Below are 54,801 nucleotides of genomic sequence, written 5' to 3'. Positions count from 1 at the left end.
TGTTTGTCTGTCTCCACCGAACTCAGGGGGCATCATGGCGCTGGACGATATCAAATCCCGCATCGCGGCAGCGGTCGAGAAAGCCGGGCGCGCGCCGGACAGCGTGACACTAATCGCTGTCTCCAAAGTGCAGCCCGACGCCCGCGTGCGCACGGTGCTGGAGCAGGGCCACCGCAGTTTTGGCGAAAACAAGGTGCAGGAAGCCGCCGGAAAGTGGCCCGCCTTCCGCGAGGAATTCGATGGAATCGACCTGCACCTGATCGGGCCTTTGCAAACCAACAAGGCGCGGCAGGCAATGGAGCTTGCGCAGGCGATCCACTCGCTTGACCGGCCCAAGCTGGCCAACACGCTGGCGCGGCTGGCACAGGACACCGGCGCCTGTCCCGATCTGTTCATTCAGGTCAATACCGGGGAAGAACAGCAGAAGGCCGGGATTCTGCCCGCCGATGCCGATGCCTTCGTGGCCGAGTGTCGTGGGCTGGATCTGCCGGTTCGCGGTCTGATGTGCATCCCGCCCGTGGATGAGGAACCATCGCTGCATTTCGCGCTGCTGGCGAAGATCGCGGCCCGCAACGGCCTGTCGGGCCTGTCGATGGGGATGAGCGGCGACTTCGAATCGGCCATCGCACTTGGTGCCACTCATGTGCGCGTCGGCTCAGCCATCTTTGGCGAGCGTGTCCCGGGCTAAACGCGTCCGATCAGGGCCTCTGGCACGGTGATTTCGGCGCCCGGGGGAAGGGCGCGCGCCACGCGCAACAGATCGGCGCGGGCAAAGGCGATGCAGCCCTCGGTCGGATAACCGGGGCGGCGCCACTGGTGCAGGAAGATCGCCGAACCCCGCCCCGGCACCGCATGCGGCCAGTTCCAATCGGTCAGCAACACAAGATCATACATTGGGTCACCCCGGCGCAGCCGTTCGTGGCTGAACCCGTGCGGCGCGCGGACAAGGTGATTATAGTCCGGGTCTGCGCCCCCGTCAGACCACAGATCGCGCGGCCCGATGGCGCGCGCCCAGGGCAGGGGGCGCGCCATCCGGTCGGGCCGGTACAGCGCGCCCACCACCGTCAGCACCCCGGCCGGGGTCGCCCCATCGCCTTCTCGTTTGTCGCCGCGCACGCCGCCTTTGCCGATGGTGCAGGGAATCAGCCGCCGCCCCAGCCGCAGCCCGCCCGGCGTCAGCACCGCGCGCGGTACACTCACAACAAATGCCCCGATTTCGCGGCCTTCGTGGCCAGGTAGGCGCGGTTGTGTGCACCTTCGCCCACCTTCAGCGGCACCCGCTCGGCCACGTGGATACCGTTCTTTTCCATCATCGCAATCTTGGCCGGGTTGTTCGTCAGCAATCGGACCGAGGAAAACCCAAGCTCCGACAGGATCGACGCGCCAATGCGGAAATCACGCTCGTCATCCTCGAACCCCAGTCTGTGGTTCGCTTCGACCGTGTCAAACCCCTGATCCTGCAGGGAATAGGCGCGCATCTTGTTGGCCAGCCCGATGCCGCGCCCTTCCTGATTGAGGTACAGCAGAACGCCCGCACCTTCTTCGCCCATCCGGGCCAGCGCAGCGCGCAGCTGCGGGCCGCAATCGCATTTCAGGCTGCCCATCAGGTCTCCGGTGAAGCAGGCCGAATGCAGCCGCGCCAGCACGGGTTTCGCGCGATCCGGTCGCCCGATTTCAATGGCGTAATGTTCTTCTCCACCGTCATCCGGGCGGAAAATGCGCAGCCGGCCTGCTTCGGACACTTCCATCGGCAGCCGCGCGCTCACCACCTCGGCCAGGGGGGCGGCACTCTCAAGCAACGGTGCGGCCTGATCCAGCCGGATCAGAGTAAGCCCATGTTCGGCGGCAAAGCCGGGGCCGTCGACAGGCAGAACCAGCGCCGCAGGGAGAAGCCTCGCCGATTTCGCCAGTCGGATGGCCAGGCCATGCAATTCCGCTCCGCCGTCGCGTTGGGTTTGCAACGGCCCTTTCATGGGGGATGACAGATCGTCAGCCGGATCTGCGACGGAAACGATCCAGCTCAAGTCTGCGCTGGCCGGAACAACCACGCGGGCCAGATCGCCGTCATAGGCGCGTGCCTTCAACGTTTCTGCGCGCCGTGCCGTGATCGCCAGCACCATCTGACCGCCCAGCGCGCGGACATCCGCCAAACGCCCGGTCGCCAGGGTTTCCGCCGCGCAGGCCAGAACGCACTGCCCGTTCCCGGCCAGCACCACAGGCACACCCATGCGCAGGTCGGCCCGCGCCCGCGCCAGCCGTTCGACAATGTCAGGAGACAGGCTCATTACATCTACCCGGAAAAGCAACGCGCCCTTCCTACGGTGAAAGTGTCGCAATGTGAAACATTTACCGCCGCTCAGACACGAGCGCGTGAGGGGCTTGCAGCATTTGTTGTCGGAACCAAACAGTCGCTACATCTCTTACTCAAAACAGGAGGTGGCATCGCATGCAACTCAAGAAGCTATTACTGGTCGACGACGACGAAGACCTGCGCGAAGCGCTGAGTGAACAGTTGGTCATGACCGAAGATTTCGATGTGTTCGAAGCCTCGGATGGCGCGTCGGCGATGGAGCGGGTCAAAGACAGCCTGTTCGACCTCGTGATCCTCGACGTTGGCCTTCCCGATACCGACGGGCGCGAATTGTGCCGCCTGATGCGCAAGCAGGGCGTCAAGTCACCGATCCTGATGCTGACGGGTCACGACAGCGATGCCGACACCATCCTCGGTCTGGATGCGGGCGCCAACGATTACATCACCAAGCCTTTCAAATTCCCGGTGCTTCTTGCGCGCATCCGTGCCCAATTGCGCCAGCACGAACAATCCGAGGATGCTGTGTTCCAGCTGGGGCCCTACACGTTCAAACCGGCCATGAAGCTGCTGGTGACCGAGGATGATCGCAAGATCCGCCTGACGGAAAAGGAAACCAACATCCTGAAATTCCTGTACCGCAGCAGCGAAGGCGTCGTCGCCCGCGATGTGCTGCTGCACGAGGTTTGGGGATATAATGCTGGCGTCACGACGCACACGCTGGAAACCCACATCTATCGGTTGCGCCAGAAAATCGAACCCGACCCGTCGAATGCCCGCCTTCTTGTCACGGAAAGCGGTGGCTACCGGCTGGTCGCATAAATGCCATTCTTTGTGATCAACATTACAGTAACGAATCGCTGTTATGCATCACAGTGAACCTATCCCGCGCATGTCCGGGTCATGACATGCATCCTCCCTGTTGGACTGGCCGGGCCACGCGCCCGGCCTTTTTTCATTTGTAACGCCTGGACCGACCCGCTCCAAAATCCCGCTTCGCGGGATGCCTCCGGCGGGGATATTTTGCCCCCAAAGAAGCAGAGGGCCATTTTGGCTTCACCATTCCCGAAATACTCCGGGGGAGTCCCGCAGGGACGGGGGCAGCGCCCCCTCATTCCTATCGCCGCCTTCCAGTGCCGGTTCAAATCGCTTGCCTTCCGGGTTTCGCCTGTTGCGACCTTCCGATAGGGTCACGCGACATCCCAAAGGAGTCGCCGATGCCCTTCACGCTTGCCACCTGGAACATCAACTCGGTCCGCCTGCGCGAGCCCATCGTGCTGAAGTTGCTGGCCGAAGAGGCGCCCGATGTCCTGTGCCTGCAAGAGTGCAAATCCCCGATCGACAAGATCCCGCTGCAGGGCTTTCACGCGTTGGGCTACACCCACATGATCGGGCGCGGGCAGAAGGGCTATAACGGGGTCGCCATTCTGTCGCGTCTGCCGATCGAAGAGGTGGGCGCCGCCGATTATGCCGCGCTGGGCCACGCGCGCCACATCGCTGGGCGGCTGGAAAACGGCGTGACCATCCACAACTTCTATGTTCCTGCTGGCGGCGACGTGCCCGACCGCGAGGTGAACGAGAAATTTGGCCAGAAGCTCGATTACCTGACCGAGATGCGTGATGCCTTTCACGCGGACGCACCGGAAAAATCCATTCTTGTCGGCGACCTGAACATCGCCCCGCGCGAAGATGATGTCTGGGATCACAAGAAGCTGCTGAAAATCGTCAGCCATACACCCATCGAGGTCGAGCATCTGGCGCAGGCGCAGGATGCGGGCAAATGGGTCGATGTGACCCGCGCCGACATTCCCGATGGGTTGCTCTATTCCTGGTGGTCCTACCGCGCGCGCGACTGGGACGCGGCCGACAAGGGGCGGCGGCTGGATCATGTCTGGGCCACGCCTGACATTTCCGGCGCTGCGCATTCCAGCCGCGTGTTGCGCGATGCCCGTGGGTGGGACAAGCCCAGCGATCATGCGCCGGTCTTTGCCACCTTCGATCTTTGATGCTTCGGCCCCAAGGTCTTTGACATCGGGGCCACGCGGGCACATATGGTTGCCCAGATGCACACAGGACACGGAATGCCGCGATGGAACTGAATCTTGGGGCCGCCCCCGCCGACGATCTGATCAAGGACACCACCGAAGCAACGTTCATGGCCGACGTGGTTCAGGCTAGCCAGGATGTGCCGGTTATCGTGGATTTCTGGGCGCCCTGGTGTGGCCCCTGCAAGACGCTTGGCCCGATGCTGGAAGACGCGGTGCGCGCCGTGCGCGGCGCGGTCAAGATGGTCAAGGTCAACGTGGACGAGGCGCAAAACATCGCGGGGCAGCTGCAAATCCAGTCGATCCCGACCGTCTATGCCTTCTACAAGGGCCAGCCGGTTGACGGGTTTCAGGGCGCGCTGCCCGGGTCCGAGGTGAAGGCTTTCGTGGATCGCGTGGTCAAGCAGGGCGGGGGCGAGGCGCCGGGCGATCAGCTGGCCGAGGCGGTCGAAGCCGCCGAGCAGATGCTGGAAGAAGGCGCCGCGGTGGATGCCGCCCAGACATTTGCCGCCATCCTGGGCGAAGATCCGGCCCATGCCGGGGCCTATGGTGGCCTTGTGCGCGCGCATATCGCGATGGGCGAAATCGACAAGGCCGAGGCGATCCTGAACGGCGCGCCCGCTGAGATCTCGAAAACCGCCGAGCTGGAAGCCGCGCACGCCCAGATCGAACTGGCGCGGCAGGCGGCCGATGCGGGCCCCGTGGCCGAGCTTGAGGCCGCGGTGGAGGCCGATCCGGCGAACCTTCAGGCCCGGTTCGATCTGGCGCAGGCGCTTTATGCCGGGGGCCGGGTGCAAGAGGCGGTAGATCACCTGCTGGACCTGTTCCGGCGTGACCGCGAATGGAACGATGGCGCAGCCAAGGCGCAGCTGTTCACGATCTTCGAGGCGCTGAAACCGAACGATCCGGTTGTTCTGAACGGGCGCCGCAAACTGTCGTCGATGATATTTGCCTGAGGCCGTCTGGGGGCTAGATTGAACCTTATGATCCAGCCCGCCGATCTGCCTGACACGATCCCTGTGTTCCCGCTGCCCGGGGCGCTTTTGCTGCCCCGGTCGCGTTTGCCGCTGCACATCTTTGAGCCGCGCTACCTGCAGATGTTTGAAGACGTGCTGAAGACCCGTGACCGGCTGATCGGCATGATCCAGCCCGCGCCGCGCCCCGGACATGACGACGCGCTGCACAGCATCGGCTGCGCCGGGCGCGTCACCCAGTTTTCCGAAACCGAAGACGGGCGCTATATGATTACGCTGGCCGGGGTCTCGCGCTTTCGGGTTCAGTCGGAGGTTGACGGGTTCACGCCCTACCGCCGCTGCGATGTGGCCTGGGGCGGGTTCGAACGTGACCTGGGCAAGGTCGAGCACGACAAGGGGTTCGACCGCACGGTATTCTTTGCCAAGCTGCGCCGGCTCTTCGAACAGCGCCAGATGGCGACGGACTGGGATACGCTGGACGAGGCAGAGGACGAATTGTTGATCAATTCGCTGTCGATGCTGCTGGATTTCCCGCCCGAGGACAAACAGGCCCTGCTCGAGGCGCCCTCGCTGACCACGCGGCGCGAAACGCTTGTGACCCTTATCGAATTTGCCCTGCGGGGCGCCAATGATGGAGATATCTGGCAATGACCGAGCCGGATGCAAGTTTCGACCGCCGCATGCTCGAGGCGCTGATCTGCCCGCAGACTCATGCCACGCTGGAATATGACGCCGCCGCGCAGGAACTGATTTCCAAGCCCGCCGGACTGGCCTTTCCCATCCGCAACGGGATTCCGGTGCTGCTGATCGACGAGGCGCGCGAGCTGGACTAGGCCGGTTGGCCCTGCATCAGGCGCGGTAGATCTCCGGTCAGGCCGGCGGCCTCGCGGATGAACCCGCGCCGCAGGCCCGGGGCTGCGCCGACAAGGCCCATTCCAATGTCACGCCCGAGCCGCAGCAGCGGGTTGTCGTTTGAAAACAGCCGGTTGAACGTGTCCGTCGCCATCGCCAGCGCGGCGGTGTCGAACCGGCGCCATTGTGCGTAGCGGTCCAGCACCGGCGCGGTGCCAATGTCTTCGCCCCGGCGTTTTGCCTCGGCAAGCACCTCGGCGAGCGCGGCAATATCGCGGAACCCTGCGTTCAGCCCTTGGCCCGCGATCGGGTGCAACCCATGCGCCGCGTCGCCCACCAGCGCCACGCGGTTCGCCACCAGCCGCTGCGCAAGGCTCAGCCCCAGCGGATAGGAAAACCGCTGCCCGTCCAGAGAAATCTCGCCAAGGAAATCGCCGAACCGGGGGCGCAGCGCCGCAAGGAACGCGTTGTCGTCCGCCTGCATCAATGCCTTGGCGCGGGGTGTCTCCTCGCTCCAGACGATCGAACTGACATTGCCGGGCAGCGGCAAGATTGCCAGCGGCCCCGAGGGCATGAAAAACTGATGTGCAACACCTTCGTGAGGACGCTCGTGCGCCACGGCGCAGACCAGCGCGGTTTGCCCATAGCCCCAGGCTGTGCGCCGAATCCCGGCGCGGGTGGCGGTGCCGCTGCTGCGCCCGTCCGCGCCAACCAGTACACGGCCTGACAGCTGGCGCCCGTCGGCCAGGGCCGCCGTCACGCCGCCGGGCGTCGTCTCTTGCGCCACGACCTGCGCGCCGTTGATCTGCGTCACGCCAGGCGCATCGTCCAGAGCCTGCATCAGTGCGCGGCGCAGGAACCTGTCTTCGATGACATGGCCCATCGGGCCTTCTTCGATCTCGGCATGGTCGAACTGCATCGCGAAGGGTGACGGCCCGGCGCCCGCGTGCCCGTCGCTGACCGCGATCTTCAGCATTGGTTCGGCATGGGCGCGCAAATCAGACCACAGCCCAATGGCGCCCAGCATCCGGCAAGAGGTCAGCGCCAGCGCATAGGCGCGCCCGTCAAACCCGGGATCGTCGCGCGTGTCGCGCACCATCGCGTCGATTACGGTCACTGAAAACCCGGCCTGCGCCAGCGCAAGGGCCAGCGCGGGGCCATTCAGCCCGCCGCCCACGATCAGGATATCGCTATGATCTGCCATGCGCGCAATATGGCGCTGCAATCGGGATTGTCCATGCGCATTGCGGTCGCTACCGTCCGCGACAACGGGAATGAAGGAGTGAACGCGATGCAGGACTGGCAGAAGATGACGGCGGCAGAGCTGGGACGCGGAATCGAGGCAGGCCGGATCGACCCGGTCGAGCTGACCGATCACTTCTTGTCTGCCATCGACGCTCACGAATTTTCCCCTCGCATTTATGCCCGCCTGACGCCTGAACGCGCCCGCGCCGAGGCGCTGGCCGCCCGCGAACGTGCCGTCATCGGGTTGCGCCGGTCGCCCTTGGACGGCGTGCCGATATCGTGGAAAGACCTGTTCGATACAGCCGGAGTCGTGACCGAGGCAGGGACCAACCTGTTGAAAAGGCGCACGCCCGACCGTGATGCCGTGGTGCTGCGCAATGCCACGATGGCGGGCACCGTCTGCCTTGGCAAAACCCACCTGAGCGAGCTGGCGTTTTCCGGCCTTGGCTTGAACCCCAGCACCGCCTCACCGCCCTGTGTGAACAACCACGACGCGGTGGCAGGCGGGTCGTCTTCCGGTGCGGCAACCTCGGTCGCCTTCGGGCTGGCCCCGGCGGCGATCGGGTCCGACACCGGCGGATCGGTCCGGCTGCCTGCGGCGTGGAACGACCTTGTCGGGCTGAAAACCACCTCGGGCCTGTTGTCGCTGGACGGGGCGGTGCCGCTGATCAACGAATTCGACACCGTTGGCCCGCTGACCCGCAGCGTGGAAGACGCCGCGTTGCTGACGGCAATCATGGGCAACCGTGCCGCACCCGACCTATGCGGCGCGTCGTTGAAGGGGCGGCGCTTTGCAGTGTTGACCACCATCGCAATGGACGATCTGGCCCCAGAACCGGCCGCCGCTTTTGCCAGCGCATTGGATCGGCTGCGCGACGCGGGTGCCGAGATTTCCGAAATCGACCATCCGGCGGTGTCGGACAGCATGGCGCAAAGCCTCGTGCTCTACAGTGGCACCGCCTATGGGATCTGGCGCGACGCGATCAAGGCCAACCCCGATGCCATGTTCCACCAGATCCGCACCCGGTTTCAGAAGGGGGCGGATTTCACCGCCGACGATCTGTCGGCCGCCTGGCAGGTTGTGTATCGCGCCCGCGCGTCGTGGGCGCAGGCCGTGGCCGGGGTGGACGCGGTGCTGCTGCCCGCCTCTCCGATCCTGCCGCCCGATCACGACAGGCTGCTGAGCGATCACGCCTATTATGAACAGGCGAACCTGATGGCCTTGCGCAACACGCGGATCGGGAACCTTCTGGGGGGCTGTTCCCTGACACTGCCCACGGGCACGCCCAGCTGCGGGCTGATGATGATGGCCCCACCGCTGGCCGAATCCGCTTTGCTGCGCCTTGGGGCCGCCGCCGAACGCGCCTTGGCCTAAAAACCACAAACCGGCCCTTGTGGTGCCAAGCTGTCTGGACGGGGCGTTGCGCGGCGGCTAACTTGCCACGCAAACGGGGCGCAACGACCCCGATCCGAGGCAGTTTTGATGAAGTTTCCCGAGCGGTTTTCGAACCTACCGGCCTATGCGTTTCCGCGCCTGCGGTCGCTGTTGGACGCCCACGCGCCCGGCGGCGATGTCGTGCACATGACGATCGGAGAGCCGAAACACCAGTTTCCCCAGTGGGTTGGCCAGATCATCGCCGACAATGTCGCAGGCTTTAACAGCTATCCGGCGAACGATGGCACGGACGAATTGCGAGGTGCTATCACCGATTGGATCGCGCGCCGCTATGGCGTGACGCTGGACCCGGCGCAGAACGTGATGGCGCTGAACGGCACGCGCGAGGGGCTGTATAACGCCGCCATGGCGCTGTGCCCGGAAACCAAGAATGGCGCGCAGCCGGTCGTGCTGTCGCCGAACCCGTTCTACCAGGTCTACATGATCGGCGCGATTTCGGTCGGCGCGCAGCCAGTCTTCGTGTCCGCCACGGCCGCAACCGGGCATCTTCCCGATTACACCGGCCTGTCGCCCGAAGTGCTGAACCGCACTGCCGTGGCCTATATCTGTTCGCCCGCGAACCCGCAGGGGGCCGTTGCCTCGCGCCAGTATTGGACCGATCTGCTGGCATTGGCCGAGCAATACGATTTCCGAATCTTCGCCGATGAATGTTACTGCGAAATCTACCGCGACACGCCGCCCATCGGCGCGCTGCAAGTCGCGCAGGAACTGGGCGCCGACCCTGAGCGTGTTCTGTCGTTCCATTCGCTGTCAAAGCGGTCGAACCTGCCGGGGCTGCGGTCGGGGTTCGTGGCCGGTGGCCCGAAATCCATCGCCGCGATGAAACAGTTGCGCGCCTATTCCGGTGCACCGCTGCCGGGACCCTTGCAGGCCGCCGCCGCCGCCGTCTGGGCGGACGAAGATCACGTGCGCGAGAACCGCGCGCTCTATCAGGAAAAATATCGCGTGGCCGATGCGGTCATGGCAGGCGTTCCGGGCTATACTGGCCCCGAGGCCGGATTCTTCCTGTGGCTGCCGGTGGCAAACGGCGAACAGGCGGCGCTGAAGCTGTGGCAGGAGACCGGGGTAAGGGTTCTGCCGGGGGCCTATCTGGCCCAGGGCGCACCGGGGCAAAACCCCGGCGAAGGATTTATCAGGGTCGCCATGGTGGCCCCAAAGGACGACATGGAGCGCGCGCTGATCACGCTGCGCGAGTGTCTTTATAATCAGGTAGACCGAGGGTAGGCATGGCATATCATTCACGCAGCCGCGATCCGCTGTTCGACAGCAACATGCAGGAAGCGATTGAAAAGCGCGGCAAGGAGTTGTTCGGCATCGCGCTGATCTGCCTTGGTCTGGCGGCGGCTGCGATGATTGGGTCCTACACGCCCGACGATCCCAACTGGATGGTCTCGACCGATGCGCCGGTGCAGAACTGGCTGGGCCGGTTCGGGGCCTCGCTTGCCGCGCCGCTGTTCATGATCGTGGGTTGGGGCAGCTGGGGCATCGCGCTTGTTCTGGGTGTCTGGGGCCTGCGCTTTGCCTTCCACAATGGAGAAGACCGCGCGATGGGGCGGGTGATCTTTGCCCCGATCGCCATCGCGCTGGCCTCGATCTATGCCGCGACGCTGGTTCCGGGTGAACCCTGGCGCGCCACGCACAGCTTTGGCCTGGGTGGCATGTTCGGCGATACGGTGATGGGCGCGCTGCTCACGCTACTGCCGGTCGGCTCGCACCTGATGGTCAAACTCACCTCGCTGGTGATGGCCGTGGCGATGCTGGCGATGGGCGCCTATGTGCTGGGCTTCGAGCGTCGCGACATGGCGCGCGGTGGGCGGTTTGCACTGATCGGGCTGATCCTTGGCTACAGCGGCCTGCGCACGCTGCTGGGCCGGGGCGCATCTGGCTCGATCTCGGCGCTGGGCACGCAATACGCCCGTGCTGCCGAACGCCGGGCGCAACGCCGCGCCGACAAGGCTGAGGCACTGGCCGCCCGTGCCGAATATGAAGACGATGTGATTTACGACGACGAAGACGACGACGACGGCTACGAACCGATCCGCATTGTGTCGCACCAGACGGCAGAGCCGCGCGGAGGCCTGCTATCCCGCGTGCCCGGGCTGATCCGCCGCGCCGATCCGGTGCCGGAACTGGTTGAACCGGAACCCGTCGAGGGCGATTTCGATGAGATGCCTGGCGATGACCGCATCAGCGCCAAGATCGCCAATATCGTGAAATCGCGTCGCCCGGCCGAGCCGCCTGCGCCCGATCCGGACCGCCCGCTGACCAAAGGCCGTGGCCGTGGGCCTGAACCACTGTTGCTGAACCGTGGCGGCAGCCAGGGCCGGGTCGAACCGCCGCTGACCGCTGCCCACGCCGCGCCGCGCGCGTCCGATCCGGCGGTGGCCGCGCCCGCCCTTGCACCTGTCGTCGAGCGCGCCACCCCCCGTGTCGAGGCACCAATGGCGGAAATCGAACCTGATCCGCTTCCGCTGGCCGAACCCGTTGCGCCGCCGATGGCCGCGATCCCCGTGGCCGAACCGCGCAAGGTGGTGCAGAACCCGGCCCGCAAGGCGCCGCAACCCTCGCGCCGCGCCCAGGCCGAGGCGCAGCCCGCGTTGGCCTTTGACGAATCTGCAACGGAATTCGACCTGCCTCCGCTTGGCCTGCTGTCTGACCCCAAGGCGATCCAGCGCCACCACCTCAGCGACGAGGCGCTGGAAGAGAACGCGCGGATGCTGGAAAACGTCTTGGACGATTACGGCGTGAAGGGCGAAATCGTCAGCGTTCGCCCCGGCCCCGTTGTCACCATGTACGAGTTGGAGCCGGCGCCGGGCCTCAAGGCCAGCCGCGTGATCGGCCTTGCCGACGATATCGCCCGCTCGATGATGGCGCTGTCGGCGCGTGTGTCTACCGTTCCGGGCCGCTCGGTCATCGGGATCGAATTGCCGAACGACAACCGCGAAAAGGTGGTGCTGCGCGAAATCCTGGCCGCCCGCGATTTCGGCGATAGCAACCAAAGCCTGCCGCTGGCGCTGGGCAAGGACATCGGCGGTGACCCGATTGTTGCCAACCTTGCCAAGATGCCCCACCTGCTGATTGCGGGCACGACCGGCTCGGGCAAATCGGTGGCGATCAACACGATGATCCTGTCGCTGCTGTACAAGCTGACCCCGGATGAATGCCGCCTGATCATGATCGACCCCAAGATGCTGGAACTGTCGGTCTACGACGGCATCCCGCACCTGCTGTCGCCCGTTGTGACCGACCCGAAGAAGGCCGTTGTCGCGCTGAAGTGGCTGGTCGGCGAAATGGAAGACCGCTATCGCAAGATGTCGAAGATGGGTGTGCGCAACATCGAAGGCTACAACGGCCGCGTGCGCGACGCGCTGGCCAAGGGCGAGATGTTCAGCCGCACGGTCCAGACCGGATTCGACGACGATACCGGCGAACCCGTCTTCGAGACCGAGGAATTCGCCCCCGAGGCCATGCCTTTCATCGTCGTCATCGTCGACGAGATGGCCGACCTGATGATGGTCGCGGGCAAGGAAATCGAGGCCTGCATCCAGCGCCTTGCGCAAATGGCCCGGGCCTCCGGCATCCACCTCATCATGGCAACTCAGCGCCCCTCGGTCGACGTGATTACGGGTACGATCAAGGCGAACTTCCCCACCCGGATCTCCTTCCAGGTGACATCAAAAATCGACAGCCGCACCATCCTGGGCGAAATGGGCGCCGAACAGCTCCTGGGCATGGGCGATATGCTTTATATGGCCGGTGGCGCCAAGATCACCCGCTGCCATGGGCCCTTCGTGTCGGATGAAGAGGTTGAAGAGGTCGTGAACCACCTCAAGGCCTACGGCCCGCCGTCCTACGTGAATACTGTGCTGGAAGGTCCCGATGACGACAGCGCCAGCGACATCGACGCGGTCCTTGGCCTTGGCGGCAACACCGACGGCGAAGATGCGCTCTACGATACCGCGGTGCAGATCGTGATCAAGGACCGAAAATGCTCGACGTCCTACATCCAGCGCAAACTGGCGATCGGCTATAACAAGGCCGCACGTCTGGTGGAACAGATGGAAGATCAGGGCGTGGTCAGCCCGGCCAACCACGTCGGAAAACGCGAAATTCTGGTGCCCGAACAGCACTAGGGAACCCGGGCAAAAGAACAGACGTTGGGTGCCGCACGGCCACGTGTTCGTGCGGCATCTTTCATCTTTGCGCGACAAGGCCTATGTCACCAACATGAAACGCATCCTTACCGCCCTCGTTCTGGCCCTCGCGCCCCTGTCCGCCACTCTGGCCCACGCGCAAGAGGCGATCCCGCTGGCCCGGATTTCGGACTATCTGAACGGGCTGACCACGGCGCAAAGCACCTTCACGCAGTACAACGAAGACGGCTCGCGCTCGACCGGCACACTCTACGTGAAGCGACCTGGCCGGATGCGGTTCGAATACGACGCGCCCAACAGCGGCATCGTCATCGCGGGCGGCAGTACTGTCATCATCCACGACAAGAAATCGAACCAGCCACCGGAAACCTATCCGCTGAAACGCACACCCCTGTCGATCATCCTCGCGCGCCGGGTGGATCTGGGGCGGGCCAACATGGTGGTCGGGCACAGCAGCGAAGGCGCGCTGACAGTTGTGCGTGCGCAGGATCCGGAAAACCCCGAGTACGGCCATATCGACCTCAAGTTTTCCGATAACCCGGTCCGGCTCGTGCAATGGATTGTCACCAACGAACACGGCAGCCGAACCGCTGTGGCATTGGATGGGCTGAAAACCGGCATGTCACTGTCGGACAATATGTTTAACACGCAAACCCCGCGCGGCGGCGCGAACCGCTAGCGCGCAGCTCCTCCTCTTTCATTATTCCAAAAATACTCCGGGGGAGTCCCGCCGGGACGGGGGCAGCGCCCCCTCCCCGCCTTTGCGTCACATGAAACGTGAAAGAATCGCGCTGTCGCGCGATGCCTCCGGCGGGGATATTTGGAGCCCAAAGAAGAGGACGTTGCGCTAGAGCCTCCGGCAGGCCCGCAACTGGGTTTCGTAAAGGACGGCGCGCGCCTGAAGGTCTCCGGCGGTGCGCAGCAGCCAGGCTTTGCCATTGTGACTGCCTCGGGCATAGCCGGTATGGCCTTCGTGATAAGCAAGATACTGATTGCGCGCGTCGCTGAGATCGATGCCGTTCTTCTCGCGGGTCTTGTTCATGTACCAGCCCATGAAATCGGTCGCATCGCGGATCTTGTCACGCTTCGCCGAACGGCGGCCGGTTTCACGGCGGTATTCGTCCCATGTCCCGTCCAGCGCCTGGCTGTAGCCGTAGGCGCTGCTTTGGCGGCCCATCGGGATGATCCCCAGCGCATAGCGGTAGGGCGTGCGGGCGTCGCCCCGGAACCGGCTTTCGTGATAGATCGTCGCCATCTGCACCGCGACCGGAACACCCCAGCGCCGCTCGGTCGCGCGGAATGCCTTGACGTATTGGGGCCGCTCGGTTGCGATGCTGCACGCATCGTCCAGATTGCGCGGCGGGGTGGAGTAGCCGCCACCACATGACGCCACGCTCAGCGCCAGTATCATGACGCATAGAATTCTGCTCATCTGCCTCTCGCCTTTTTTCTGCAATTCTACAGCAACGGACGGATCAGGCAAAATGGAAACTTTGTGTAGTCGGCCTGTGCGGGGGCCGTGTTCACCGGATTTTAACTGGCTTTGACCAACCATTAACTGTAACAGGCGCGTTCACACACTGTTTCTGGTGGAATCGGCCCTAAGGTTGGACTTTTCCACAGGAAAACGGCAATATGTCTGGGTTAGGGGCTAGGAAGATCATGTTGACGAAGCGTGCCAAGTATAACCTGGGCCAGGTGGTCCGTCACAAGAAGCACCCGTTTCGTGGTGTTGTGTTTGACGTGGATCCGGAGTTTTCGAACACCGAGGAATGGTATCAGGCGATTCCCGAGGACAGCCGTCCGACCAAGGCCCAACCGTTCTATCACCTGCTCGCAGAAAACGAGCAGAGCTATTACGTGGCCTATGTGTCCGAGCAGAACCTGGTTGCCGATTACTCGGGCGAACCGGTGGACCACCCTGACATTCCCGACATGTTCGGGCCGTTTCAGGATGGCTCCTACCCGCTGCACTTCCATCTGAATTAAGGGGTTGCGCCGGGGTCAGTACCCCAGCGCGCAGCCGTCCTTGCGCGGGTCACTCGCGCCTTCCAGAATACCGTCGTCGCGCAGGGCAATGCTCTGGGCCCCGCCGATCGGGGTGTCGGGTATGACCACATCGTGGCCAAGATCGCGCAAGTCCTGACGCACCGTGTCACTATAGCCGCGTTCCATCTTCAACACGCCATCGACCGCAAAGCAGCGCGGCGCGTCGTTGGCCGATTGTGGATCAAGCCCGAAATCCAGAACATTGCTGGCAAAGCGCGCGTGGCCGGTGGGTTGATAGGCGCCGCCCATCACCCCGAAAGGCATCAGCGCAGTATCGGTTTTCAGCATTGCAGGAATGATCGTGTGCATCGGGCGTTTGTTGCCCGCCAGCGTGTTGGGGTGGTTCGGGGCCAACGTGAACCCGGCGCCGCGGTTCTGGAACAGGATTCCGAATTTATCCGAGGCGATGCCCGACCCAAAGCCATGAAAAATCGAGTAAATCAGCGAAACGGCCATGCGGTCGCGGTCGACCACGGTGATATAGACGGTATCCTTGTGGATCGCTTCCGTCAGCGGCGCGGCGGCGGGCATGACGCGTTTCGGGTCGATCAGGGCAGCCAGCTGCGCTGCGGTTTCGGGCGCCAGCATAGGGGCCAACCGGGTGGTGTGATCCGGGTCGGCCAGGAACCGGTCGCGCGCGTCATAGGCCAGTTTGGTCGCCTCTGCCTCGATGTGGGCACGGGCAGCGCCCCACGGGTCCATCGCGGCCAGGTCGAAATGCGACAGGATGTTCAGAAGCAGGCAGGCCGTCGCGCCCTGACCGTTGGGCGCATGTTCGTACAGCGTTGCACCCTTGTAGGACGAGTTGACGGGCGTGGTTTCGGTGCAGCGCGTGTTGGCGAAATCGTCCAGCGTATGCACACCTCCGGCGGCGTTGAGTGTTGCCACCATATCTTCGGCGATTTCGCCGGCGTAGAAGGCATCGCGCCCGTCACGCGCCACGCGGCGCAGCACTTCGGCCTGTTGAGGCGCGGCAAACATCTGGCCCTGAGTCGGGGCGACCCCGTTCAAAAGGAACAGATCGCGGGCGCGTCCCTGCAGGCAACTGCTATCACCCGCCCAGTCCAGCGCGACCCGCGCCGCAACGGGAACACCGCTCTCGGCGTAGTGGATCGCAGGGGCCAGAACCGAGTCGAGCCCCAGCTTGCCAACCGTTTCCGAGAGGTGGCAGAAAGCATCCATCGCGCCCGGCACCGTCACCGCGTGGGCGCTGTGCAGCGGCACAACGTCATGGCCCGCGTCGCGCAGGGCGGCGGCGCTGGCGGCGGCCGGGGCACGGCCCGATCCATTCAGAGCATGGATCGTGTCGGACCCGGCAGGCTTGTACAGCACAAAACAGTCACCGCCGATTCCGGTCATCTGCGGCTCGCATATTCCCAGCAGGACGGCCCCGGCGATGGCGGCATCCATCGCATTGCCGCCGCGCTTGAGGATATCCAGCGCGGCCTGCGCGGCCAGCGGGTGCGATGTGGCACACATGCCTTCGGTTGCAAGCACCGGGGATCGCCCGGGCAGGTGAAAATCGCGCATGGTTCATATCCTCCGACGTTTCGGTATCCCTAGCCGGTCGGGCGGACATTGCCAATCTTGCTGATAATTTGGGGAAAGTCCTCGGCGCCGCGCACTGGGTGGGGGCTATTAGACGCGGCGCCGAGGGAAGCCATATGCAGCTACACGATCCTTTTCCACATTCTTTCCGGCAACAGTTGGGAAGGAATCAGGCATTGTTGAGACAGGGTTAATTTAATTAAAATTCAGTGTGTTAGATGTGGCTTTCCGAAGTTCGGCACACGGCAGTCGCCTGTTATCAGTTGGGGCGATCGCGCAACGAAAACTGCATATCCAGCCGGTTTTGATCGCCTTCCCGGCTGTAGGACAAGCTGTTTGCCAAGGTTCGGATCAGCATCCAGCCAAACCCGCCTTCGGGTAGGTCCTTCACGGGAACCTCTACATCAGGGGGGCAGCCCGTCGGCAGCCCGCCGGGGATGCATCGGCCCTGGTCGCGGACCGACACAAGCAAATAATCCCCATGAGGTTCGCAGGTGATTCGGATCGCGCCGCTAGGCCGACCGGCATAGCCATGCTCGACAATGTTATTGACCACTTCAGCCAAGGCGAGTTCGACATCGCCCAGTTGGCTTGGTGCCATTTCGGTATCGGCGAGCGATGCGACGACATGCATCACGGCACGGCGCGCCTGATCGGGTGTCGCCAGAAAGCTGATGTCGGGCGCGCCGCCTGTGGCAGGTTTGGCGCAAGGGGTCATCGGGTCAACCCGCCTGCGCGGCAACGGCATCTTCCAGCGAGGGGAACAGATGGAACACCGTATCCATGCGGGTCAGGCGAAACACCTTTTCCACCATCGGCGACAGGTTGGCCAAATCCATCCGACGGCCGGGTTCAAGCTGCTTCATGGCAGCAACAATGGCACCCAGCCCGCTGGAATCAATGAAATCCACCTTTGCGAGGTCAAGAATCACGCGGGGCGGCCCGCCTTCGGTTTCGGCGCGCATCTGTTCCTTGAACTGGATCGCGATTGCCGCATCGATCCTGTCGCATGTCACGGTCACGATCTGAACGTCGCCCTGTAGAGTGCTGGAGATGGCCATATCGTGCCCCTTGCATCTGGTATCCCAGCACACGTTAGGTCGCAAACCTTACCATTCGGTGATTGCGCAAAGGCCATCAGGAAAATTCACGACCGGTAGGGGAAGGGATCGTCTTGGATTGGCCTGCATTATTCATCGTATTGGATATGTCTGGCAGGCCAATTCGACCCTAGCGTTCGGCCAACTCTCTCGACCGCTTTGTGAAAGGACGCCGCATGCAAGTGATCGACCGCGTTGAATTGTATTGGGTGAAAACACCTTTGCCGGCGCCACACGCGCCCTCGTGGATTCCGGGCACGATCCGGACCCAGGTCGCCATGTGCATTGTCCGTTTCATCACCGATGACGGCGTTGAAGGCTGGAGCGGCTTTCCCGCCGCAGGCCGCGAAAGGGCCGGCTTGGGTGATCTGCTGGCGGGCTTGTTTCTGGGGCAGGATGCCAGCGATATCACCGCCTTGTCCGAGCGGATCCAGATCATGGCCGCGGGCGGGAATTTCAACTGGTGGATCGAACCCGCCTTCTGGGACATCAAGGCGAAAACGGCGGGAGTGCCAGTTTACAAGTTGCTGGGCGGCACGGATGACCGCATCCGCCTCTATGCCTCTGCCGGAGAGTTGAAAGACCCGGGCGCCCGCCGCGAAGAAGCCGAGGCCCGGCTGTCCGAGGGCTTTGACACCCTGAAAATCCGCGTGCACGATTTCGACGAGGCGGTGGATATCAACCACATCAGCGATGCCGCGACCCATATGCAGGGCCGCATGAAAATCTCGGTCGATTGCAATCAGGCCTTCCGGCTGACCCAGAATGGCGATGCGCCGCTGTGGTCGCTTGACCGGGCCAAACGGTTTGTCGATGCCGCCGCCGATGTCGGACTGGCCTGGGTTGAAGAACCGCTGTTTGGCGAATGGCATGAAGAAATCGCGCAGCTGACCACCTATTCCCGCGTTCCCGTCGCCGGAGGAGAGCTGCACGTGATGGGATTCCGCGAACTCGCGCGGATGGCGAAGATGGGCTGCTACAACTATTATCAGCCCGATGCGATGTGGGCCGGTGGGATCGGTCAGTGTCTGCAGATGGCGCAGCTGTGCCGCGAACTTGGGTTGAAATTCACGCCACATTGCTGGTCGAACGGGTTCGGCTTCATCGTGAATGCCCATGTGTTCGCGGCCAGCGGTTTTGCGGGCGAGGCGCTGTTCGAATATCCCATCGCTCCACCGGGATGGACACCCGAAGCCCGCGACCAGATTTTCCAGCAGCCGTTCATCCACGACAAAGGCTGGTTCAACATGCCACAAGCGCCGGGGCTTGGGTTCGAGATCGACCATGACGTGCTGGCGCGCCATGGGCGATGCTTCTTCAAGGCAAGCCGCCGCGACACACATTGGATGCCCGAGGCACTGGTGGATTTCTGACGCTTTCCGGCTGCAAGATAGGCTCATAGCTGCTATGGCGCGGAAAAGCAGATGCGGAGACCAGAATGACCCGTGTGAATTACGCCGACTTGCGCCAGACCGTCGCGGCCTTGACCGAAGGGGAAGACGATTCAGTTGCGCTGATGGCCACTGTCGCTTGCGAGGTGCACCACAGCGACGACCGCTTTGACTGGACGGGATTCTACAGGGTGACCGATCCCGAGGAGCTCCGGATCGGGCCGTACCAAGGCGGCCACGGCTGCCTGCGCATTCCCTTTTCGCGCGGTGTCTGCGGCGCGGCGGCCCGCACAGGGCAGGTGCAACTGGTGCCCGATGTCGATGCCTTTCCGGGCCACATCGCCTGTGCCTCGTCCACGCGGTCAGAGCTTGTTCTGCCGGTCTTCAACGCTCGGCAAGAGGTGATCGGGGTTTTCGATATCGACAGCAACACGCCGGACGCCTTCACACAGGAAGATGCCGAGGCCCTTGCTGACATCCTGCAGGCCACCTTTGCGCGCTAGCGTCCGGACCCTGGCGCATCGGTACACCACTGCGTGCCTTGCCGGGTCCAGATCACATCGCCCTCGGTCGCGTGAACGGTGATCTGACCCGACTCGGTGCTGACCCGAGTCGGGTCCAGCAGGTTCAGGAACAGGGCCAGCATTTCGGCAGTCAGGCACATAGGGGTCATCCGTATTGTCTCGCCTGCGCGTATACTACCCCGCCAGCCTTGATGGTTCAGCCCCAGCCCCGGGCGATGGTAAAATTTTTGATAAAAATTTTGTCGGTTCGGAGAACCGGGAAATTATTTGAAATAATTTCTTGCCCCCTTGCCTCTGTCCCGTGACCCAAGTGGTGGCGCGCCCTTGCTGCCTGGGTCTGGATCGGTGAAAACAGGGTCGGAGTGCAAAAGGGGATTGCGGGTGAGTTTTCAGGCATGGACCGTCTTCACACTGTTTTGGGTGGTTTTCGTTACAACTCCGGGGCCGAACGCGGTGAATTGCATCACCAACGGCATGACCCTTGGTATGCGACGCGCCATGATCGGGGTGCTTGCCATTCTGACCCAGGCAACGGCATTCCTGATCTTTTCGGCTTTGGGGGTCACTGCACTGATCGCCCATTCGCCGACCGCTTTCCGAATCGCGCAACTGGTTGGCGCGGCGTTTCTTGTGTGGATGGGCGTGCGCACCTGGATCAATGCAACCCGGCCTCCAAAGACGTCAGACCGTCCAGCGCGCCACGTGTATCTGCACGCTCTGGCTGTGGCGACGATCAACCCCAAAAGCGTGGCGGGCTATCTGGCCGCCTTTTCACAATTCGTGCAGCCCGACGTTCCGATCGCTGATCAGATGCTGGTAATCGTGCCGACTGCCCTGACGCTGACGGCGCTGTCTTACACCACATTCACGGCGCTTGGCGCCGGGTTGGGCCGGGCTGCGCTGGGCGCCGTGTTCAACACGTGGTTCCGGCGCTGCCTTGGTATCTGTTTCGTCATCTACGGCGTGCTGCTGGGCGTCAGTACCGCACCGTCACAAGGGAGTTGAGCGTATGATTTCGGGAACCTGCAATTGCGGCGGCGTAGCCTTCACCGTCGAAGGCCCGCTGCCGCCGGCCTCGGCCTGCCACTGCGGACAGTGCCGCAAGCAATCTGGCCATGTCTGGGCGTCGGCGCCTGTGGCCGAAACTGCGCTTGCCTTCACCAAGGATGCGACGCTGACCTGGTACGACAGTTCAGACATTGCGAAACGCGGGTTCTGCAACCGATGTGGCGCGTTCCTATTCTGGAAACACCGGGACGAGGCGCAGATTTCGGTCGCCATGGGCGCGCTGGAGGCTCCCACGGGAACGCAGCTGGGGCGGCATATTTTTGTTGCGGACAAGGGCGACTATTACGACATCGCCGACGATCTGCCGCAACGCGCGCAGTAGGGGGCCGCGCTGGGCAGCCCCCACGGGCGCATCAGCGGATGCGCATACCGTTGGCCAGAACTTCGCCGTTCGGCGTGATTTCCAGCGTGGATTGCAGCGCATCGTCGCCCGCTTCGGGGTCGGGCTTGGCGAACATGCCGATCATCATGCGCGCGCTCATCGCCTGCTGCTCGGGCAGCAGTCCCATCTCGACCAGCTTGTCCATCAGCGCGTTGCCGCCCTGCAAAGCCAGATCGACGGTGCCAGAGGGAGCAGGGAAGCCGCCAAAGGTTTCCATATCGGAGTTATCGAACGCCATCTGGCCTTCCCCCGTCAGCGTCGCGCCAACCATATCAATCTTCAGCCCGTTCAGTGTCAGCCCGTGCAACTCGGCCGGCGGGGTATCAGCCTCGTCCAGCTTGGCCACTTCGGTGAAGTTGAACCAGTCGATCAGGTTGCGCACCTTGGCATCCAAATCCAGCGAGATAGTCATCGGATCGCGCGGCAGTGCCTGGTTCGGATCCACCATCGACCAAAGGGTTTCCGCCAGCGTCACGCCAGTCAGGTTCATCACGACCGAAGCATCCTGAATCGCCTCGCCCGCGCTGACCGGAGCGGACAATTCGCCGCCCGCCGATTCCGCGGCGTAGGTGATCGGCAGCGGGAAGACCTGCGGGATCGTCACGGTGCCGTCGATGCCCGTTGCGTCGCCCACCATCTTGATCCCGTCGCGACCCAGACCGACCTGAATATCGTAGGTGTCGCTTCTCTGATCCTGCTGCGACACGACCTGCCCATTGGCCTGCATCGTCTGGTTGTTGAAATAGCCCGTCAGGGTGGCCTTGATATCCAGCGTCATGCCCTGTTCCAGCGAAGCGGCCAGATTGGTGAACGCCATGCCGCCCTTGGGCAGAACCATCGTCATTTCCGTGCGCGAGCTTTCGTGGCCCGAGCTCTGCTCCATGCTGCCGGGAGTCTCTCCACCCGTATTGTTCATGGTGAATTTCACGTCCTGCGGCCCGGTTTCGCCCCAAACCGAGGTGTGCACCTGGCTGCCGATTTCAACGCGCATCTGGCCCTTGTAGGCATCGAGCGTGCCGGTCATGTCGATTTCGGCATCTTCCTTGTCTTCGAAATCGATCTGCGTCAACGCCATGGTCATGCGGTCCATGGCGAAATCGAAGGTCACGTCCTGCGGCGTGCCGCTTGCTGACATGGCACTGTTTTCAAAAGCGATGTCCATGGTTGCGGAAAAGGGTTCCTCGTCCGTGGGGCTCACGCGAACCGCATAGGTCGCAGGGTTTGGATAGCTCAGCGTCACCGTCCCATCGCCATTTTCGGTGAAGGTGGTGTCGGCCATGTCGATCTCGATCCGGCCGCCGTCAAACGGCAGATCAAAAGCCCAGGTGGTATCGGTGATCGTCAGCGAGTCGCCGTTCTGCGCCTTTGTCACGTTCAGCTCGCCGCCGATCGCATCCATATTGGCGCGCAGCGCCATCCAGGCGTCATCGGCGGTGATATCGGCATAGGCGGGCGATGCCAGCGCCAGCACCAGGGCGGTCGAGCTGAAATATCGGGTTGAAACGCGCATAAAGGCAAACCTTCTGGTTGGGTACAGTGTCGTCATACCCGATAATATGGTGCATTTATGACGAATTCGAGGGGTTCTACCCCGCGCCGCGCAGCAATTCGCCCAGCCGCGCGATGCCTGTATCTATTGTGGCATCATCGGCCAGCGAGAAACTCAGCCTCAGATGATTGCGCCCGCTGCCATCGGCATAGAAGGCCCCGCCGGGCACAAAGGCCACGCGATAATCACGCACCGCGCGCGCCAGCAAATCGGCCCCGTCCATATGCTCGGGCAGGGTCAACCAGATGAACATGCCGCCATCAGGCCGGGTCCAGCTGACGCCTTCGGGCATGTGATGCTCCAGCGCGGCCAGCATCCGGTCACGCCGGGCGGAGTAGGTGGCGCGCAGCTTGGCGACATGGTCATCGAAGATGTCGCGCGCCACGCGGTCGATCACGATCTGGTTCAGGGTCGAGGAATGCAGATCGGCGGCCTGTTTCATCAGCACCAGCTGGGAAATCACCGGCTTGGCCGCACAGACCCAGCCGACGCGCAGCCCCGGCGCCAGCGTCTTGGAAAACGACCCGCAATAGATGGTGCGCGCTGCGTCGATGCTGCCCTTGCGCGCGATCTCCAGCGCAAGGATCGGCGGGATCGGCTCGCCGTCATAGCGCAGCGACTGATAGGCGGCATCCTCGATCAGCGCCATGTCCAACTCGTCCGCCATGTCGATCATCCGCTCGCGCGCGGCGCGATCCATCGTGCGGCCCGTGGGGTTGGCGAAATCCACCGACATATAGGCAAATTTTACCCGCCCGCCGGCCTCTTGCGCGGCCGTGGCATAGTCGTTGAAATCGCGGTTGGTGTCCGGGTCCAGCTTGTCATAGCGCGGTTCATAGGCGTTAAACGCCCCCAGCGCGCCCAGGTAGGTGGGCCAGCCCACCAGCGCCGTATCACCCGGCGACAACAGCAACTTGCCCAGGTAATCCAGCGCCTGCTGCGACCCCGAGGTGATGATGATATTCTCGATCCCGCAGGGCACGCCCAGTTCCGCCATCTGCCCGGCGATCCACGCGCGCAGGCGCGCGTCGCCTTCGCTGACCGAATATTGCAGCGCGGTGGTGCCGCGTTCGGCAAAGGCCGTCGCGGTCGCCTCGGCCACGGCCTGTGCGGGAAACAGCGCCGGGTCGGGGATGCCCCCGGCGAAAGAGATGATATCGGGCTGATCCAGCAGCTTCAGCAGCTCGCGAATCTCGGATGCCTTCATCCGGCTGGCCCGTTTTGCGAATATCTGGTCCCACTGCATGGCTGTCCTCCGCGAATCCCGCTCCCCAGTCGGGCCAGATTGGCGGTTTGAACGATTATGTCAATGGTGCTGACATAACCTTACCCAAAACGAAAGTTTGGGCGGCCAAACCATGCCGAATCTTACCCATGGGTTAGGTCAGCGCCTTGCGGAACTCAAGAAACCGGGCATCGGTCTGGACGCGGGCGTTCATCGCCTCGCGCAGGGCGGCGACGGATTTCAGCGGGCGCATGGCGACCTCGAAGGTTTCGATCAGCCCGTCGTCGTCCAGCGTGATCAGGTCGACGCCGACGGCATCCAGATCGCCGATCTTGCACTGGAACTCCAAGGCCCAGTCCTTGCCTTCGCCCATCACGCGGCGATAGCTGAAATCGCTGAACACCTGCCCGACATGGCCCAGCACGGCGGCCACCGGGGCGCGGCCCGTCCATGTGGCGTAATAGGTTGGTGGCATGAATTTGACGTTTTCGGCCAGAAGGTCGGCGATCCGGCTGTCATCGCCGCTGGCGACGACCTCTTGCATCAGGGTGATCGTGGGGTGCATCTTTGGTCCTCCTGACAGCAGCCTGACCGCGTGCACCCCGTTCGCGCAAGGCTGACGTGGCGGCGGGGCAGGCTTGCCGTTTGTACCGGGCCGGGCTAACCCGTCGCCCATGCCCGTTTCCTCGGAATATACCCCGCCCGACACGCCGCTGGACATCCTGCACGAAGATGCCGACCTGTTGGTGGTGAACAAACCCGCCGGGCTCTTGTCGGTGCCGGGCAAAGGCGAGCATCTGGCCGATTGCCTGATCTCACGCCTTGCGGGGGCGTTTCCTCAGGTGCTGCTGGTGCATCGGCTGGATCGCGATACCTCGGGCGTGATGGTCTTTGCGCTGACGGCCCACGCCCAGCGCCACCTTGGGCTGCAATTCGAAAAGCGGATGACGCGGAAAACCTATCACGCCCGCGTCGCCGGGCGGGTCGAACCGCGCAGCGGTACCGTCGATCTGCCGCTCTGCGTGGATTGGGAAAACCGCCCGCGCCAGAAGGTTGATCACGAACAGGGCCGCGCCGCCCTGACCGACTGGCGCGTGGTGCGCCACGAAGGCGACAGCACCCGCATCCGCCTGTTCCCGAAAACCGGCCGCAGCCACCAGCTGCGCGTCCACATGCTCTCGCTCGGCCACCCGATCTTAGGCGACCCGCTCTATGCCAGCGGAGAGGCCCTGAACCACGACCGCATGATGCTCCACGCGGAAGAGTTGCGCCTGAAACACCCGGATGGAGGCCGGTCGCTGTCGTTCCGGGTGAAGGCGCCGTTTTAGGGGCGTCGGAGTAATCTGAGCTTTCTTGGACTTTTAACCTGCATTCAATGCGCGGTCAAAAGTCATTCGTTTCATTGCATAGAAGTGATATGGTTGTCTGTCGTGTCTAGGATTGCAGAAATTTGCGTGCAGTCCCAGACACGCCATCAGATTACTCAAGAAGCCTGAATAATTCCGCGCTTGCCAGGGTACCTGGCTTTTGGGTTGTATCTCCACATAAATTCCACGCTAACCGGCACTTGCCATTTTTTAGACAGTCTTTCTATTTCTTTCCATGCATCCTCAGAAGATTGCCCCTGAATAGAGATGCCCAACTTTGAGTAGAATTTGAAGCCTTCTGACTCGTATTTGTGTGACTTGGAAGGTACATTTAGTTCTTCAACGAGTTTATCCCCCCTTAGTCCATCCGAATGCAGTTCTGTAACTAGCGCAATCAGTATTGAGGACCACTTGGGGTTGTGGATGCTTGTTCCTCTGACGTTGGCAACTAATGGCTTCGTGAAAGTTAAACCGGGCGAAGATTCAAACCGCATTACGTCCTCATCTTGTTCTGATGCGGTATCGTAATCAAAACCTTCACCCTCTATATCAAGGTTGCTCAGCGCTTCTCTTACGATAATGTCGATGGTTTCGCTTGGGGTTTTGGTGCCTAGCCATGTTCGTAAAGTACTCAGGTCGGCGAAAGTTGCGTCGTTCAATCTAACTACCGGCATCATCGATGGCCTCCAGGAATATGTAACATATATCCTTTTAGGTGGGACGGGTCTGATTCGCAAGGTAATATGTAACATATTTCATCCGTAGGGACGATTGGGCGTCAGGAGTCATATTTAAGGCATTGATTGTAAGTAATAAAAATGTTTGCAGGTGAGTTGGGTTTCGTATTCCGGTGATTGCAACGAAAAAAGCCCGCCAAACCGGCGGGCTTTCTCGTTTCTCTCGCACCCCTCAGTGAACGACGGCGTCGTCCGGGCGGGGGCGGTTGGTGGCCGCGACGCGGTCGCCGATGATCAGGCCTTCGGCGCCTGCGGTGACCGGGACGGTGGTGCCGTCAAGGATGTCACCGGCCAGCAGCTGTTCGGCCAGCGGGTTCTGCAACGCGCTCTGGATCACGCGCTTCAGCGGGCGTGCCCCGAACACCGGGTCGTACCCTTCGTCGGCCAGCCAGGTCTTGGCGGACTGGTCGAGGTCCAGCGTAATCTTGCGCGAGGCCAGACGACGCGTCAGGCGGCGCAGCTGGATATCGACGATGGCATCCATGTCCTGCCGGCCCAGCCGGTCGAAGATGATCGTTTCGTCCAGACGGTTCAGGAACTCGGGGCGGAAGTGGGCCCGCACCGCATCCATCACGTCACGCTTGGCCTGCGCCGCATCGGCGCCGTCGGGCAACTGGCTAAGGGCCTGCGCCCCAAGGTTCGACGTCAGGATGATCAGCGTCTGCTTGAAATCGACGGTGCGGCCCTGACCATCGGTCAGCACGCCGTCGTCCAGCACCTGCAACAGCACGTTGAACACATCCGGGTGCGCCTTTTCGACCTCGTCGAACAGCACGACCTGATAGGGCCGCCGCCGCACGGCTTCGGTCAGCACCCCGCCTTCGTCATAGCCGACATAGCCCGGAGGCGCGCCGATCAGCCGCGCGACCGAGTGCTTCTCCATGAATTCGCTCATGTCGATGCGCACCATGGCCTGATCGTCGTCGAACAGGAATTCGGCAACGGCCTTGGTCAGCTCGGTCTTGCCCACGCCGGTCGGCCCGAGGAACAGGAAACTGCCCAGCGGGCGGTTTTCGTCGTTCAGCCCGGCCCGCGCGCGGCGCACGGCATTGGCCACGGCCGTCACCGCAAGGTTCTGGCCGATCACGCGGCGGTGCAGGTCATCCTCCATCCGCAGCAGCTTTTCGCGCTCGCCTTCCAGCATCTTGCTGGTCGGGATACCCGTCCAGCGTTCGACCACGGCGGCGATCTGCTCGGGGCGGACGGCTTCTTCGACCATCATGCCGTTTTCCTCGCGGTTTTCCGCCTCGGCCAGCTGTTTTTCCAGCTGCGGGATCACGCCGTACGACAGCTCGCCCGCCTTGGCGAGGTTGCCCTCGCGCTTGGCGATTTCCAGATCCGCGCGGGCGCGGTCCAGCTGTTCCTTCAGGTCGCGGGCCCCGGCCAGCTTGTCACGCTCGGCCTGCCAGCGCGCGGTCATCTCGGCGCTTTTCTCTTGCAGTTCGGCCAGTTCGTGTTCGAGCTTTTCCAGACGGTCCTTCGACGCGGTGTCGTCTTCCAGCTTCAGCGCCTCGACCTCGATCTGCATCTGAAGAATCTGGCGATCCAGCTGGTCCAGCTCTTCGGGCTTGGAATCCACCTCCATCCGCAGGCGGCTGGCGGCTTCGTCCACAAGGTCGATGGCCTTGTCGGGCAGGAAGCGATCGGTGATGTAGCGATGCGAGAGCGTCGCCGCCGAGACAAGCGCGCTGTCGGAAATCCGCACCCCGTGGTGCAGCTCGTATTTCTCCTTGATGCCGCGCAGGATCGAGATCGTGTCTTCGACCGTGGGTTCGCTGACCGTCACCGGCTGGAACCGGCGGGCGAGGGCCGCGTCCTTTTCGACGTATTTGCGGTATTCATCCAGCGTGGTCGCGCCGATGCAGTGCAGCTCTCCGCGGGCCAGGGCCGGTTTGATCAGGTTCGCCGCATCCATCGCGCCATCGGATTTGCCGGCGCCGACAAGCGTGTGCATTTCGTCGATGAACAGGATGATCTCGCCCGCGGCCTCGGTGACCTCGGTCAGGATGGATTTCAGCCGTTCCTCGAATTCGCCGCGATACTTCGCACCGGCGATCAGCGCGCCCATATCAAGCGCCATCAGCCGCTTGTTGCGCAGCGATTCCGGCACGTCGCCATTGACGATTCGCAGGGCAAGCCCCTCGGCAATCGCGGTTTTCCCCACGCCGGGTTCCCCGATCAGGACCGGGTTGTTCTTGGTCCGGCGGCTCAGCACCTGCATCGCGCGGCGGATTTCCTCGTCGCGGCCGATGATCGGGTCGATCTTGCCCTGCTCGGCGGCCTCGGTCAGGTCGCGCGCGTATTTCTTCAGCGCGTCATAGCCATCTTCGGCGGTGGCGCTGTCGGCGGTGCGGCCCTTGCGGATGTCGTTGATCGCCTCGTTCAGCTTCTGGGCCGAGACATTGCCTGCGTCCAGCGCATCCTTGGCACCGGATTTCACCATGCACAGCGCCATCAGCACACGTTCGACGGGCACGAAACTGTCACCAGCTTTCGAGGCCAGTTTCTCGGCTTCGGCCAGCACCTTGCCGGTGGCGGAATCCAGGTAGACCTGCCCGGCATCGCCGCCGACCTTTGGCTGCTTGCCAAGGTTCAGGGTCAGCACCTCGACCACGCGGGCGGGTTGGCCCCCGGCGCGCGAAATCAGGTTGCTTGCCAGCCCCTGATCGTCGTCCATCAATGCTTTCAGCAGGTGTTCGGGCACCAGACGCTGGTGTCCATCGCGCATGGCGATCGTCTGAGCGGCCTGCACAAAACCCCGTGCCCGCTCGGTGAACTTGTTCAAGTCCATCTTGCTCTCCTTCGTTAAGCGCCCGGTTGATGTGGTGCCCGGCTTTGCGGCACACCCCTGAGTTGGGCCTCGGGTTCAATTTGGGGACGGATGCGCGCGCTTCAAGACCTTGTGAGCGCGAGAAGAACGTAAAAAGGGCCGGCCCATTGGCCAGCCCTTTGTTCAGGTCGTTTGTGGCGGCGTTATTCGCCGGCGTTCAGCGCCTTGCTGGCTTCGCTGGCACGGCGATAGGCATCCACTGCCATGGCCGCCGCTTCGGCCGCTTCCTGCGCGGCTTTCGATGCGGCGCGCGAGGCGTCCAATGCCGCCGTGGCCGAGGCTTCAAGCGCCTTCAGGTGCATATCGGCGTCGGGGGCCGGGTCTTCGGAATCCGATGCATCGGCGGTTTCGGTCGGCTCGCTTGCGCTTTCGTCAGCTGCTGCGGTCTGGGGCTGCTGCTCATCGCTTTCGGCGGCGCCAGACTCTGTGGTCGAGGCCGCGGTCGCGCTTTCCGATTCGCTGGCCGGTTCGCTGGACTGTTGGCCCGTTTCGGCGCTGGCGGTTTCGGTTGCCTCTGTGCCGGTTTGTTCCGCATTCGCAGCTGCGGTTTCGGTTTCATCGGCGCTTTCAGCCGGAGTAGACGCGTCGGTCCCTGCGCTGTCTTCGGCAGACTGTTGCGTGGCTTCTGCCGCTTGCTGCTCTTCCATAGCGGCATTCGCGTTGGCCGTGGCCTCGGCCTGCTGCGGCTCGGTCGAAGCCGAAGCGCCGCTTGCGGTGGCATCGGTCGCGTCAGCCTGCTCGGTTTCGCCTTCGGAACCGGTGGCTGCAGGATCCTGCTGGCTGGTTTCGCTGGCGTCAGCCGTTTGCTCGGATTCGGTGCTGTCAGCAGTTGAGGTGTCGCCTGTGGGCGCGCTCTCCGCGGCTGCAGTATCCGACTCTGTATCCGGCTGCTCGGCTGCGGCAACTTCGGTATCGGCGGTGCTGCCTTCAGCCGGGGCCTCGGTTGCGCTGTCTTCAGCAGATGCATCGTTGGCGCTCTCGTCGGTGCCTTCGGCTGCGGCGGTCTGTTCGTCGGCACCGTCGGTTTCGGCTGCGGCGGTCTGCTCGGCGTCTGCGGCGTCATCGGTGGTCGCGGCATCGGCCTGCTGCGTCTCACCGGTTTCGGCGGCATCCGTCTGCGTGGTGTCCGCCCCCGCCGTGTTGGTGTCCTCTTCAGTGCCCGTCTCTGCTGTCTCGGCGTCCGCATCGCCGTTGGCTGCGGTCTGTTCGGTCTGCTCGGAAGCCTGATCGGAAGCGGCGTCCGCTTCGGCGGTTTCGGTCTCGGCGGCATCGGACGCCCCGGCCTCAGCCTGTTCTTCGGCATTCGGCTGTTCGGTGGTCGGTGCGGTACTTGTCATGGCGGCATTGTCGTCATCGCCGGAGAACCCCATGCCCACGGCAATCAGGATTGCAACCGCCACGCCCATCCCCACGATCAGCGGGGCAACGTTGATTGACGATTTTTTGGGTTTTGATATTTCAGTGGGCGCCGTCGCTTCCGATTTCGTTGTCTCTGGGGTGTCGTCCCGTTCCGGCTCGTCCGCCATGATGTTCTCCCGCGTGGATGCAAATATCTGAATGCCTATGCCTGACGGGGTTCAACGCATTGAGGCTGGCAAGAGTTCCGCGCTTCGGTTAGGTCCGGCGCGACCCTACCCGACAGGAGCCCCCGATATGTCCGATGACCGCCTGATCGTTGCCCTTGATGTGCCCAACGCCGTGCAGGGGCTTGCCCTTGCCGAACAGCTGGGCGAGTCGGTCAGCTTTTACAAAATCGGTTTGGGGATGCTGACAGGGGGCGGCCTCGCGCTCGCGAACGAGCTGAAGCAGGAGCAGGGGAAACGCATTTTCCTGGACATGAAACTGTTCGATATTTCGGCCACCGTCGAAAAGGCGGTGCGCGGGCTGGCGCAGTTCGATCTGGATTTTCTGACCGTGCATGGTGATCCGCATGTGGTGCGGGCCGCGAAAGAGGGTGCGGCGGGCAGCGATTTGAAAATCCTTGCCGTCACCATCCTGACCTCGCTGGACCGGGCCGATCTGGATGCCAGCCTGATCGTGCCGGGCGAAATAGACAAGCTGGTGACCGACCGCGCCCATCGCGCGTTTGAGGCCGGGGCCGACGGTGTCATAGCCTCGCCAAACGAGGCGGCGGCCATTCGCGCGCTGGAGAGTGCCGCGGGCCGGTTGATCGTGACACCGGGCGTGCGCCCGGCTGGGGCCGATCTGGGCGATCAGAAGCGGGTCGCAACCCCCGCCAGCGCGGTCGCCTCGGGGGCCGATCATATCGTGGTCGGGCGCCCGATCTGGGCCGCGGCCAACCCGGGCGACGCGGCCCGCGCGGTTCTGGACGAATTGGCAACCGTCTAAGGAAATGGCTTAGCTGTACACTGTCCACCTGTGCCCCACGTGCCACAGCATTCCGTGGATTCCGGTGGGGTGCCTTAAAAAGATTCCAAATTTACAGCTTTCGCGGGAAGATAGGGGCGAGACACTCCCCCAACGGACCTTTTCTTCCTGTGGTTCGTTACCTCCCCCCGCCCTCGCAGCGGGGGGCCTTTCGTATAGGGCATCGCGCACAGGGCCCGCGACCGGGCGGAGAGTTCAGTCAGCCCGGTCCGCCAGATAACCGCGGAGAACCTCGACAAAGGGCGGAATCGCCTTGGGATGGGCGCAATATGCGTCGGGGCGCATCAACATCCAGCCCTGCCCCTCGCCGCCAAAGACAACATCACCGACACGTCGCGCCGGCAAATGAGCGGCGAAGAACCAGACCAGCCCGTGGGGGCGTTGCACCGCGCGGGCCCACGAGATGTCGCCGGGCGCAAGGATCAGCCCGGTTTCCTCGCGGGTTTCGCGCAACGCGCAACTCACCGGCGATTCCGCGTTTTCGCGTCCGCCACCGGGGAAATCGCGCCCATCGGGAAACGGGATATCGGTGCGATCGTCCCGATGCAGCACCAGCAAGTCATCGCCCAGAAACAGGATCAGCTTGGCCCCGGCGAACTCCTGTCCCATGTCGCGATGATCTGGCGGTCGGGTCATGGGGCAGGGCCTTTCGGTGTTGCGGTGCGCTCTGGTCTGGCACCAGGGGCACTTGCCGGATATAAGGGCGTGCAGCCCCGCCATCCAGCCCTGCCGCGCGTCGCGTCGGGAAGGCCCGCGCTGCAGCTGTAGCCCCGAAGTTTGGTTCTTGCGATGCCTGCCCTCTGCCGCGATTGCCTGTCGACCTGCGATGCCGCCCGACGCTGCCCGTCCTGCGGCAGCCCGCGCATGGTGGCGAACGCCGAATTGTTCGACCTCTCGATCGCGCATATGGATTGCGATGCCTTCTATGCCAGCGTTGAAAAGCGCGACGATCCCAGCCTTGCGGACAAGCCGGTGATCATCGGCGGCGGCAAGCGCGGGGTGGTATCTACCGCCTGCTATATCGCGCGGATTCGCGGCGTCCGCTCGGCCATGCCGATGTTTCAGGCGCTGAAGCTCTGCCCCGAGGCGGTGATCATCAAGCCGCGCATGGATGTCTACGTCGAGGTCTCGCGCCAAATCCGCGCGATGATGGAAGACCTGACTCCGGCGATTCAGCCGCTCTCGCTGGACGAGGCCTTCATGGACCTCGGCGGCACCGCACGGCTGCACGGCGCGCCGCCTGCCGTGATGCTGGCGCGGTTGACGAAACGCATGAAGTCCGAACTGGGGCTGACCGGGTCGATCGGCCTGTCGCACAACAAGTTTCTGGCCAAGGTTGCCTCGGATCTCGAAAAACCGCGCGGCTTTTCGGTGATCGGCAAGGCGGAAACGGGCGCGTTTCTGCACGACAAGCCGGTGCGCCTGATCTGGGGCATCGGGCCTTCCGCGCAGGAGTCGCTGGACCGGGCCGGCATCCGGACGTTTTCAGATCTGCTGCGCTGGGACCGGCTGGCGCTGTCGGGCCGATTCGGGTCCATGGGCGACCGACTCTGGCACCTCGCGCGGGGCGAGGATAAACGCCGGGTCTCGGCACACGAGCCGGTGAAATCCATCTCGAATGAAACCACCTTTCACGAAGATACCGGCGACCCGGACATCCTTGACGGTCACATCTGGCGCCTGGCGGAAAAGGTATCGGACCGCGCCAAGGCGCGTGGATTGGCGGGGCGCGTGGTGACGCTGAAGCTGAAACGCGCCAATCACACCACGCTGACGCGCCGGGTCACCTTGCGAGAGCCGACACAGATTGCCGACACGATCTACAGAACGGCACGCGCCGTTTTCGACCAGTCGGCGCAGCAAGCGCCTTTCCGCTTGATCGGAACCGGCTTGTCCGATCTCTGCTCCGCGTCCGAGGCAAATTTTTCTGGTGATCTGCTCGACCCGCAGGCAGCACGTCGCGCCCAGGCCGAACGCGCCGCTGACACCTTGCGGGGCCGGTTCGGCGCCAGCGCCATCGTGAAGGGGCGCGCCTTGCGGTAGGGCAGCAGATTGCGCTGCGCGCAATGCCTCCGGCGGGGATATTTGAACCCCAAAGAGTATGGTTTCTGACCCGCTTCATTATTCCACAAATACTCCGGGGGAGGCCCGAAGGGACGGGGGCAGGGCCCCTCCTTCCCTTACTGCCGCCTCCCGGCGGTTGGGGCAGCGCCCCCTGTGGCGTCACCCCTCGAACGAAATATCATCCTTGGCCAGATCGCGGATGGCAATCGCGGTTTCATGTGCCTTTGACAGCGACCAGCGAATTCGGGTGGCGGGCTCCATCGCGCGGCCCGACAGTACGATCTGCTGTGCCGCACGCGGCTTCAGGCGGCCTTTTTCAAGGTAGACGCTGGGTTCTAGGTCCAGTGAATATGTACCGTCGTGGCGGAACACCCAGATTTCGCCACTCTTCAGCGCCATCGACACCGCCGCCCCGCCAAGATCGACGGTGGCATCCACATCGGGGTGCAGATGCAGGCGGATTGCAAAGGTCAGCCCGGTCAGGTTGACGGCATCCATCGCGCGGTCGAACCGTTTGCGCGCCGTCTTGTCCATGGTCAGCAGCATATCCTCGCCCGCCATCCCGCGCCCGTCGAAGGACAGATCAAGCGTGCGCGCGTGGGTCAGGCCGAAAGGCTGGACGAAGCCGTCGTGCCCGCCCTGAAACCGCAGCCCGTCCGACATTTCCGAAATCTCGACCGGCACGTGCTCGGGCCCGTCGATCAGCAGCTCTTGTGTCATGCCACGCTCGGGGGCGGCCAGTCGCGCGCTCGAGGCGCCTTCGATGCAAAGCGTGGAGTGTGACGGCGTCGCGCGCCCGGCCCGGCGCCATTCCCGGCCAAAGGTCACGCCGGACCCGCAGTTCACCACCAGGGGCCGCCGCCCCGAGGTCAGCTCGAAGGCCAGTGTCGAGGCATGGGCGTTGAACGAGGCGGGCCCGGATGGTGGGGCGCTGGCGTCGATGATGACGCTGGTGCGCCCGGCGCTCATCCGGGCGAACCCCATCGTCAGGCCCTTGGGCGCGCCGGGTTTCACATGGCTGGCGGCCAGAGCGTGATCCAGCCGGCCTTCTACACCGCGCCCGCCGCCATGGAACCGGGCGAGAGAGCCGTCGGCATGGCGCAGTGCGCGCAGGGTCGGGGCGATACGGGTGATGGCAGCCGTCTGGGCGTTGGGCACGCCGCGCCCCGCATCATGCAACGCGGCGGCGGCCCATGTCAGCAGGGTAAACACCTCGAGCAGCTCTTCGGGGTTGCGGGTGGGCAGCCCGCCCTGCGCGTCGATCTGGCGCGCGCATTCCTGCGACAGCGCGCGCACGGCCGGGTCGGCCATGTCTTCCTTGCCCTCCAGCGTCAGCCCTCCATAGATCAGCCCGGTCAGCGCCTCGAACCGGGGCAGGCCGGGGGCCGCCGCCTGCCAGCGCCGCGACAGAAACCAGATTTGCCGCGCCAGCGCCCGAAAGAACAGATCGCCCGACTCCTTGTCCTGTCCGCGCAGCAGGAACAGCGCGTGATTGATCCAGCGGATCAGCCGCCGCCCGGTCAAATCCGGTGTCCAACCCGGGCCGGTGCCGTTGTCATAGGCCTCGATCCAGCCCCAGACCCAGCGCTGAGCCTTGGCGCGCGCCGCCGGGTCGCCCACGGCGGCCAGATCGTCGAGCCAGCCGAACCCGTGGCGTTCGTCGTCGAACGAGGCATTCGGGGCCTCGACATCCCAGAGTGCAGTGTCGGGGCTTTCCACAAGATACCCGGCGAACAGGATATTCCCGGCGATCAGCTGTCGACCGCGAGCAAAGCTGCCGATGGTGCGGGGTTCGGGCTGCGACACGAATCCCGTGGCTGCCGGCTGACGCCGGGCCAGCCGCGCGTATAGCCGGTTCAGGAACCGGGTGCGCCGGTCTGCCAGTGTTCTCGGGTGCGACATCTGCCCTGCCTCTTACGCTCTCTGGCGCTTTGGCGAAGCATACAGTCTGGGCGGGCCCGAGTCTCCCCTTGTTTGCCGCTGTCTAGGGAGCCTTGTGCAGCAGCGCCATGTAGAAGCCGTCCATGCCGCCTTGATCGGCCCAGTAATCCGGGCGCAGACGCAGCCCGCCTTCTTCGGTGATCCACTCGGGTGCGATGCCGGGCAAGGCGGCGGCGGCATCCCTGTCGGCGCGCATGTCAGGGTGGATGGCCAGCGCCTCTTCGACCTGAACCTCGCCTTCGTCGGGCAGCAGCGAGCAGGTGCAGAACACCAGCCGACCGCCTGGTTTCAGCAGGCCCCAGGCGTGGGCCAGCATCCGGCTTTGCAGTTCGATCAACTCGCCAAACTCGCTGCCGTCCTTGGCGTGGGGCAGATCGGGGTGGCGGCGCATGGTGCCGGTGGCAGAGCAGGGCGCATCCAGCAGGATCGCGTCGTAGGTGCCCGTGTGCTCCACGGCATCGCCCACTACAATTTCGGCTTCCAACGTGCAGCGGGACAGGTTCTCGCGCACGCGGGCCATGCGCGAGTCGGAGATATCCAGCGCGGTGACCTTGGCGCCAGCGGCTGCCAGTTGCAGCGTCTTGCCGCCGGGGGCCGCGCACATATCCAGCACCGATTCACCGGGTTGCGTGTTCAGCAGGCGGGCGGGCAGGGCGGCGGCGGCGTCCTGCACCCACCATGTGCCCGCGTCGTACCCCGGCAGCGCCGAGACCTGACCGGCCTCGACCAGCCGCAGCGACCCGGTGGGCAGCGCCACGGCGCCAGGAATGTCGAGTGTCGCGTCATTACGCGGCGTGATGTCGAGCGGGGCGCCGGCCAGATGCGCGCGTTCCATCGCGGCAACGGCATCGGGGCCCCAGGCAGAGACCAGCGGACCGCGCAGCCATTTCGGCAGGCGCGGGGGGCGCAGCGTTTCCCATGCCTCGGGCGCGCCATCGGCGACCTTGCGCAGTACCGCGTTCACCAGCCCCTTGAGCGCGCCGTGGCGGCGGTGGCGGTTGACGATCTGGACCATCGAATTGACCACGCCATGCGCGGCCTCGCCCTGTGTCAGTTCCAGCGTGCCAAGGCGCAGCGCGTTGCGCACGGTCAGCGGCGGGTACTTGCGCAGGTGTTTCTGCAACAGCCTGTCGGCGCGCTCCAGCCCGCGCAGCGTATCCGTCGCCAGCCGCTGGGCGCGGGCGCGTTCGGGCGGGGCCAGGTGATCCAGCGCCCCGGCGCCAAGGCATTCCGACAGCAGCCGGCCTTCGCCCAGGACCTGATCCAGCAGGTAGATCGCGCTTTGCCGGGCCGAGGTATGAGGGTCTGCCACGTTGCTGTTTCCTTCCTGCGGGGGTGTTCGTCGGGACCGGCGGCATATATCAAGGGAACCAGCACAAAGGAAGCCGCGATGACCGTTACAGATAACACGCCCGATCCGCAGGAAGCCGAGCGCCGCAGCGCCCTGCCCGAAGCGGCGCAGCGCGCGCTGGCCGAAGCCGACGACCGCCGCCGGGCCGAGGCCGCGCGCCCGCCGCTGCCGGTGGAACTGGGCGGGCGCGACGGGCCAGAGCCTGTGCGCTATGGCGATTGGGAAAAGAAGGGCCTCGCCATCGATTTCTAGGGCGGTTTACAGCCCCAGAACGTCGATCATGTCGTACTGCCCCGGTTCGCGACCCGAGGCCCACAGCGCGGCGCGCAGGGCGCCCCGGGCAAAGATGCCCCGGTCGGTCGCGACATGGCGCAGGATCACCCGTTCGCCCGGGCCGGCGAACAGCACGTCATGTTCGCCCACGATGTCGCCGCCGCGAATGGCGGTGAATCCGATGTCGCCCCGCTTGCGCGCGCCGGTGATGCCGTCGCGGCCCCGGTCGGACACGTCCGAAAGGGTCACTCCACGACCTTCGGCGGCGGCTTCTCCGAACATCAGCGCGGTGCCCGAAGGCGCGTCGACCTTGTGGTGGTGGTGGGCCTCGATCACCTCGATGTCGAAATCCTCGTCCAGCGCGGCGGCGACCTTGCGGGTCAGCTGGGCCAGCAGGTTGACGCCAAGGCTCATGTTGCCGGCGCGCACGATGGCGGTGTGCCGGGCAAAGGGGGCAAGCGCGGCGATTTCATCCTCGCTCATCCCGGTGGTGCCGATCACATGGGCCACACCCGCCTGCGCGGCCAGTTCGGCAAAGCGCAGCGTGGCGGCGGGGGCGGTAAAGTCGACCACCACCTGCGCGCCACTCAGCGCGGCGGCCGCGTCGTCCGTGACCGCAACCCCCAGCGCGCCGATGCCCGCAGCCTCGCCCGCGTCGCGGCCGATCCAGTCGTGGCCGGGCCGTTCGATCGCGCCGACCAGCCTGGCCTTGCCGCTTTCGGCAATCGTGCGGATCAGCATTTGACCCATGCGGCCAGAGGCCCCTGTCACGACGATACCGGGCTGTTCGGTCATGGCGCGTTCCTTTTCCTGTGCGGCGATTGGTGCCCGGCGCAGATACCCCGCTTTGCCCGGCTTGGCAAAGCCCGCGTGACGGATTACATCCCGGATATGGCCAAGAACAAATTCCACGATGGGCCCGGGCCCTCGCAACGCCAGCTGCGCGTTGGCGAACTGATCCGCCGCACCCTGTCTGAGGTGCTGGCGCGCGGAGACGTGCACGACCCCGAGCTGAACCGCCTGTCGATCACCGTGGGCGAGGTGCGCGTGTCACCCGACCTGAAGGTGGCGACCGTTTATGCGCTGCCGCTGGGCGGGCAGGGGCAGGACGAGGCCGTATCGCTTCTGGCACGCAACAAGGCCGAGCTGCGGCGCATGGTGGCGAAGAAACTGGCGCTGAAATTCGCGCCCGACCTGCGGTTCCGTCTGGACGAGACGTTTGACCGGATGGATGACACGCGGCGCATGTTCTCGCAGGACGCGGTGCGCCGCGATCTGGACGAGTGACGCGCGCCGCCGTCTGGGCGGCTGCCGTCTGGGCGGCGCTTGCCGCGCCTGCGGCGGCGGTCGAGTGTTCCGACCTGACACACGAGGGCAACCGGTATACCGTGTGCGAGGTAGATCCGGCACGGGAAGATCTGCGACTCTTCCTCTATGACGACCTGGGCGATGTGCTGGGCCAGTTCGGCGCCATCGATTCGCGGCTTCAGGCGGATGGCAAGGCGCTGGCTTTCGCGATGAATGCGGGCATGTATCACCGCGACCGCGCGCCGGTGGGCCATTATGTCGAGAACGGGGAAGAGCTGCGCCGGGTGATTCCGAACGCAGGGCCGGGCAACTTCGGTATGCTGCCCAACGGGGTGTTCTGCATCGGCGAGGGCCGCGCCGATGTGTTCGAGACGCTGGATTTCGTGAAACAGGCGCCCGACTGTCGCTTTGCCACGCAATCCGGCCCGATGCTGGTGATCGACGGCGCGCTGCACCCCCGGTTCCTGCCCGACAGCACGTCGCGTTATGTCCGCAACGGCGTGGGCACCAGCGATGACGGGCAGCGCGTGGTCTTCGTGATCTCGGGCAATGCCGTCACCTTCCACGAATTCGGCAGCCTGTTTCGCGACCAGCTGGGCGCGACAAACGCGCTGTATTTCGATGGCAATATCTCGCGCCTCTATGCCCCCGCGATCCGACGCAGCGATGCTGGTTTTGCGATGGGGCCCATCGTCGGCGTGGTGACCGACGCGCAATAGCGCGCGGTTTGGGCTGATTTGGCTAAAATGCCGGACATACACCGGCGGCGCATCCGCTCTGGTTAAACCAGGTTTAACACAACCCCCCGATAACCGGCCTTTGCCGCCGGACGGGTTGTGACCGATGACACTGTACAGTTTGCCGATATATGACATCGGCTATGCCACCACGAACAATCCCACAGGATTCAACAGCAATAGTGGTTATCATTTCGTCAACGGGTCAGACACGATCATGATTGGCTCTGGTGCGGTGGCGAACACCATTAAGATCAGCGACCTGACCGACAATTTCTTCGACGATGACGCAGGGACGAACCAGACGTTAAGCGGTCAGCAGACGATCAACGGCACCCTGTATCCGCACGGCACCATCATCGAATCTGAATATGTGATGGAGGTGCAGGATTCCTTTGGCACCAGCTATGGCATTCAGTTCATTTCGCTGAACAACGATGCCTTCACGATCCACGCCTTTGCGATCTACGGGCCGATGCCGCCGCTGGACACGCCGCTGACGGTGGTAAACCATTATGACAACGTGTCTGGGTATTTGCAGTATCCGGCCGCCGCGCCGCCCTGTTTCGGCCCCGGCACGCGGATCGACACGGTGGATGGCCCGGTGCCGGTGGAACGGCTGCGCGCAGGCGACCTGTTGGCGCTGCTGGGGGGCGGGTACGCGCCACTGCGGTTGTGCTTGTCGTCGCCACGATGGACGGCGGGGCCGGATCGCGCCTCGCCCGTGCGAGTTGCGGCCGGGGCGCTGGGCAAGGGCGTGCCCCGGGCCGAGCTTATCCTGTCGCCGCAGCATCGCGTCTGGGTTGGTGAACTTGGCGGCTTGGTGCCGGTCAAGGCGCTGACGGCCTTGCCCGGCGTGTATGACGCGCATGACATAGCCTGGATCAACTATCACCACCTTGTGCTGGATCATCACGCGCTGCTTCTGGCGAACGGGCTGCCCTGTGAAAGCCTTTGGCCCGGGGAAATGGCGCTGGCCGCGCTGCCGGAACGCTCCGTGCGGCGCATCCATGCGATCATGGGGCCACACCCGCGCCCGGCGGGCCGGTTCCTGACAGTGGCCGAGGCCCGGCGGGGCTTTGCCCGCGTGGGGCTGACGCCATCGCGCAGCGGTTGACCGCGTCGCGCCGCACCGTATAACGCGCCACCTGCAACCACGGGACGGATCAGGCGATATGGCACGAAAAGGGCGCGACATTTCCGGGTGGCTGGTGATCGACAAACCGGCTGGCCCCACCTCGACCGCCGTGGTGAACAAGGTGCGCTGGGCGCTGGGCGCGAAGAAGGCGGGCCATGCCGGCACGCTGGACCCAGAGGCCACCGGCGTTCTGGCCGTGGCGCTGGGCGAGGCGACGAAAACCGTGCCCTTCGTGACCGATGCACTGAAAGCCTATGAATTCACGGTGCGGCTGGGCATTGCCACGAACACCGACGATGCCGAGGGCGAGGTGATCGCCCAATCCGATCTGCGCCCCGACGATGCAGCCATCAAGGAGGCGCTGGGCGCCTTTGTCGGCGACATCATGCAGGTGCCGCCGCAATTCTCGGCCGTCAAGATCGACGGCGAGCGCGCTTATAAGCGCGCCCGCGACGGCGAAGAGATGGACCTGGCGGCGCGGCCCCTCTGGGTCGAGGAACTGGTGCTGACCGACCGGCCCGATGCCGATCACGTCACGCTGGAAATGACCTGTGGCAAAGGCGGTTACGTCCGGTCGATCGCGCGCGATCTGGGTGCCGCGCTGGGCTGTCACGCCCATGTGGTGCGCCTGCGGCGTATCTGGTCCGGCCCCTTCGATGTCGAAGACGGGCTGACGATGGAGCAGGTCGAACAGATGGCCCGCACGCCCGAGCTGGACACGCATCTGCACCCGCTGGAATTGGGCCTTGCCGACCTGCCCGAGCTGAAGGCGACGCCCGAGGGCGCGGCCAAGCTGCGCAACGGCAACCCCGGCATGGTGCTGGCCAGCGACGTGGAATACGGCGACGAGGCCTGGGCCTCGCTTGACGGGCGCGCGGTGGCCGTAGGTGTCTACAAGGCCGGGATGCTGCACCCCTCGCGCGTGTTCAACCAATGATCGAACGCGCCCACGAAGGCGAAGGCACGCGCTCGCTTGCGGTCTATTCCGATTGCGAAACCTATCGCTATGCGTTGACGCGCGAATGGGATGCGGGTGGGCGCAAGCTGATGTTCGTGATGCTGAACCCGTCCACGGCAAGCGAGCTGAAGAACGATCCCACCGTGGAACGCTGTGAACGGCGCGCACGGGCGCTGGGCTTTGGCGCGTTCCGGGTGACGAACCTGTTTGCGTTTCGCGCCACCGATCCGGCGGATCTGCGCGCCGCTGCCGAACCCGTCGGCCCGGACAATGACAGCACCCTGCGTGAAGGTGCGGCATGGGCCGATCAGATTGTTGCGGCATGGGGCGTACACGGCACACATCTGAATCAGGCCGCCGGGGTGACGGGGCTGCTGCGCGCGATGGATGTGCCGCTGTTCCACCTTGGCCTGACCCGCGACGGCCATCCGCGCCACCCGCTGTATGTGTCATACGCGCAGCGCCCCGTGGCATGGCAGCCGCAGGCCGAACCCACGCCTGCGCAATAGGCTTTGCCATTTCGCGCGCGCTGTCCTATACGCGCCCATCGCCCGGGGAATCGCCCGGGCGTGCTCCATGGGCCTGCGCTGGACGACATCCCGGCCTGCGCCATCCACACGAACCGATTGAAGGAGACCCCGATGTCGATCACCGCAGACGAAAAGAACCGCCTGATCAAGGAATACGCAACCAAGGAAGGCGACACCGGTTCGCCCGAAGTGCAGATTGCGATCCTCAGCTCGCGCATCGCGACCCTGACCGAGCACTTCAAGACCCACAAGAAAGACAACCACGGCCGCCGTGGTCTGCTCAAGATGGTGGCACAGCGCCGCAAGCTGCTGGACTACACCAAGAGCAAGGATGAGGCGCGTTACACCGACCTGATCCAGCGTCTGGGCCTGCGCCGCTAAGCTGCGCACCTATCGCTGAACACGTCAGAGCCACGCATCGCGCGTGGCTCTTTTTTTGCGATTTGGGTCAGTCGTGCGCGCCGATGGTACGCGCCACGCGCCGCCCGATGGCCGCGCTGCCCTTGACCGAGGGATGGATCATGTCGAAGGCATGGTAGGACCGGTCGCCATAGGGCACCAGATCAGCCAGCGAGATGAAATGCACGCCCGGATCGGCCGCCGCCATGCGCGCGATGCGGCCGTCGAATTTGTCGCCTTCGTCGCGGCAATGCTCGATCGGCGAATTGCGCCCGGGGCTGCGCAGATAGCCGACGTAAACCACCTGCGCCCCGGTGGCCCGCAATTGGGCGACGTGGTCTGCGATTGCGCCGGATTTGCCATCGGCCGAGATCATCCTGTCGATCCGGGTGTCGCAGCGCACGCAACCGCAACCCAGCCACATATCGTTGCCGCCGCCGTTCAGAACGATCCAGTCCCATTTGCCCTGAACGTATTGCTTGGAAATCTTCATGCCCATCGCGCCGCTGACCGGCAGGGCGTACAGCACATGCGCCCCCGAAACCGAACGGTCGACAACCGGCTCGCCCAGTTCCTGTTCAATCGCGAAGGACACCGATTGATGCGCGGTGCCGTTCCAGGCCAGCATACTGTCGCCCATGGCAAGGATGCGGGCCTGTTCGCCCGTGCCCTGTATCTCTCCACAGCCCCCCAAAAGGGCCAGCATCAGGCCGGCGGCCCATTTCATCTGTCTTAGCATCTTTGGTATTCCGTTTAACCCCAACCAGATTGAACCAAATTTTGCCTATCGCTCGGGGCCGCAGGATGATCGCAAGGTGGCAAGATCGTGGCAGGGCATCTGCCGCGAAATGTCCTGTCTGCGAGACAAAGCTTTTCAAGTGCTGCAAACCCGTGTAAGGCCGCCCAATCTGAGACGATGCGCCCGGACCCAGGCGCGCGAGAGCAAGATACAGAGGGTCGGCGGCAATGGGGCCGCCATGCAAACCGGAGACCCGGGATCGCCCGGGAGCGCTCCGTAACAGGATACGATGATGTTCAACATTTCGACGAAATCAATGCAGTGGGGCGAAGAAACGCTCACGCTGGAAACCGGCAAGGTTGCCCGTCAGGCCGACGGCACCGTGATCGCCACGCTTGGCGAAACCTCGGTCATGGCCAACGTGACCTTTGCCAAGGAACAAAAGCCCGGTCAGGATTTCTTTCCGCTGACCGTGCACTACCAGGAAAAATATTACGCCGCCGGTAAAATCCCGGGCGGCTTCTTCAAGCGCGAGGCGCGTCCGACCGAGAAGGAAACGCTGACCGCGCGCCTGATCGACCGTCCGATCCGCCCGCTGTTCGTCCCCGGCTTCAAGAACGAAGTTCTGGTGATGTGCACCGTCCTCAGCCACGATCTGGTCAATGACCCCGACGTGGTGGCGATGATCGCGGCATCCGCTGCACTGACCCTGTCGGGCGCGCCCTTCATGGGCCCGATCGCAGGCTGCCGCGTGGGCTATGAGGATGGCGAATACATCCTGAACCCGACCGTGGACGACATGCAGGACCTGCGCCTGAACCCGGAACAGCGTCTGGACCTGATCGTTGCGGGCACCAAAGACGCCGTGATGATGGTGGAATCGGAAGCCTACGAACTGACCGAAGCCGAGATGCTGGGCGCCGTCAACTTCGCGCACGAGCAGATCCAGCCGGTGATCGACCTGATCATCGCCCTGGCCGAAGACGCGGCGAAAGAGCCGTTCACCTTCACCCCGCCGGATTACTCGGCGCTGTTCGACGCGGTGAAAGCCGCCGGCGAAGAGCAGATGAAAGCCGCCTACGCGATCCTCGACAAGCAGGAACGCGTCGCAGCCGTGTCGGCCGCGAAAGAGGCGATCATCGCCAGCCTGAGCGAAGAGCAGCAGGACGATGCGAACCTGGGTTCGGCGCTGAAAAAGCTGGAATCGACCGTTCTGCGGTCGACCGTCGTGAAAGACGGCAAGCGGATCGACGGCCGTGCGCTGGATCAGGTGCGCCCGATCGTGGCCGAAACCGGCCTGCTGCCGCGGACCCACGGTTCGGCGCTGTTCACCCGTGGTGAAACGCAAGGCCTGGTCGTGACTACGCTGGGCACCGGCGACGACGAACAGTTCATCGACGCGCTGCATGGCAACTTCAAATCCAACTTCCTGCTGCACTACAACTTCCCGCCGTATTCGGTTGGTGAAGTCGGTCGTGTCGGTTCGCCCGGTCGCCGTGAAATCGGCCACGGCAAGCTGGCGTGGCGCGCGTTGCAGGCGGTTCTGCCGGCGGCAACCGATTTCCCCTACACCATCCGCGTCGTGTCCGAGATCACCGAATCCAACGGTTCGTCCTCGATGGCGTCGGTCTGCGGTGGCTCGCTGTCGATGATGGACGCGGGCGTTCCGCTGAAGGCCGCCGTGGCCGGTGTGGCCATGGGCCTGGTGCTGGAAGATGATGGTTCGTACGCGGTTCTGACCGACATCCTGGGTGACGAAGACCACCTGGGCGACATGGACTTCAAGGTTGCGGGCACCGAAAACGGCATCACCTCGCTTCAGATGGACATCAAGGTCGCCGGCATCACGCCCGAGATCATGGAGAAAGCCCTGGCGCAAGCCAAGGAAGGCCGTCTGCACATCCTGGGCGAAATGTCCAAGGCGATCACCGGCGCGGGTGAATTCAGCGTTCACGCGCCGCGCATCGAAACGATGCAGATCCCGACCGACAAGATCCGCGAAGTGATCGGCTCGGGCGGCAAGGTGATCCGCGAGATCGTCGAAGTGTCGGGCGCCAAGGTTGACATCAACGACGATGGCATCATCAAGATCGCCAGCCCGAACGGCGACGCCATCCAGAAGGCCTATGACATGATCCATTCGATCGTGGCCGAGCCGGAAGAGGGCGCCGTGTACACCGGGACCGTCGTGAAGATCGTCGACTTCGGCGCCTTCGTGAACTTCTTCGGCAAGCGCGACGGCCTTGTCCACGTCAGCCAGATCGAGAACCGCCGCCTGAACCACCCCTCGGATGTTCTGAAGGAAGGTCAAGAGGTCAAGGTCAAGCTGCTGGGCTTCGACGATCGCGGCAAGGTGCGCCTGTCGATGAAAGTCGTCGATCAGGAAACCGGCGAAGAGATCAAGAAAGAGGAAAGCGCCGAGTAACCGGCGCGACCCTTGCAAAGATCAAGCCCCGGCCATTGCGCCGGGGCTTTTTCGTTGCCGTCACTTGAAGCTTTTCAATTCCTTGCGGAGGCGCTCCAGCTCTTTCGGAGAGACGACATAGCCTTCCTTCTTGGCGGTGGCCCGGGCCTCGGCTAATTTTTTCATGGTGTAATCGCGCTGTTTTTTGATGTCGCGGGCCATTTTCATCATCTCGGCATGGATCGCGTCGTATTCCTTCATCAGGTCTTTCAATCGCTTTTCGATCTTGTGCTTGTTGTAGACAGACAGCCCCAGATCGGCGCTGCCCAGCGTCAGATCGGCCACGGTTTTCAGCGGGCCAAAGGATTTGATCTTGGTCTTTCCCATCGCGTCATAGGCACTGTAGCTTAGGTCGGCGGTGGTCTGGGCGCCTTTCAGAGCCGACACTTCGGTGCCGTTGCCAATATAGGCATCAATGATTTCGCCTGTGACCACGGTGCCGGTGCTGATGGTCAGGGTCGCGATTAGCCCGACAGGACCGGTCATCACGCCCAACGCAGCCACCCCTACGGCCAGAGTGGTTTTTGCAGCCTTGGCGTTGGTGGCCTTTTCGACCGCCCGGAGGTCTTTCTGTAACTGCTGGATCGTCTTCTGGAATTTCTGGCAACGGCTTACCAGCGGGGCAAGTTTGACCAGTGTCTGGAAAAGCAGAAAGATGGCAGACCCGACATCGGTCGCCACCACGGCCTTGAACTTGGCGAGAACCTCCATCACGATCAGCAACTGCCGTTTTGATTTTTCGAGTATGTTCTCCAGCGGCTTGGGATTGGTGATCTTTTCGTCCAGCACATCTGCCAGTGTGTCGTTCAGCTTGTCGAAACAGTCTCGCAGCGCTGCGGTTTCAACTTTCAGTTCGCTCTGCGATTTCGCGCTCATGAACTTTTTGACCAGGCTCATGCGGAGATATTTTTCGCTTTCGCCGATCAGGTCATTCATCTCGCCAATCAGCGAGTCGAAATATCTGTAACTGCCTTCGACCAGATCTTTCAGGGATTGGGTGGCGGTGGCCATCGGATGCTCCAATGCGTTGTTTCAATGCGATACTTCAGCCCGGAAAAATGGGGCCGCTGGCAGACCCGGCCTTAAAACCGCCGGGATCCTGCGAACAGCTTAGGGCAGAGCGGCCTTCATGGCAATTTTGGATGCGGTCGCGGGCAGGCAACGCTCTTGCCATGGGCGTGGCATGGGGTATCCAAGGCGCCATGCAGTCCTACATCATCCACATGAGCAAAAGCACGGCGCGGCGGCCCAATGCCGAACGGCTGTTGCGTGATTTGCCTGGTGCCGAGTTGGTCGAGGCCGTGGATGGCCGCGACCCAGGCCAGATTGCGGATCTGGTCACGCATCCGGGCGATCTGTTTCGCCCGCGCTATCCCTTTGACTTGCGCGCGCCCGAGGTGGGCGTGTTCGCCAGCCACCGCGCCTGCTGGCAGCGGATCGTGGACAGCGGTGACGACTGCGGGCTTGTGGTCGAGGATGATCTGGCGGTCGATCCCGACCGGCTGGCGCGGGCACTGGACATGATCGCGGCGCAGGCCGCGCGCAGCATGTATGTGCGCCTGCCGGTGAAACAGCGCGAGCGCCCGGCGCGGATGTTGGCCGAGGCGGGCGACCTGCGGCTGATCCTGCCGCGGGTGATCGGGCTGCAATGCATCGCGCAGGTGGTGGGGCGCGACGCGGCGCAACGGCTGCTGCACCTGACCGCCCGGATTGACCGGCCCGTCGACACGCTGTTGCAGATGCACTGGATCACGGGCCAGCCGGTGCACGCGGTGCTGGGCACCGGCAATCGCGAAGTCGCGCCCGAGATCGGCGGCTCCACCATCCAGACCAAGACCCCACCGGGTGGCAAGCTGCGCCGCGAACTGGCCCGCGCGTGGTATCGCGCGCAGATGCACCTGCGTCCGCAGCGGTAAGCCGAAGAACAAGGCGCCGGCCCGCAAGCGGGCCGGCGCGGTTGCGTCTGGGGCGGCCGGTCAGCCCGGCAGCTTGGCTGTGCGCAAGTAGGGGAAGTGCGTGGTGAATTCGCCGTATTTCGCCTTGGCGTCTTCGTCGCTGACGGCGACCGGAATCACCACGTCACCGCCCGGGGCCCAGTTCGCGGGCGTTGCCACGTTTTCGCGGGCGGCGGTTTGTAGCCCGTCCAGCGCGCGCAGCACCTCGGCAAAGTTGCGGCCCACGTTCATCGGGTAGGTCATCGACAGTTTCAGTTTCTTGTCGGGCCCGATAATGAAGACCGAGCGCACGGTGGCGCTGTCGGCGGGGGTGCGGCCATCGGGCATGTAGGCCTCGGCCGGGAGCATGTCGAAGGCTTTCGACACGGCGAGGCCCTCATCGGCGATGATCGGGAAACCGGCCTTGGCGCCCGCGTAACCCTCGATATCGCCTTTCCATTTCTTGTGGTCCTCGACCCCGTCGACGGACACGCCGATCACCTTGGTGCCGCGCTTGGCCCATTCGTCCGACAGCTGCGCCACGGCACCGAATTCGGTGGTGCAGACCGGCGTGAAATCCTTGGGGTGGGAAAACAGGATCGCCCAGCTGTCGCCGATGAAGTCATGAAAGCTGATCGTGCCCTGATCGGTTTCGGCGCTGAAATCGGGGACGGTGTCGTTGATGCGCAAACCCATTCTGGTTTCCTCCGCGTGATGTTGACGACTCGTGGTCAGGGCGAACCTAATGTCTTCGCCGCGCGGTTTCACCCCCCTTGGCTGCACCCGCTTGCCTTGTGCCCGGTCCGGTGAAAGAGTGGCGCGAATCCCCTGACCGCGCGGTCGGGAAAATGATCGGGAGAGCAAGACATGATCGAGAAGCGCGATTTCTATATCAACGGAAAATGGGTCGCCCCGTCCAAACCCAATGATTTCCATGTGATCGACCCGTCGACGGAAGAGCCCTGTGCCGTGATTTCGCTGGGCAGCGAGGCCGATACCAATGCCGCCGTGGCCGCCGCCAAGGCCGCGCTGGGCGACTGGATGTACATGGATCCGGCCGAGCGGATTTCCTATCTGGAAAAGCTGGCGTCGATTTATGATTCGCGCGGCGAGGATCTGGCGCAGGCGATCAGCGCCGAGATGGGCGCGCCGATCGACATGGCCCGCAGCCAGCAGGTGGGCGCCGGGATTTTCCACCTCAAGAATTTTCTGCGGGCTGCCAAGAATTTCGAATTCGATGCACCCTTGCACGAGAAGTTCCCCGAAGACCGGATCATCAAGGAAGCGGTGGGCGTTGCGGCGCTGATCACGCCGTGGAACTGGCCGATGAACCAGATCGCGCTGAAGGTTGGCGCGGCGGCGGTTGCGGGCTGCACCATGGTGCTGAAACCCTCGGAACAGAGCCCACTGAACGCGATGATCTTTGCCGAGCTGATGGACGAGGCCGGGTTCCCCGCAGGTGTGTTCAACCTGGTGAACGGCGATGGCGCGGGCGTTGGCAGCCAGCTGTCGAGCCATCCGGATGTCGACATGGTGTCCTTCACAGGCTCGACCCGCGCGGGTACGCTGATTTCCAAGGCCGCCGCCGACACGCTGAAGCGCGTGCATCTGGAGCTGGGCGGCAAGGGCGCGAACGTCGTGTTCGCCGATGCCGACGACAAGGCGATCAAGCGCGGCGTGCTGCACATGATGAACAACTCGGGCCAGTCGTGCAACGCGCCCAGCCGGATGCTGGTGCAGCGCCAGATCTATGACAAGGCCGTGGAAACCGCGGGCGAAGTGGCAAATGCCGTCACCGTCGGCTCGGCCCATGACGAAGGTCGCCACATCGGCCCCGTCGTGAACGAGGTGCAGTTCAAGAAGATCCAGGAGCTGATCCAGAAGGGCATCGACGAAGGCGCCAAGCTGGTGGCGGGTGGCGTGGGGCGACCCGATGGGCTGAACCGTGGCTTCTACGTCAAGCCGACGATCTTTGCCGATGTGAACAACCAGATGACCATCGCGCGCGAGGAAATCTTTGGCCCGGTGATGACGATGATCCCCTTCGACACCGAAGAGGAAGCCATCGAGATCGCGAACGACACGCCCTATGGGCTGACCAACTATGTCCAGACCCAGGACGGCGCGCGCGCCAACCGCATGGCGCGGAACCTGCGCTCGGGCATGGTCGAAATGAACGGCAAATCGCGCAGCCCCGGTTCGCCCTTTGGCGGCATGAAACAGTCGGGCAACGGGCGCGAAGGCGGCACCTTCGGGATCGAGGATTTCGTCGAGATCAAGGCCGTTGGTGGCTGGGCTGCCGAGTAACTCGGTTTCGTTGAACCGGACATGGGGCGCGCGGGGCAACCTGCGCGCCCTTTTTCGTGCCGGGTCACACCGCCAGATGCCCGACGATCATCTGCGGCACCCCATCCGACGTGCGGTGGGGCGAACGGCCGTGATCGTCGATCAAGGCGCTGACCCGCTGGCGCCAGTTGGAAAACGCCGGAAAGGTCACAACGTCGACGGGGTCATCGAAGTGCAGCGTCACCCGCATGTCGCCGGGTTGGGCGGCGGGTTGCACATCATGCACCACGCCGGTGAAGGGCTGGCCAAGGTAGCGCCCGACCACGCGGTCGCCCACCGCCAGCGGGCGGCGGTTGCCATCGGTGCGCCGGGCCAGCGCGCTGAGCGTGTTCCAGTCGCGCGCGCCATGGGCGTGGGCCACACGCTCCAGCGCCTGCGAATGGGAAATGGGTGTGCCGTCGCGGGCAAGTGACTCGCGCAGGGCGCGGGCCTGTGATTTCAGCGCGTCGATGCGCAGCTGGGGGATGGGATCGGTCATGCCGGGTCCTTTCATGCAAACGCATGTCGCAGATGGGCCGGGGTTCGCGTTTCCGTCCGGCGACATGCAGGGGTGCAATCGGGCAGGATCGGGCAGTTCAGCGGGTTTCACCATGGCCTGACGGCCTGCGAACGGCAGGAGCCCCGCAACCTGCGCGGGCCTTAGCGCCGGATGGGGCGCCGCGTCAATGGCTCTCTGGCGCAGGGCGCGGTTTCGGCCTAGACCTGTGGCCATGATTACCGCCCGCCTGTTCGGCCGCCTTGGCAACCAGATGTTTCAGTTCGCGGCCGCCCATGCCTTGGCGCGGCGCGTCGGCACGCAAGCCGCTCTTGATCCGCGCGAGGTGCTGGCCCGGGGCGAGGGCGTGTTGACCGATGTGTTCGACCTGCCCGTGGTCGCGCCGGACCGCCTGCCGCCGCCGCGCGGGGCAAAGCTGCGCTATCTGGCGTGGCGGCAGCTGGGGTTGGCTCCGCAGTTCCGGCGCGAGCGGGGGCTGGGCTATAACCCGGCGTTCGAGACATGGGGCGATGGCAGCTATCTTCACGGCTACTGGCAGTCGGAACGCTATTTCGCCGAGGTGGCGGACGAGATTCGCGCCGCCTTTCGCTTTCCCGAACCGTCCGCCCCCGAAGTGGCCGGGATGGCGGCGCAGATCACCGCCGGGCCTGCGGTGTCATTGCATGTGCGGCGCGGCGATTACGTGGCGCTGGCGGCCCATGCGCTGTGCGATCCGGCCTATTATGCGGCGGCGCTGGAACGCTTGCTGCCCACGCTGGACACAGCCCCGACCGTCTATGTGTTTTCGGACGATCCCGCCTGGGCGCGTGAGAATCTGCCCCTGCCGGTGGAGCGCGTGGTGGTGGATTTCGGCGGCCGCGTGCCCGATTTCGAAGACATGCGCCTGATGGCGCTGTGCAATCACCACATCATCGCCAATTCGTCGTTTTCGTGGTGGGGTGCGTGGCTGAACCCCTCGGCGACAAAACAGGTGTTCGCGCCCGCGCGCTGGTTCGGCAACCCCAAGCTGTCGAACCCCGACATCCTGCCGCCGGGCTGGAGCCGCGTGGCGCCCTAATCGCCGATCGCGGCTTGCGAGATCTCTTCCAGCAGGGCTTGCACCTCGGCCATGGGGCCATCCGGGAAACTGCGATAGCCGATGTGCGTGGTGCCCGGGTCGTCGGCGGTGGTGGCCACGAAGATCGTGTAGGGGCAGAAGGCGATGTTCATCGGGTCGGCCTCCATCACCTTGCGCGACAGGGTGGCCGAGCAGAAGCTGAACACCTCGGCCTGATCAAAGATCACCACGTCCGATCCCACGTCGGCGCGGGTGCGGTCCAGCATCTCGGCCACATGGTGGGTGGCGGAAATCACCAGCCCCCGGTCGAGGATCGCGTTTTCCAGCCCGAACACCACGTCGTCGAAACTCTGGCTGGTGGAGTGGACGATGCGATCCTGCGCCGGGGCGGCGGTTGCGGCCAGCATCAGTGCGAAGGACAGGGCGATACGGTTCATGGAAGGCTCCGGTCTGAGGGGTTAGCGGGTTGTCAGCCGCCCGCCTTGGGTTAACTCTCGCACCTGAAGATGGTGCGGAAAAGGGGAACGGCAATGAGCTTTGCGATGAATGCGCTGGAAATACTGGTTCTGGTGTTCGTCACGCTGATCGGTGTCGGCCTGCTGGTGGTGATTGCGCTGTTCGTGGCCGACCGGGTGCAGACGGGCGACGCGGTGCGCCGCAACTACCCGGTGATCGGGCGCTTTCGCCACCTGTTCACCGAGCTTGGCGAATTCTTTCGCCAGTACTTCTTTGCCATGGACCGCGAGGAACTGCCGTTCAACCGGGCGCAGCGCGATTGGGTGAACCGCGCGGCGGATGCCAAGGGCAATACCGTGGCCTTCGGGTCAACGCGAAACATCTCGGTGCCGGGCACGCCGATCTTCGTGAACGCCGCTTTCCCGCCGCTGGATGACCAATACGCCAGCACCGAACCGATGCTGATCGGCCCCGGTGCGCGCACGCCCTATCTGGCGCCGTCGTTCTTCAACATCTCGGGGATGAGCTATGGCGCGCTGTCGCGTCCGGCCGTGCAGGCGCTGAGCCGGGGGGCCAAGGGCGCGAATGTCTGGATGAACACGGGCGAGGGCGGGCTGAGCCCGTACCATCTTGAGGGCGGCTGCGATATCGTGATGCAGATCGGCACGGCGAAATATGGCGTGCGTGATCCACATGGGAACCTGTCCGACGACAAGCTGCGCGAAATCGCGGCCCACGACCAGGTTCGCATGTTCGAGCTGAAGCTGGCCCAGGGCGCGAAGCCCGGCAAGGGCGGCATCCTGCCCGCCGCCAAGGTGACCGAGGAAATCGCCCGTATTCGCGGCATTCAGATCGGGCAGGACAGCCTGTCGCCCAACCGCCACCCCGAGATCGACAGCTATGACGACCTGCTCGATGTGATCGCCCATATCCGCGAGGTGACGGGCAAGCCGGTTGGGATCAAGACGGTGGTAGGCGACGTAACGGTATTCGACGGTCTGTTTCAGGCCATCGTGGCGCGCGGCGAAGAAGCGGCCCCCGATTTCATCACGCTGGACGGGGGCGAAGGCGGCACCGGCGCGGCCCCGATGCCGCTGATCGATCTGGTCGGCATGTCGGTGCGCGAGGCGCTGCCCCGCGTGGTGGACCTGCGCGACCGGCACGGGCTGAAACAACGGATTCGCATGGTGGCCAGCGGCAAGCTGGTGAACCCCGGCGATGTGGCATGGGCGCTCGCGGCAGGGGCGGATTTCGTCACCTCGGCGCGTGGCTTCATGTTCAGCCTTGGCTGCATCCAGGCGCTGAAGTGCAACAAGAACACCTGCCCAACCGGCATCACCACCCACAACCCGCGCTTCCAGAAGGGGCTGGTGGTGGCCGACAAACACGCCCGCGTGTCGCATTATGCGCGCGAGATCATCCACGAGGTCGAGATGATCGCCCATGCGGTCGGCGTGTCGGAACCGCGCCTGATGCGGCGGCGTCACGTGCGCATTGTGCAGGCCGATGGCACCAGCACGCCGCTGAACGAGATGCTGCCAAGTTACAATGCCGTCGCCGAAACGTGAGGCGAATTGGTTTGGCGGTCGGCAATAACCGGCCTACCTTCATCGGAACCGCGCAATGAAGAGGAGCGCCCGATGGCCCACCGCTGGACACCCGATCTAACCCATGCCGACGTGACTCCGCGTGCGGCATTCCTGAACCGTCGCCAGATCATTGCCGGACTGGCGGGCGTGGGGATCGCCGGCGGGATTGGTGGGCGGGCCATGGCCGCGAGTGATGCTCTGGAGCCGAACGACTACGGCGATATCACCACCTACAACAACTACTACGAATTCGGCACCGGCAAGGGCGATCCGGCCAAGAACGCGCATATGCTGACGACCAAGCCCTGGTCGATCAAGATCGACGGCTTGGTTGATAAGCCGGGCGATTATTCGATGGAGCAGATCGCCGAGGCCATGACGATGGAGGAGCGTATCTATCGCTTCCGCTGTGTCGAGGCGTGGTCGATGGTGGTGCCGTGGAACGGGTTCGAACTGGCCGACCTGCTGGATATGGCAGGCGTTCAGTCGGGCGCGAAGTTCGTGGCATTTGAAACCGCAATGCGCCCCGAGGAAATGCCGGGCCTGCGCTATCCTGTGCTCGACTGGCCCTATGTCGAAGGCCTGCGGCTGGACGAGGCGCGGCATCCGCTGACAATCATGGCGACGGGGATCTACGGCAAGCCGATCCCGAACCAGAACGGCGCACCGATCCGGCTGGTGGTGCCCTGGAAGTACGGGTTCAAATCCATCAAGTCGATCGTGCGCATCACGCTGACGGATACCCAGCCGCCGACCAGTTGGAACAAGGCGAACGCGGGCGAATACGGGTTCTATTCCAACGTGAACCCCACGGTGGATCACCCAAGGTGGAGCCAGGCAAGCGAGCGGCGCATCGGCGGTGGGTTGTTCGCGGCCCGCCAGGACACGCTGATGTTCAATGGTTATGACGAGGTCGCGAGCCTCTACGACGGCATGGACCTGGCCAAGAACTACTGATGGACAGGATCAACAGCGCGCTGCGGCGGGTGCCGCCTTGGCTGATCTATGTCGTTGCGGCGGCATGGGCCGCTTGGATGTTCTGGCGCGGGGTGACAGGCGACCTGGGCGCCGATCCGGTCAAGGCGCTGGAACACACCTATGGCGAACGCGCGCTGCAGCTGGTTGTGCTGGGGCTGGCGATCACGCCGCTGCGCCGCTTTGCCGGGCTGAACCTGATCCGCTTTCGCCGGGCCATCGGGGTGACCACCTTCTTTCTGGTCCTCGCGCATTTCACCGTATGGGCGGTGCTGGATGTGCAAAGCCTCGCCCGCGTCTGGGCTGATATCGTGAAACGTCCCTATATAACTGTGGGCATGGCGGCGCTGGCGCTGCTGATCCCGCTGGCGGTCACCTCGAATAACTGGTCGGTGCGTCGGCTGGGGCCCAAATGGCGCAAGCTGCACAAGCTCACCTATCCGATGGCCGTGCTGGCGGCGGTCCATTACGTCTGGCTGGCGAAGGGGTTCCAGATCGAACCGCTGGTCTATCTGGCGTTGATTGTCGGGTTGTTGGCTTTGCGGGTTAAATGGTCGGGTTTGCTTCCCGGGCTTGCCCGACGGTCTGCGTAACGCCAGTCGATGGTCCCTGGGGCCGAGAGATGACATGCCCGCGAGGACTCGCGGGCTTTGTCAGTTTTCAGGGATACGCGACTCGTCGTAACGGCGAATCCATTTGATTCCGACTCGGCCCAGCTCGGATTCCAGCGGCTGACTCGGCCGACTCTGTGGGTAGCCTTGGGGATAACGTGGTTAAGGCCCCAAAATCTTGTGTCAGACCCCGATTTGGCACTTCCGGTTGACCCTTGGGCAAGCTGGTCTATCAACTGAAGA

At 63.8% G+C, this 54,801-nt stretch carries 55 protein-coding genes; 32 read left to right on the top strand and 23 right to left on the bottom strand.

Going from position 1 to position 54,801, the window contains the following annotated elements; all coding sequences use genetic code 11:
* The first annotated feature begins 34 nt into the window (after positions 1-34).
* Entirely contained in the window at positions 35-688 is a 654-nt protein-coding gene (locus tag FGK64_RS17175; RefSeq protein ID WP_138865089.1) for a YggS family pyridoxal phosphate-dependent enzyme, read from the top strand.
* Here the strand turns inward: FGK64_RS17175 and FGK64_RS17170 are convergent.
* A complete protein-coding gene (locus FGK64_RS17170; protein WP_171054126.1) occupies positions 685-1,200 on the bottom strand; it encodes a L,D-transpeptidase family protein in 516 nt (171 codons plus the stop codon). The genes FGK64_RS17175 and FGK64_RS17170 overlap by 4 nt on opposite strands.
* Positions 1,197-2,285 carry a GTP cyclohydrolase II gene (gene ribA, locus FGK64_RS17165; RefSeq protein ID WP_138865088.1) on the bottom strand — a complete coding sequence of 363 codons (1,089 nt, stop codon included), beginning with the start codon at positions 2,283-2,285 and terminating at the stop codon, positions 1,197-1,199. Before ribA ends, FGK64_RS17170 begins: the two co-directional genes overlap by 4 nt.
* A gap of 161 nt (positions 2,286-2,446) precedes the next feature.
* Here ribA and FGK64_RS17160 point away from each other — a divergent pair, with 161 nt between their 5' ends.
* The 5 genes from FGK64_RS17160 to FGK64_RS17140 all read left to right on the top strand — a co-directional run bounded on the left by FGK64_RS17160 (position 2,447) and on the right by FGK64_RS17140 (position 6,160).
* The gene (locus FGK64_RS17160; RefSeq protein ID WP_138865087.1) at positions 2,447-3,130 is read left to right on the top strand and encodes a response regulator transcription factor; all 684 of its coding nucleotides are present in this window, start codon (positions 2,447-2,449) and stop codon (positions 3,128-3,130) included.
* A gap of 395 nt (positions 3,131-3,525) precedes the next feature.
* Positions 3,526-4,314: an exodeoxyribonuclease III gene (locus tag FGK64_RS17155; protein ID WP_138865086.1), complete on the top strand. Its 789-nt coding sequence runs from the start codon at positions 3,526-3,528 to the stop codon at positions 4,312-4,314.
* Positions 4,315-4,397: 83 nt separating this feature from the next.
* Positions 4,398-5,309, top strand: coding sequence for a thioredoxin (gene trxA / locus FGK64_RS17150; RefSeq protein ID WP_138865085.1), 912 nt, complete (start codon positions 4,398-4,400; stop codon positions 5,307-5,309).
* Between the two features lie 27 nt (positions 5,310-5,336).
* Complete coding sequence (locus tag FGK64_RS17145; protein WP_138865084.1) at positions 5,337-5,978, top strand: LON peptidase substrate-binding domain-containing protein; 642 nt, start codon at positions 5,337-5,339, stop codon at positions 5,976-5,978.
* Entirely contained in the window at positions 5,975-6,160 is a 186-nt protein-coding gene (locus FGK64_RS17140) for a Trm112 family protein (RefSeq protein WP_138865083.1), read from the top strand. Before FGK64_RS17145 ends, FGK64_RS17140 begins: the two co-directional genes overlap by 4 nt.
* Here FGK64_RS17140 and FGK64_RS17135 read toward each other — a convergent pair.
* Positions 6,157-7,383, bottom strand: coding sequence for a UbiH/UbiF/VisC/COQ6 family ubiquinone biosynthesis hydroxylase (locus FGK64_RS17135; protein ID WP_138865082.1), 1,227 nt, complete (start codon positions 7,381-7,383; stop codon positions 6,157-6,159). The two genes, FGK64_RS17140 and FGK64_RS17135, sit on opposite strands and share 4 nt — an antisense overlap.
* 87 nt (positions 7,384-7,470) lie before the next feature.
* On the opposite strand from FGK64_RS17135, the gene FGK64_RS17130 reads away from it, so the two are divergent.
* The 4 genes from FGK64_RS17130 (at position 7,471) to FGK64_RS17115 (ending at position 13,713) form a co-directional block, all read left to right on the top strand.
* A complete protein-coding gene (locus FGK64_RS17130) occupies positions 7,471-8,799 on the top strand; it encodes an amidase (protein ID WP_138865081.1) in 1,329 nt (442 codons plus the stop codon).
* Positions 8,800-8,907: 108 nt separating this feature from the next.
* On the top strand, positions 8,908-10,104 hold the full coding sequence (locus FGK64_RS17125) for an aminotransferase class I/II-fold pyridoxal phosphate-dependent enzyme (RefSeq protein ID WP_138865080.1): 1,197 nt from the start codon (positions 8,908-8,910) through the stop codon (positions 10,102-10,104).
* A gap of 2 nt (positions 10,105-10,106) precedes the next feature.
* Positions 10,107-13,013, top strand: coding sequence for a DNA translocase FtsK (locus FGK64_RS17120; protein ID WP_138865079.1), 2,907 nt, complete (start codon positions 10,107-10,109; stop codon positions 13,011-13,013).
* Positions 13,014-13,107: 94 nt separating this feature from the next.
* Positions 13,108-13,713: a LolA family protein gene (locus tag FGK64_RS17115; protein WP_138865078.1), complete on the top strand. Its 606-nt coding sequence runs from the start codon at positions 13,108-13,110 to the stop codon at positions 13,711-13,713.
* Between the two features lie 168 nt (positions 13,714-13,881).
* On the opposite strand, the gene FGK64_RS17110 is transcribed toward FGK64_RS17115, so the two are convergent.
* A complete protein-coding gene (locus tag FGK64_RS17110; RefSeq protein WP_138865077.1) occupies positions 13,882-14,466 on the bottom strand; it encodes a transglycosylase SLT domain-containing protein in 585 nt (194 codons plus the stop codon).
* 230 nt (positions 14,467-14,696) lie between these two features.
* On the opposite strand from FGK64_RS17110, the gene hspQ reads away from it, so the two are divergent.
* Positions 14,697-15,023 carry a heat shock protein HspQ gene (gene hspQ, locus FGK64_RS17105; RefSeq protein ID WP_138865076.1) on the top strand — a complete coding sequence of 109 codons (327 nt, stop codon included), beginning with the start codon at positions 14,697-14,699 and terminating at the stop codon, positions 15,021-15,023.
* Between the two features lie 15 nt (positions 15,024-15,038).
* Here hspQ and FGK64_RS17100 read toward each other — a convergent pair whose 3' ends face one another.
* From FGK64_RS17100 to FGK64_RS17090, 3 genes are all read right to left on the bottom strand, one after another.
* Positions 15,039-16,613: a gamma-glutamyltransferase family protein gene (locus FGK64_RS17100; protein WP_138865075.1), complete on the bottom strand. Its 1,575-nt coding sequence runs from the start codon at positions 16,611-16,613 to the stop codon at positions 15,039-15,041.
* Between the two features lie 277 nt (positions 16,614-16,890).
* Entirely contained in the window at positions 16,891-17,349 is a 459-nt protein-coding gene (locus FGK64_RS17095) for an ATP-binding protein (RefSeq protein ID WP_171054125.1), read from the bottom strand.
* 4 nt (positions 17,350-17,353) lie between these two features.
* Positions 17,354-17,692, bottom strand: coding sequence for an STAS domain-containing protein (locus FGK64_RS17090; protein WP_138865073.1), 339 nt, complete (start codon positions 17,690-17,692; stop codon positions 17,354-17,356).
* A gap of 215 nt (positions 17,693-17,907) precedes the next feature.
* Here FGK64_RS17090 and FGK64_RS17085 point away from each other — a divergent pair, with 215 nt between their 5' ends.
* The gene (locus FGK64_RS17085) at positions 17,908-19,104 is read left to right on the top strand and encodes a mandelate racemase/muconate lactonizing enzyme family protein (protein WP_138865072.1); all 1,197 of its coding nucleotides are present in this window, start codon (positions 17,908-17,910) and stop codon (positions 19,102-19,104) included.
* A gap of 65 nt (positions 19,105-19,169) precedes the next feature.
* On the top strand, positions 19,170-19,625 hold the full coding sequence (locus FGK64_RS17080) for a GAF domain-containing protein (protein ID WP_138865071.1): 456 nt from the start codon (positions 19,170-19,172) through the stop codon (positions 19,623-19,625).
* On the opposite strand, the gene FGK64_RS22230 is transcribed toward FGK64_RS17080, so the two are convergent.
* Entirely contained in the window at positions 19,622-19,786 is a 165-nt protein-coding gene (locus tag FGK64_RS22230; RefSeq protein WP_171054124.1) for a hypothetical protein, read from the bottom strand. The genes FGK64_RS17080 and FGK64_RS22230 overlap by 4 nt on opposite strands.
* A 241-nt stretch (positions 19,787-20,027) precedes the next feature.
* Between FGK64_RS22230 and FGK64_RS17075 the strand changes: the two genes are divergently transcribed.
* Both FGK64_RS17075 and FGK64_RS17070 read left to right on the top strand, forming a co-directional pair.
* On the top strand, positions 20,028-20,651 hold the full coding sequence (locus FGK64_RS17075) for a LysE family translocator (RefSeq protein WP_138865070.1): 624 nt from the start codon (positions 20,028-20,030) through the stop codon (positions 20,649-20,651).
* Positions 20,652-20,655: 4 nt separating this feature from the next.
* Positions 20,656-21,036 carry a GFA family protein gene (locus tag FGK64_RS17070; RefSeq protein ID WP_138865069.1) on the top strand — a complete coding sequence of 127 codons (381 nt, stop codon included), beginning with the start codon at positions 20,656-20,658 and terminating at the stop codon, positions 21,034-21,036.
* Positions 21,037-21,067: 31 nt separating this feature from the next.
* Here the strand turns inward: FGK64_RS17070 and FGK64_RS17065 are convergent, their stop codons facing one another.
* The 3 genes from FGK64_RS17065 to FGK64_RS17055 all read right to left on the bottom strand — a co-directional run bounded on the left by FGK64_RS17065 (position 21,068) and on the right by FGK64_RS17055 (position 24,435).
* On the bottom strand, positions 21,068-22,606 hold the full coding sequence (locus FGK64_RS17065; protein WP_171054123.1) for a DUF2125 domain-containing protein: 1,539 nt from the start codon (positions 22,604-22,606) through the stop codon (positions 21,068-21,070).
* 76 nt (positions 22,607-22,682) lie between these two features.
* Positions 22,683-23,891 (bottom strand): aminotransferase-like domain-containing protein, encoded by a 1,209-nt coding sequence (locus FGK64_RS17060; RefSeq protein ID WP_138865067.1) that lies wholly within the window; start codon positions 23,889-23,891, stop codon positions 22,683-22,685.
* Between the two features lie 133 nt (positions 23,892-24,024).
* Positions 24,025-24,435, bottom strand: coding sequence for a nuclear transport factor 2 family protein (locus FGK64_RS17055; RefSeq protein ID WP_138865066.1), 411 nt, complete (start codon positions 24,433-24,435; stop codon positions 24,025-24,027).
* Positions 24,436-24,544: 109 nt separating this feature from the next.
* Between FGK64_RS17055 and FGK64_RS17050 the strand changes: the two genes are divergently transcribed.
* Entirely contained in the window at positions 24,545-25,198 is a 654-nt protein-coding gene (locus FGK64_RS17050) for an RluA family pseudouridine synthase (protein ID WP_138865065.1), read from the top strand.
* Between the two features lie 155 nt (positions 25,199-25,353).
* Here the strand turns inward: FGK64_RS17050 and FGK64_RS17045 are convergent, their stop codons facing one another.
* The 3 genes from FGK64_RS17045 to FGK64_RS17035 all read right to left on the bottom strand — a co-directional run bounded on the left by FGK64_RS17045 (position 25,354) and on the right by FGK64_RS17035 (position 30,330).
* The gene (locus tag FGK64_RS17045; RefSeq protein ID WP_138865064.1) at positions 25,354-25,914 is read right to left on the bottom strand and encodes a T4SS efffector SepA family protein; all 561 of its coding nucleotides are present in this window, start codon (positions 25,912-25,914) and stop codon (positions 25,354-25,356) included.
* Between the two features lie 232 nt (positions 25,915-26,146).
* Positions 26,147-28,765, bottom strand: coding sequence for an ATP-dependent chaperone ClpB (gene clpB / locus FGK64_RS17040; RefSeq protein WP_138865063.1), 2,619 nt, complete (start codon positions 28,763-28,765; stop codon positions 26,147-26,149).
* 182 nt (positions 28,766-28,947) lie between these two features.
* The gene (locus FGK64_RS17035; RefSeq protein WP_138865062.1) at positions 28,948-30,330 is read right to left on the bottom strand and encodes a midas domain-containing protein; all 1,383 of its coding nucleotides are present in this window, start codon (positions 30,328-30,330) and stop codon (positions 28,948-28,950) included.
* A 127-nt stretch (positions 30,331-30,457) separates the two neighbouring features.
* Here FGK64_RS17035 and pyrF point away from each other — a divergent pair, with 127 nt between their 5' ends.
* Positions 30,458-31,153 (top strand): orotidine-5'-phosphate decarboxylase, encoded by a 696-nt coding sequence (gene pyrF / locus FGK64_RS17030; RefSeq protein ID WP_138865061.1) that lies wholly within the window; start codon positions 30,458-30,460, stop codon positions 31,151-31,153.
* 234 nt (positions 31,154-31,387) lie between these two features.
* On the opposite strand, the gene FGK64_RS17025 is transcribed toward pyrF, so the two are convergent.
* The gene (locus FGK64_RS17025; RefSeq protein ID WP_246057805.1) at positions 31,388-31,828 is read right to left on the bottom strand and encodes an NUDIX domain-containing protein; all 441 of its coding nucleotides are present in this window, start codon (positions 31,826-31,828) and stop codon (positions 31,388-31,390) included.
* 153 nt (positions 31,829-31,981) lie between these two features.
* Here FGK64_RS17025 and FGK64_RS17020 point away from each other — a divergent pair, with 153 nt between their 5' ends.
* Entirely contained in the window at positions 31,982-33,235 is a 1,254-nt protein-coding gene (locus FGK64_RS17020; protein ID WP_138865060.1) for a DNA polymerase IV, read from the top strand.
* A 180-nt stretch (positions 33,236-33,415) separates the two neighbouring features.
* Here the strand turns inward: FGK64_RS17020 and FGK64_RS17015 are convergent, their stop codons facing one another.
* Together FGK64_RS17015 and FGK64_RS17010 are read right to left on the bottom strand one after the other, a co-directional pair.
* Positions 33,416-35,158, bottom strand: coding sequence for a heparinase II/III family protein (locus FGK64_RS17015; RefSeq protein ID WP_138865059.1), 1,743 nt, complete (start codon positions 35,156-35,158; stop codon positions 33,416-33,418).
* 82 nt (positions 35,159-35,240) lie between these two features.
* The gene (locus FGK64_RS17010; protein ID WP_138865058.1) at positions 35,241-36,509 is read right to left on the bottom strand and encodes an RsmB/NOP family class I SAM-dependent RNA methyltransferase; all 1,269 of its coding nucleotides are present in this window, start codon (positions 36,507-36,509) and stop codon (positions 35,241-35,243) included.
* A 78-nt stretch (positions 36,510-36,587) separates the two neighbouring features.
* Between FGK64_RS17010 and FGK64_RS17005 the strand changes: the two genes are divergently transcribed.
* A complete protein-coding gene (locus FGK64_RS17005; RefSeq protein ID WP_138865057.1) occupies positions 36,588-36,800 on the top strand; it encodes a DUF1674 domain-containing protein in 213 nt (70 codons plus the stop codon).
* A gap of 6 nt (positions 36,801-36,806) precedes the next feature.
* Here FGK64_RS17005 and dapB read toward each other — a convergent pair whose 3' ends face one another.
* Positions 36,807-37,616, bottom strand: coding sequence for a 4-hydroxy-tetrahydrodipicolinate reductase (gene dapB / locus FGK64_RS17000; protein ID WP_138865056.1), 810 nt, complete (start codon positions 37,614-37,616; stop codon positions 36,807-36,809).
* A gap of 96 nt (positions 37,617-37,712) precedes the next feature.
* Here dapB and rbfA point away from each other — a divergent pair, with 96 nt between their 5' ends.
* From rbfA to rpsO, 6 genes are all read left to right on the top strand, one after another.
* Positions 37,713-38,108, top strand: coding sequence for a 30S ribosome-binding factor RbfA (gene rbfA, locus FGK64_RS16995; protein WP_138865055.1), 396 nt, complete (start codon positions 37,713-37,715; stop codon positions 38,106-38,108).
* The gene (locus FGK64_RS16990) at positions 38,105-38,848 is read left to right on the top strand and encodes a phosphodiester glycosidase family protein (RefSeq protein ID WP_138865054.1); all 744 of its coding nucleotides are present in this window, start codon (positions 38,105-38,107) and stop codon (positions 38,846-38,848) included. Before rbfA ends, FGK64_RS16990 begins: the two co-directional genes overlap by 4 nt.
* 124 nt (positions 38,849-38,972) lie before the next feature.
* Positions 38,973-39,983 carry a Hint domain-containing protein gene (locus FGK64_RS16985; protein WP_138865053.1) on the top strand — a complete coding sequence of 337 codons (1,011 nt, stop codon included), beginning with the start codon at positions 38,973-38,975 and terminating at the stop codon, positions 39,981-39,983.
* Positions 39,984-40,041: 58 nt separating this feature from the next.
* On the top strand, positions 40,042-40,941 hold the full coding sequence (gene truB / locus FGK64_RS16980; RefSeq protein WP_138865052.1) for a tRNA pseudouridine(55) synthase TruB: 900 nt from the start codon (positions 40,042-40,044) through the stop codon (positions 40,939-40,941).
* On the top strand, positions 40,938-41,471 hold the full coding sequence (locus FGK64_RS16975) for a DUF1643 domain-containing protein (RefSeq protein WP_138865051.1): 534 nt from the start codon (positions 40,938-40,940) through the stop codon (positions 41,469-41,471). The genes truB and FGK64_RS16975 overlap by 4 nt, the downstream gene beginning before the upstream one ends.
* Before the next feature lie 132 nt (positions 41,472-41,603).
* Entirely contained in the window at positions 41,604-41,873 is a 270-nt protein-coding gene (gene rpsO, locus FGK64_RS16970; protein WP_138865050.1) for a 30S ribosomal protein S15, read from the top strand.
* 67 nt (positions 41,874-41,940) lie between these two features.
* Here the strand turns inward: rpsO and FGK64_RS16965 are convergent, their stop codons facing one another.
* Positions 41,941-42,630, bottom strand: coding sequence for an SGNH/GDSL hydrolase family protein (locus FGK64_RS16965; RefSeq protein ID WP_246057804.1), 690 nt, complete (start codon positions 42,628-42,630; stop codon positions 41,941-41,943).
* Between the two features lie 292 nt (positions 42,631-42,922).
* On the opposite strand from FGK64_RS16965, the gene pnp reads away from it, so the two are divergent.
* The gene (gene pnp, locus FGK64_RS16960) at positions 42,923-45,055 is read left to right on the top strand and encodes a polyribonucleotide nucleotidyltransferase (RefSeq protein ID WP_138865049.1); all 2,133 of its coding nucleotides are present in this window, start codon (positions 42,923-42,925) and stop codon (positions 45,053-45,055) included.
* Positions 45,056-45,115: 60 nt separating this feature from the next.
* Here the strand turns inward: pnp and FGK64_RS16955 are convergent, their stop codons facing one another.
* The gene (locus FGK64_RS16955) at positions 45,116-46,105 is read right to left on the bottom strand and encodes a hypothetical protein (protein WP_138865048.1); all 990 of its coding nucleotides are present in this window, start codon (positions 46,103-46,105) and stop codon (positions 45,116-45,118) included.
* A 131-nt stretch (positions 46,106-46,236) separates the two neighbouring features.
* Between FGK64_RS16955 and FGK64_RS16950 the strand changes: the two genes are divergently transcribed.
* Entirely contained in the window at positions 46,237-47,010 is a 774-nt protein-coding gene (locus tag FGK64_RS16950; RefSeq protein ID WP_342773962.1) for a glycosyltransferase family 25 protein, read from the top strand.
* A 60-nt stretch (positions 47,011-47,070) separates the two neighbouring features.
* Here the strand turns inward: FGK64_RS16950 and FGK64_RS16945 are convergent, their stop codons facing one another.
* Positions 47,071-47,724: a peroxiredoxin gene (locus FGK64_RS16945; protein ID WP_138865046.1), complete on the bottom strand. Its 654-nt coding sequence runs from the start codon at positions 47,722-47,724 to the stop codon at positions 47,071-47,073.
* Between the two features lie 171 nt (positions 47,725-47,895).
* On the opposite strand from FGK64_RS16945, the gene FGK64_RS16940 reads away from it, so the two are divergent.
* Entirely contained in the window at positions 47,896-49,335 is a 1,440-nt protein-coding gene (locus FGK64_RS16940; RefSeq protein WP_138865045.1) for an aldehyde dehydrogenase family protein, read from the top strand.
* A gap of 64 nt (positions 49,336-49,399) precedes the next feature.
* Here FGK64_RS16940 and FGK64_RS16935 read toward each other — a convergent pair whose 3' ends face one another.
* Complete coding sequence (locus tag FGK64_RS16935; RefSeq protein ID WP_138865044.1) at positions 49,400-49,852, bottom strand: glyoxalase superfamily protein; 453 nt, start codon at positions 49,850-49,852, stop codon at positions 49,400-49,402.
* A 232-nt stretch (positions 49,853-50,084) separates the two neighbouring features.
* On the opposite strand from FGK64_RS16935, the gene FGK64_RS16930 reads away from it, so the two are divergent.
* The gene (locus FGK64_RS16930; RefSeq protein ID WP_138865043.1) at positions 50,085-50,927 is read left to right on the top strand and encodes an alpha-1,2-fucosyltransferase; all 843 of its coding nucleotides are present in this window, start codon (positions 50,085-50,087) and stop codon (positions 50,925-50,927) included.
* Here the strand turns inward: FGK64_RS16930 and FGK64_RS16925 are convergent.
* Positions 50,924-51,364 carry a DUF302 domain-containing protein gene (locus FGK64_RS16925; protein WP_138865042.1) on the bottom strand — a complete coding sequence of 147 codons (441 nt, stop codon included), beginning with the start codon at positions 51,362-51,364 and terminating at the stop codon, positions 50,924-50,926. The genes FGK64_RS16930 and FGK64_RS16925 overlap by 4 nt on opposite strands.
* Positions 51,365-51,457: 93 nt before the next feature.
* Between FGK64_RS16925 and FGK64_RS16920 the strand changes: the two genes are divergently transcribed.
* From FGK64_RS16920 to msrQ, 3 genes are all read left to right on the top strand, one after another.
* Positions 51,458-52,951, top strand: coding sequence for an FMN-binding glutamate synthase family protein (locus FGK64_RS16920; protein WP_138865041.1), 1,494 nt, complete (start codon positions 51,458-51,460; stop codon positions 52,949-52,951).
* 72 nt (positions 52,952-53,023) lie between these two features.
* Positions 53,024-53,929: a protein-methionine-sulfoxide reductase catalytic subunit MsrP gene (gene msrP, locus FGK64_RS16915; protein WP_138865040.1), complete on the top strand. Its 906-nt coding sequence runs from the start codon at positions 53,024-53,026 to the stop codon at positions 53,927-53,929.
* Positions 53,929-54,540 (top strand): protein-methionine-sulfoxide reductase heme-binding subunit MsrQ, encoded by a 612-nt coding sequence (gene msrQ, locus FGK64_RS16910; RefSeq protein WP_138865039.1) that lies wholly within the window; start codon positions 53,929-53,931, stop codon positions 54,538-54,540. Before msrP ends, msrQ begins: the two co-directional genes overlap by 1 nt.
* Positions 54,541-54,801: the final 261 nt, after the last annotated feature.

Origin of the sequence: Arenibacterium halophilum (assembly GCF_005938225.1) — a bacterium.
GTDB classification, from domain to species: Bacteria; Pseudomonadota; Alphaproteobacteria; order Rhodobacterales; family Rhodobacteraceae; genus Arenibacterium; species Arenibacterium halophilum.
This window is presented reverse-complemented; position numbering and strand designations above follow the sequence as displayed.

Excerpts from the sequence above, each read along its gene's own strand:
- truB (WP_138865052.1), top strand. The coding sequence starts at position 40,042 with ATGGCACGAAAAGGGCGCGACATTTCCGGGTGGCTGGTGATCGACAAA.
- pnp (WP_138865049.1), top strand. The coding sequence starts at position 42,923 with ATGTTCAACATTTCGACGAAATCAATGCAGTGGGGCGAAGAAACGCTC.
- dapB (WP_138865056.1), bottom strand. The coding sequence starts at position 37,616 with ATGACCGAACAGCCCGGTATCGTCGTGACAGGGGCCTCTGGCCGCATG.
- FGK64_RS17015 (WP_138865059.1), bottom strand. The coding sequence starts at position 35,158 with ATGTCGCACCCGAGAACACTGGCAGACCGGCGCACCCGGTTCCTGAAC.
- FGK64_RS17050 (WP_138865065.1), top strand. The coding sequence starts at position 24,545 with ATGCCCGTTTCCTCGGAATATACCCCGCCCGACACGCCGCTGGACATC.
- FGK64_RS16955 (WP_138865048.1), bottom strand. The coding sequence starts at position 46,105 with ATGGCCACCGCCACCCAATCCCTGAAAGATCTGGTCGAAGGCAGTTAC.
- FGK64_RS17130 (WP_138865081.1), top strand. The coding sequence starts at position 7,471 with ATGCAGGACTGGCAGAAGATGACGGCGGCAGAGCTGGGACGCGGAATC.
- FGK64_RS17070 (WP_138865069.1), top strand. The coding sequence starts at position 20,656 with ATGATTTCGGGAACCTGCAATTGCGGCGGCGTAGCCTTCACCGTCGAA.
- pyrF (WP_138865061.1), top strand. The coding sequence starts at position 30,458 with ATGTCCGATGACCGCCTGATCGTTGCCCTTGATGTGCCCAACGCCGTG.
- FGK64_RS17145 (WP_138865084.1), top strand. The coding sequence starts at position 5,337 with ATGATCCAGCCCGCCGATCTGCCTGACACGATCCCTGTGTTCCCGCTG.
- FGK64_RS16930 (WP_138865043.1), top strand. The coding sequence starts at position 50,085 with ATGATTACCGCCCGCCTGTTCGGCCGCCTTGGCAACCAGATGTTTCAG.
- FGK64_RS17035 (WP_138865062.1), bottom strand. The coding sequence starts at position 30,330 with ATGGCGGACGAGCCGGAACGGGACGACACCCCAGAGACAACGAAATCG.
- FGK64_RS17020 (WP_138865060.1), top strand. The coding sequence starts at position 31,982 with ATGCCTGCCCTCTGCCGCGATTGCCTGTCGACCTGCGATGCCGCCCGA.
- FGK64_RS16975 (WP_138865051.1), top strand. The coding sequence starts at position 40,938 with ATGATCGAACGCGCCCACGAAGGCGAAGGCACGCGCTCGCTTGCGGTC.
- FGK64_RS16945 (WP_138865046.1), bottom strand. The coding sequence starts at position 47,724 with ATGGGTTTGCGCATCAACGACACCGTCCCCGATTTCAGCGCCGAAACC.
- hspQ (WP_138865076.1), top strand. The coding sequence starts at position 14,697 with ATGTTGACGAAGCGTGCCAAGTATAACCTGGGCCAGGTGGTCCGTCAC.
- FGK64_RS16920 (WP_138865041.1), top strand. The coding sequence starts at position 51,458 with ATGAGCTTTGCGATGAATGCGCTGGAAATACTGGTTCTGGTGTTCGTC.
- FGK64_RS17090 (WP_138865073.1), bottom strand. The coding sequence starts at position 17,692 with ATGGCCATCTCCAGCACTCTACAGGGCGACGTTCAGATCGTGACCGTG.
- FGK64_RS17135 (WP_138865082.1), bottom strand. The coding sequence starts at position 7,383 with ATGGCAGATCATAGCGATATCCTGATCGTGGGCGGCGGGCTGAATGGC.
- FGK64_RS17065 (WP_171054123.1), bottom strand. The coding sequence starts at position 22,606 with ATGCGCGTTTCAACCCGATATTTCAGCTCGACCGCCCTGGTGCTGGCG.
- FGK64_RS17110 (WP_138865077.1), bottom strand. The coding sequence starts at position 14,466 with ATGAGCAGAATTCTATGCGTCATGATACTGGCGCTGAGCGTGGCGTCA.
- rpsO (WP_138865050.1), top strand. The coding sequence starts at position 41,604 with ATGTCGATCACCGCAGACGAAAAGAACCGCCTGATCAAGGAATACGCA.
- ribA (WP_138865088.1), bottom strand. The coding sequence starts at position 2,285 with ATGAGCCTGTCTCCTGACATTGTCGAACGGCTGGCGCGGGCGCGGGCC.
- FGK64_RS17005 (WP_138865057.1), top strand. The coding sequence starts at position 36,588 with ATGACCGTTACAGATAACACGCCCGATCCGCAGGAAGCCGAGCGCCGC.
- FGK64_RS16940 (WP_138865045.1), top strand. The coding sequence starts at position 47,896 with ATGATCGAGAAGCGCGATTTCTATATCAACGGAAAATGGGTCGCCCCG.
- FGK64_RS17055 (WP_138865066.1), bottom strand. The coding sequence starts at position 24,435 with ATGCACCCCACGATCACCCTGATGCAAGAGGTCGTCGCCAGCGGCGAT.
- FGK64_RS17085 (WP_138865072.1), top strand. The coding sequence starts at position 17,908 with ATGCAAGTGATCGACCGCGTTGAATTGTATTGGGTGAAAACACCTTTG.
- FGK64_RS17100 (WP_138865075.1), bottom strand. The coding sequence starts at position 16,613 with ATGCGCGATTTTCACCTGCCCGGGCGATCCCCGGTGCTTGCAACCGAA.
- rbfA (WP_138865055.1), top strand. The coding sequence starts at position 37,713 with ATGGCCAAGAACAAATTCCACGATGGGCCCGGGCCCTCGCAACGCCAG.
- FGK64_RS17025 (WP_246057805.1), bottom strand. The coding sequence starts at position 31,828 with ATGACCCGACCGCCAGATCATCGCGACATGGGACAGGAGTTCGCCGGG.
- FGK64_RS16965 (WP_246057804.1), bottom strand. The coding sequence starts at position 42,630 with ATGCTAAGACAGATGAAATGGGCCGCCGGCCTGATGCTGGCCCTTTTG.
- trxA (WP_138865085.1), top strand. The coding sequence starts at position 4,398 with ATGGAACTGAATCTTGGGGCCGCCCCCGCCGACGATCTGATCAAGGAC.
- FGK64_RS17175 (WP_138865089.1), top strand. The coding sequence starts at position 35 with ATGGCGCTGGACGATATCAAATCCCGCATCGCGGCAGCGGTCGAGAAA.
- FGK64_RS16935 (WP_138865044.1), bottom strand. The coding sequence starts at position 49,852 with ATGACCGATCCCATCCCCCAGCTGCGCATCGACGCGCTGAAATCACAG.
- FGK64_RS16950 (WP_342773962.1), top strand. The coding sequence starts at position 46,237 with ATGCGGTCGCGGGCAGGCAACGCTCTTGCCATGGGCGTGGCATGGGGT.
- FGK64_RS16925 (WP_138865042.1), bottom strand. The coding sequence starts at position 51,364 with ATGAACCGTATCGCCCTGTCCTTCGCACTGATGCTGGCCGCAACCGCC.
- msrP (WP_138865040.1), top strand. The coding sequence starts at position 53,024 with ATGGCCCACCGCTGGACACCCGATCTAACCCATGCCGACGTGACTCCG.
- FGK64_RS17160 (WP_138865087.1), top strand. The coding sequence starts at position 2,447 with ATGCAACTCAAGAAGCTATTACTGGTCGACGACGACGAAGACCTGCGC.
- clpB (WP_138865063.1), bottom strand. The coding sequence starts at position 28,765 with ATGGACTTGAACAAGTTCACCGAGCGGGCACGGGGTTTTGTGCAGGCC.
- FGK64_RS17120 (WP_138865079.1), top strand. The coding sequence starts at position 10,107 with ATGGCATATCATTCACGCAGCCGCGATCCGCTGTTCGACAGCAACATG.
- FGK64_RS17080 (WP_138865071.1), top strand. The coding sequence starts at position 19,170 with ATGACCCGTGTGAATTACGCCGACTTGCGCCAGACCGTCGCGGCCTTG.
- FGK64_RS22230 (WP_171054124.1), bottom strand. The coding sequence starts at position 19,786 with ATGTGCCTGACTGCCGAAATGCTGGCCCTGTTCCTGAACCTGCTGGAC.
- FGK64_RS17045 (WP_138865064.1), bottom strand. The coding sequence starts at position 25,914 with ATGATGCCGGTAGTTAGATTGAACGACGCAACTTTCGCCGACCTGAGT.
- FGK64_RS17115 (WP_138865078.1), top strand. The coding sequence starts at position 13,108 with ATGAAACGCATCCTTACCGCCCTCGTTCTGGCCCTCGCGCCCCTGTCC.
- FGK64_RS17060 (WP_138865067.1), bottom strand. The coding sequence starts at position 23,891 with ATGCAGTGGGACCAGATATTCGCAAAACGGGCCAGCCGGATGAAGGCA.
- FGK64_RS17125 (WP_138865080.1), top strand. The coding sequence starts at position 8,908 with ATGAAGTTTCCCGAGCGGTTTTCGAACCTACCGGCCTATGCGTTTCCG.
- msrQ (WP_138865039.1), top strand. The coding sequence starts at position 53,929 with ATGGACAGGATCAACAGCGCGCTGCGGCGGGTGCCGCCTTGGCTGATC.
- FGK64_RS16985 (WP_138865053.1), top strand. The coding sequence starts at position 38,973 with ATGACACTGTACAGTTTGCCGATATATGACATCGGCTATGCCACCACG.
- FGK64_RS17140 (WP_138865083.1), top strand. The coding sequence starts at position 5,975 with ATGACCGAGCCGGATGCAAGTTTCGACCGCCGCATGCTCGAGGCGCTG.
- FGK64_RS17155 (WP_138865086.1), top strand. The coding sequence starts at position 3,526 with ATGCCCTTCACGCTTGCCACCTGGAACATCAACTCGGTCCGCCTGCGC.
- FGK64_RS17095 (WP_171054125.1), bottom strand. The coding sequence starts at position 17,349 with ATGACCCCTTGCGCCAAACCTGCCACAGGCGGCGCGCCCGACATCAGC.